This is a genomic window from Spirillospora sp. NPDC048819 (assembly GCF_040650055.1).
Lineage (GTDB): Bacteria > Actinomycetota > Actinomycetes > Streptosporangiales > Streptosporangiaceae > Spirillospora.
Window position 1 is genome coordinate 1 of record NZ_JBEZGN010000007.1, and the last position, 57671, is coordinate 57671.

Below are 57671 nucleotides of genomic sequence, written 5' to 3' on the forward strand. Positions count from 1 at the left end.
CCGCCCGCCGCCAAACCTCCTGGGCCCAAGCCCGCGAACTGGCCGCCATCGCCGAACTCACCCAACGCCGCACCACCCAGGCCACCACCCAGGCCACCACCGAAGCCGACACCGAAGCCGACGGCGACCCCGGCTACCGCACCCTGACCGCGCACGAAGCGGTCACCGAAGAAGTCGCCGCCGCGCTGACCGTCACCGGCAACACCGCCGCGACCCTGATCCACCTCGCCGAACAACTCACCGGCCCCCTCGCCCACACCGGCGCGGCACTGGAAACCGGCCGGATCGACCTGCCCAAAGCCCGCGTCATCTGCGACACCACCCAATCCCTCCCCGAACACCTCACCCAACGGGTCGAGGCGCTGGCGCTGCACAAGGCGCCCACCCAAACCACCGGGCAACTACGCCGCCGCATCAAACGGATCACCCAAAGGCTGGCCCCCGAAGCAATGCAGGAACGCAAACGCGAAGCCCTGCGGCAACGGCGCCTGGAACTGTGGGACACCGCCGCCGGAACCACCGACCTCGCGCTGTGCGACCTGGCCCCTGAACACGCCCACGGCATCTTCAACAAAATCACCGCCGCCGCGCACGGCCTGCGAACAGACGGCGACACCCGGCCCCTCCACCTCATCCGCGCCGACCTGGCCGTCCACCTCCTCAACGGCACCCCCCTCCCCGCCGCCACCCACGCCCTCCGCACCCAAACCACCCAACCCGACACCAGCACCCCAGCACACAACAACACGGCCCACGACAGCACCGCCGACGCCAGCACCGCCGACGCCAGCACCGCCAACGCCAGCACGGCAAGCGGGCCGGTGGACGGGGACGAGGTCGTGCACCGGCCGGTCGCGGTACTCGACCAGCGGGCCACCCACCCGCGCGGCCGCGCGTCCGCCACCGGACCTCCCGCCGCCGCCGGCAACCCGCTCGACCAGGCCGCAGACCGCACAGCGGGTGGGGGACACAACGCGACTCAAGACGGCAGCGCCACCAGGACAACCGGAAACAACACAGCAGCCAGGCACCACACATCGAACGGGCGGCAAACGTCGAACGGGCACCACACCTCAGACGAGGCACCCCCCGCCCGCACCCCCAACGGAGTCACGCACCGGCCGGTCGCGGTACTCGATCAGCAGGCAGCCGACCCGCGCGGCCGCGCGTCCGCCACCGGACCCCCGGCCGCCGCCGGTAACCCGCTCGACCAGACGACAGACGGCGCGGCGGGCGGGCCGGTGGACGGCGACGGAGTTGCGCACCGGCCGGTCGCGGTACTCGACCAACGGGCTACCGACCCGCGCGGCCGCGCGTCCGCCACCGGACCCCCGGCCGCCGCCGGCAACCCGCTCGACCAGACGACAGACCGCACGGCGGGCGGGCCGGTGGACGGCGACGGAGTTGCGCACCGGCCGGTCGCAGTGCTCGACCAGCGGGCCACCCGTCCGCGCGGCCGCGCGTCGGCAACGGAGCGCCCGGCCGCCGTCCGCAACCCGCTCGGCCAGGCTCCAAGCCGCACGGCGGGTGGCGGACACAAGGCGACCGAGGACGGCAGCGCCGGGACGACCAGAAACGACACAGCAGCCGGGCACAGCAGGTCGGACGATGCCCTCGCCGCCTCATCCACGCCGCTGACCGGAACCGCCGACGACGACGCGCCCGGCGCGGACACGGCGGACACGGCGGACACGGTCATCGCGGGACTGGCGGCCATGGTCAACCGGCGCCTCACCCACCTGCGCGACCGCACCCCCGCCGCCGCACTGCCCGCCGCGACCAACCAGGCGATCCAGCAGATCACCGACCGGCTCGCCCCGCAACGCGACGCGACCTGCCAAGCAGACGCCGCACGACACGGTCGGCCCGGCTACCGGCCACCCGCCACCCTGCGGCAAGAGATCGAAGAACGCCACACCACCTGCGTCTTCCCCACCTGCAACCAGCCCTCACACCGCTGCGACCTCGATCACACAGTGCCCTGGCGGCCCGGAATCACCTGCCGCTGCAACCTGGCGCCGCTCTGCCGAAGACATCACCGCCTCAAACAAACCCCGGGCTGGAAACTCCACCACATCTGGCCCGGCCTCCTGATATGGACCACCCCAGCCGGCGCCTGGTACATCATCCGCCCCGACCGCCAGTAGAGGGTTCTCCCGCTGTGCTCACCGGCGCCGGACGTGTCTCGCGAGGTGGGCATCTCGCCCTCGTTCCCGACTGGCTGATCACGCCGGGCCGTTACGGGGCGGTGCGCCGCGCGTACACCTCGATCTCGATCTTCATGCGGAGATCGGCGAGTCCGCACGTCAGCATCGTGGCGGCAGGCCGTACTTCACCGAAGGCGCCGCGCAACACCGGCCAGCAGGGCTCGAAGTCCGCGCGGTCGGGCAGCAGGTACCGCACCCGTACGACGTCGGCGAAAGTGCAGTTCGCCTCGGCCAACGCGGCCTCGATGTTACGCAGGCACTGTGCGGCCTGCTCCACCACGTCGTCGGAGATCGTCATGGTGGCGTAGTCGAACCCGGTCGTCCCGGACACATGCACCCAGTCGCCGTCGACCACGGCGCGGGCGTAGCCGATCTGCTCCTCAAACGTCGAGCCGCTGAGGATCGCACGTCGCTCTGTCATGCACAGAACACTAAGCAGTTCGTTCCAGGTTCCGATCTTCGCGAATGCCGGCGTCTCGTGTGAAGTGGGTCACTGCACTGCGTCGTGCACACAGGACTTGCGGCGGGCTTGGTGCGTTTCCGGTGGTGACCTGGGCGTTTGCAGGTCGGCTGGACGAAACCCCACCTCCGCGACCCCCAGGCCGCCGACCGCCCTTGCCCGGCACCTCGTCAACGACCTCCGCCAGCCCTGGGAGAGACCGGCCAACCTGGCAGATTCACCCCCGCCCGCGTCCGCAGAGGGTTTCAGACCACCACATGAGGCACTCCAGCCAGCCCGTGCACAAAAGCCTTCCGGCCTTGGTCGGGGACGACACTCGAATCACGCAATCGCCCTGCCCAGCGCCACGACGTCGGCCGCATCCTGGCCACCAGCAATGCGTCTGCTTGAGCAGCCGGAACGTGTGCTCAAGATCGAATCGGCGCAGGGAGGCTTGCCAGAGCCCGTCAACGTCGGCATCGGTGGCGTCGGTGCTGGAGCACCAGAGTCAGACGGGCTTGGGGGCGGCGCCGGACGGCAGGTGGTCGACCTGCGGGCGGACCACGGTTCCCTCCATGATGGGCAAGGCGTCGCCGAAGTCTTCCCACGCGGCCCGGCGGGCTGGCCGGAGGTGCAGCCGGTCCCACGCTTGAGCGTGTGCGGGGCCGTACCGGGTGGTGACGGTCTCGGCCTGCGGGGGACCCCAGTTGCCGGGTCACCGAAAACGAACTGCCTGCTGCGCTTGGGCGGACGTCCGCCGTAGGGGTTGTGGACGCACAGCAGGTTGGAGCGGTGCACCACGCGGGTCAGACCGCATCCTGCGCGGGACCTTAACCGGCAGGCGACCAGGAGGAAGGTCGTACGGGGAAGCGTCGCAGCCAGCGTCCACCATGATCGGGATGTCGGGGCCGTTGGACTGGTGCTGCCCGGCGGCTAGCTAGCGGCCGCTCGACCTCCCGTGTAGCTGGGCGGCTGTCAGCGTGGCGACGTCGGCTCCGGGCTCCAGGCGAACGGCGTCCAGCAGTGCCGTCCACGAGGTGAGGCCGGTCTCCAGCGCGGCCACGAGTACGGTCAGCCCGGGATCAGCAGATGGTTGGTCTCCCGCGCCCATAGGTATGGCAGAACGACCGGTCCGGGCAGGTCGCGGAGTCCGGTCACCAGCCACGATGTCGGGGGCCAGCACGATCCGCCCGTCGGCGGCCCGCGTCAACGGCAGAGCGGCCAGCGCGAATCGCAGCCGCGCTCCCGTCCACCCGCCCATGGTCAAGGCCGTCGTACAAGGCTCCGTGGCCGAGGCGATGGTCGGGCACCAGTGCCAGATCCACCAGCGTCTCACTGACCCGTCGGTGCACAACACCGCCTCGGCTGGCTCGAACAGCTCATCGGTTCGCGCCGTCGGACACCGGTGGAACTCCCCGCGGAACCCCGACACCGTGGTCGGCGCAGCATGATCTGCGCCAAGATTGTTGGCACCGCTTGGCCAGCCGTCCCACGTGGCCGAGTGGGCATCGCGGTCACACCTTAACGTCGCAGCTCATCTACCAAGGCCCAGCAGCAACAAATCACTTTGAGCACATCGGTCACCGTAAGCAGTATTGGCCCGTGACCAGCAACGAGGGCGACGCAGACGCGGTTCAGGTCCCGTCAGGCCCCACGGGAACCTTCGTCCGGTTCAGCTCGTGCCGGCGTCCCTACGGTGACGACGTGCTGATATTCACGGTCGAGGCCGAAGGGCCGGGCCTATCGGCAGCCATCGGTGTCACGACCGTTGCCGGTGACGGATTGGTTGAGTTCCTACAGTCGCTGGACGACGACTTCCGAGGCTGGCCGGGCAAACGAACCTGGACCTCGCTCGCCAACGAGCTCGAACTATCCGCCACTCACCAAGGCCAGTCCGTCGACCTTCAATGGACCCTGCGGTTCCCCCAGGAACCTGGGACAGGCGTCCGATGCTGGATTGCGACCCTCACCTCTCTCTTCAGCCTGGAGAAGACCTGAAGGCCATGACCGCCGACATCCAGCACTTCATCAGCTCCGGTATGCGGTAGAGCGCCATTAATGCCCGCTAAACGACACGAACGCGCATCGGGCCTGGGGTTATGGAGATTTCGCTGGCGGGCGGCGTGTGCCAGGGGTCTGCGCCCCCTCGGTGCGGTGGTAGCGATGTGGTGCCTGCAGGGTTCGGTTGATCGCTATCTCAGGAGTCGAGCACAGCGGCGATGGCTTCGATTTCCACGAGTTGATCGGCATAGCCCAGCACTGTGACGCCCATCAATGTGCTGGGAACGTCGTGATCACCGAAGGCGGCTCGGACTACCTCCCAGGCGGTCCCCAGGTCCTGCTGCCTGCTGGACGCGACGAGAACCCTGGTGCTGATGACGTCATGCAAGGACGCGCCGGAGTCCGTCAGGGCGGTCTGCATGTTTTCGACGGCCTTCGCCGCCTGGCCTGCGTAGTCTCCGACCGCCGCCGTGGATCCATCCTTGTTCAGCGGGCAGGCCCCGGCAAGGAAGATCAGGCGAGATCCGGCGGGTGCCGTGGCCGCGTAGGCGTACTCGGCGACGTCAGACAGGGAGGACGAGCGGATCAATGTGACGGCACGGCCCATGGTCGTTTCCCTTCGATTCAGGCAAGAATATGGCCACCATGTCAAAGGATCCTTCGTTGCGCCTCAGGTTATCTGGCCGGGGAGCCTTGTCGCTGAGCTTGTTGTTTAGCCAGTTCGGCGGGGTTTGGCGCCCTTCTTGTGGTGGGTGGGCGAGCGTTTGCCGGGGGTCAGCGTGGTCGGTTCAGTCGGTTTCTCCTAGGGGCGGCGCAGGTTGACGGTCAGGGGCCGGGCGAGTCGGAGTCGGCGTCCGTTGGTGTTCCTCGACGTCGACGGGCCGCTTCTTCCCTTCGGGGATGACCCGCGGCGCGAACCGGGATACACCGCTCCAGACTCCCGTTTGGCGCGACTCAACCCCCAGATGGGGCTTCGGTTGGCGGCGCTGCCATGCACACTGGTCTGGGCCACCACCTGGGAAGACGAGGCGAACACCGAGATAGCCTCCCGGATCGGGCTGCCGACGCTACCGGTCGTGAAGTGGCCGGAGCCGTCCGACGCGCACGACCGCGAGGACCAGTGGTTCGGGCTCTGCTGGAAGACCCGGACCCTGGTGGAATGGGCCGACGGACGTCCGTTCGCCTGGGTCGACGACGAGATCAGCGACGCTGATCGGGACTGGGTGTCCGCGCACCATCGCGGCCGAGCCCTCCTTCACCATGTCCAGTCGTTCCGGGGGCTCACCAGCGAGGATTTCGCAGTCCTCGGCCAATGGCTACGAGTGGCGTGAACCATTGATGATCCACAGGATTTGACAATCAGGGGCTGGGTGGGGCTCCGGTCTTTTCGTAGAGGTGGCAGGCGGTTTGTGTGCCGTCGGTCAGCTTTTGCAGGACGGGGGTTTTCGTGTGGCAGATGTCCATGACTCGTGCGCAGCGGTTGCGGAATGAGCAGCCCGGCTCGCCGCGTTCGATCGTCGTGTTCCCGTGGCGGTTGGGTTCGTAGTTCGTCCGGCGTGAGCGGCGCTGCTCGCGGCCGTCGGGGTGGGTGGACGGGCTGGCCGCCAGCAGGGCGCGGGTGTACGGGTGCTTCGGCGAGTCGAAGAGGGCGTGCACGGAGGCGAGTTCCACGAGCCGGCCGGCGTGCATGACGGCGATGCGCTGGGAGAGGTGGCGGACGATGCGGAGGTCGTGGGCGATGAACAGGTAGCTCATCCCCGTCGATTCCTGGAGGTCGGCGAGGAGGTTGATGATCTGGCTCTGGGTCGACACGTCGAGGGCGCTCACGGCCTCGTCGCAGATGACCAGGCGTGGATCGAGGGCGAGGGCGCGGGCGATGGACACTCGCTGGCGCTGGCCTCCCGACAGTTCGGCGGGGTAGCGGCTCAAGTGGGCTCGGGACAGGCCGACCCGCTCGAACGCCTGGGCTGCGGCGGCGGTGCGTTCCGTGCGGTCGCCCAGGCCGTGGCGGCGCAGCGGGACCGTCACCGCCTGGGAGACGGCCTGGCGGGGGTTGAGTGAGGACATCGGGTCCTGGAACACCGCCTGGACGGCGCGCCGGTAAGTCAGCGGGGTCCGGCGGCCGAGCGCGGTCACGTCGAGCCCGTCGAAACGGATCGTGCCGCCCGTGACGTCGACAAGGCGCAGGAGGGCCCGCCCGACCGTGCTCTTGCCCGATCCGGATTCGCCGACAAGGCCGAGTGTTTCGCCGGGGCGCAGGTCGAAGCTCACCGCGTCGACGGCCTTCACCAGGTGGCGGCGCAACTGCATCGCCCGGCCCGACTCGTAGCCCACCGTCAGGTCGTGGACGCTGAGGAGGTGCTCTTCAGTGCCTTTCACCGATCATCACCTCCAGGGTGAGGTCTTTCGCGCGCAGGCAGCGCACGTCGCCGGTCATCGGGACGGGCTGCTCCACGCATGTGTCGCGGGCGAACGCGCAGCGGTTCGCGAAATGGCAGCCGGGCGGCCACTCGCCCGCGAGCGGGACGCCGCCGGGGATCGTCGCCAGGCGGTGCATCTCGGCCTCGGCGGAGGGGTCCGAGGCCAGGAGGGCGGCGGTGTAGGGGTGGCGCGGTCCGTCGAACAGCTCCCGCACGCCGCCCACTTCCACGATCTGGCCCGCGTACATGACGGCGGCCCTGTCGCAGCTCTCGGCCACGACACCGAGATCGTGGGTGATCATGAGGATGGCCATGTCGAGTTCGTCCCGCAGGCCGAGCAGGAGGTCGAGGACCTGGCCCTGGGTCGTCACATCGAGGGCCGAGGTGGCCTCGTCGGCTATGAGGAGGCGGGGTTTCGCTGCGAGAGCCATGGCTATCGCCACTCGCTGGGCCATTCCGCCGGAGAACTGGTGCGGGTAGTCGTCCAGGCGGCGTTTCGGGTTCTCGACGCCGACGCGGTCCAGCAGTTCGGCGGCCCTTTCCCGGGCGGCCGACCGCGACATGCCGAAGTGCACGCGCAGCGGCTCGCAGAGCTGCCGGCCGATGGTGTGGACGGGCGACAGGGCGGTCATCGGGTCCTGGAAGACGACCGAGATGCCGCACCCGCGGACCTTGCGCAGTTCCCGTTCGGGAAGCCCGGCGATGTCGCGGCCGTCGAGCAGGACCGAACCGGACGCGAGCCTTGTGGCGGGCGGGAGGAGGTTGAGCACCGCACGCGCGAGCATGGACTTCCCCGAACCGGACTCGCCGACCAGGCCGACCACTTCGGCACGGCGGATCGAGAGCCAGACGTCCTGGACCAGGGGGACGGGGTCGCCCGCGGTGTCCAGTTCGACGGTCACGCCCTGGACGTCCAGGACGGTGCCGGTTTCGGCCGGTGCCTTCACCGTGACGTCCTTGGCCACGGGCGGGCGCCGGTGGGTCCGGCGGCGGGTGGCGGGCCTGCGGCGGCCACCGGCCAGGACGTCGTTGACGCCGTCGCTGAGGACGTTGAACGCGAGCACGGTCACGATGATCGCCAGTCCCGGCGGGAAGGCCAGGAAGGGCTGCCGGCCCTGCTCGTCCGCGGCGACGCTGAGCATCCCGCCCCAGCTCGGGACGCCCGTCTCCAGTCCGAGGCCGAGGAAGCTCAGCGCCGACTCCACCACGGCCGCCGCGCCCATGAACATGGCGGCCTGCACGATCAGCGGTCCGGCGAGGTTCGGCAGCACCTGCCGGAACATGATCTCCGGGGTGCCGAGGCCCGCCACGCGGGCGGCGTCGAGGTACACCTTCTCGCGTTCGGCGAGCGCCACGGCGCGCGTCGTCCGGGCGAAGGTCATGCAGAACATCAGCCCGATCGCCAGCATGAGCGTGCCGAGGCCGCGGCCGAGGATCGCGATGACGGCGAAGCCGAGGAGGATGCCCGGCAGCGCTTCGGAGACGTCGATCGCCCGGGAACCGAGCCGGTCCCACCAGCCGCCGAAGTAGCCGAGCGCCAGTCCCAGCGGCACGCCGATCGCCATCGCGATCCCGACCGAGCCGAACGCCACCAGCAGCGAGACCCTGGCGCCGTACAGCAGCCGGCTGAGGGTGTCGCGGCCGAGTTCGTCGGTGCCGAGCAGGTGGTCCGCCGACGGGCCGAGGAGAAGCTCGGCGTAGTTCTGCTCCAGCGGGTCGTACGGGGCGACGAGCGGTGCGGCGGCCGCCAGCGCGGTCAGCACGAGGAGAAACGCAGCGGTTCCCACGATCACGGGACGGCGCGCGATGCGCCGCAGCATCCCGGCGGACGACGGAGTGGACGCGATCTCGGTCCCCGTCTTCAGGGGTTTGCTCATTGCGGACGCACCTTTGGATCGAGGAGGCCGTAGCCCACGTCGATGAGCAGGTTCAACGTGATGACGATGCAGGCGATCAGCAGGACACCGCCCTGGATGACGGGGAAGTCCTTGCCGACCACGCTCGTCAGCAGGAGGCCGCCGACTCCGGGGAACGCGAACACCGTCTCCACGACGAAGCTGCTGCCGAGCAGGATGCGGAAGCTGAACCCGGCCGTCGCCAGCACCGGGACCATCGTGTTCTTGAGCGCGTAGCGCAGGACGATCCGCCTGCGCGGCACCCCCGCGGCGGTCAGGGTGTCGATGTAGGGGGAGGCGAGCGCCTGGACCATCGCGGTGCGCGTCTGGCGGGCGATCATCGCGGCGGTGCCGATGCCGAGCGCGAGCGAGGGCAGGATCAGCCCCCGCAGCCATGCCGACGGGTCCTCGGTGACGGGCGTGTAGGCGACCACGGGCACCCACCCCAGCTCGATGGCGAACAGGAGCGAGAGGACGAGTCCGAACCAGAACTCAGGGATGGCCAGCCCCACGGACGTCGCCGCCCCGACGATCCGGTCCGGCAGACCGGACCGCACGCCGGCGAGCACACCGAGGCCGATCCCGATGACCAGCGAGACGACCATTCCGCCGAAGGTCAGCGACAGGGTGGCGGGCATCCGCTCCATGAGCAGGTCCGTGACCGGCAGCGACAGCGCGTAGGAGATGCCGAGGTCGCCGCCGAGGAGGTTCCAGAACCAGTCGCCGAGCCGTTCGAGGGCCGGCCGGTCGAGACCGAGCTGCGCCTCGACCTCCTTGATCCGCTCCGGTGTCGCGCTGGCGCCGAGGATGGCCGCCGCCGGGCTGCCGGGGACTAGGTAGGTGAGCGAGAAGACCAGCAGCGACACGGCCGCCAGCTGCGGCACGGCGAGGACGAGGCGGTACGCGATGAGCTTCCTCATCGGCGGTCCCGCCCCGCCGCCCGTCGCGTGATCATCGCTCGACGCGTGATCACCACCGGCTACTCACCCTTCGGCCGGAGGTTCTTGTAGTCGACCATGTGCGCCTCCCAGGGCTGCGAGGGTGCCGTGACCCCGTCCACGCGCTTGGACTGCCAGGCGATCAGCTCGTCACCGGCGACGTGGCCGCAGGTCAGCGCCTCGTCGGAGATGATGCGCGTGACCTGCCCCCACAGCTCGGCCGCCTTGGGGGAGGTGCCCGCCTTGATCGCGACGTCGGCGGCGCGCTTGAGCTCCTCGCTCTCGGCGCCCGACGGGTTGCCCGGTGCGTCGGCGGCGAACCACGCCTTGTACCAGTCGTAGGCGGTGAGCTCGTCGTTGCTGCCGAGCCCGAGCGCGTACTTGCCGCTGTTCCACGTCGAGAAGAACTGCGGAGGCGGCGCGACCTGCACCTTGACCTCCATGCCGATCTCGGCGAGCTGCGCCGCGTACACCTGGTTCTGCTTCTCGGTGAACGGAGCGGCGAGCACCGTCGCCTTCACGGGCGGACTGCCCGCCTGCTCGTACAGCTGCCGGGCGCGGGCGAGGTCGTGCTTGTAACCCGGAATCGCCGGGTTGTAGCCGCTCTCTCCTTCGGAGAAGTGCTGCGTCCTGGGCTTGAAGTCGGGCTCGACCTTGGCGAGCGCCTGGGTGTCCAGGGCGTAGCACGCGGCGCGGCGCACGTTGACGTCCTCGAAGACGCCGCCGGGGCCGCGGTCGAAGAACATCGGGTTGTTGCGGATCGCGGGGTAGCTGAGCGTCTTGACGCCCGGGGTGCCCTTGAGGCGGGACTGCTGCGCCACCTCGGTGTCGGTGATGTCGATCTCTCCGCGGGCGAGCGCCCCGGAGGCCGCGGTGTCGTCCGGGATCGCGTAGAGCTCGATCGTCTTGAACCCGACGCTCTGCGAGCCGCCCCAGTACTTCGGGTAGAACTTGAAGGCCATCCGCGTCCCCTTGGACGAGGACTTCGGGTCGTACGCCCACGGGCCCGTGCCGACGGGGTGCTGGGCGACGGTGCCGGCGGCGATCGCCTTCGGGCTCGCCATCGGGGTGGCCCGGGTCGACAGCGTCGTGAGCAGCGACGGGGTCGGCTCGGAGAGGTTCAGCCGGACCGTGTGGTCGTCGACGACGTCGATCGACTTGATGACCTTCAGCGGTCCGGCGAACGGCCCCTTGCTCTTCTGGACGGTCTCCAGGTTGACCTTGACGGCCTCCGCGTTGAACGGGGTGCCGTCGTGGAAGAAGACGTCCTTGCGGAGTTCGAGCGTCAGTGCCTTGCCGGTCTGCTCCCACTTCGTGGCGAGCACCGGTGTGACCTTGCCCTGCGCGTCCAGCGCGACGAGGTTCTCGTACGGCACGCGCATGTATCCGGCTTCCATTTCGGCGCCGGGCGCCCAGCTGTCGGGGAAGCCGCCCCAGTTCACCGACAGCGCGTCCGACGCCGCGCCGCTCCCCGAACCGCCCCCGGAGCCGCCCGAACACCCCGCCAGGACCAGAGTGGCGGCGGCGAGGGCGGCGATTATCGGTTTCTTCGTTGTTCTGGTCTTTCCTGCTTGCGTCTTCATCGCGGTGGGATGCCTCCTCGGCCGGGGCACTCAGGGGGTGGGCGATCGGATCGGTGAACCTCTCCGATGAGCGGGGCTTCATGCTCCAACCCGGGAACGCCGCTATCCAGTCGAGGACTCGCAAGTTTAGGATGCGTGCTCCGTACGCGTGAGCACGGAAAACACGGATCTGTACGGAAAATAAGGGGGGACGGCTACACCGGGTAGCCGTCCCTGTTGAACGTGGCGTTGTTTCGCGGGTGTCGCGGGTCGCGGGGTCGCGGGGTCGCGGGGAGATCAGAGTACGGTGCCGAACGATACGGAGCGTTCGACCAGGCGCGGGCGGACCGTCCCCAGGATGTGCTCGGCGAAGTGCTCCGACCTGGTGTGCGCCTTGAAGGCGGCCTCGTCGGCGTACTGCTCGTAGAGGATGAACGCGGCCTCCTCGCCGGCGTCCGCGTGGACGATGTAGGCGAGGTTGCCCGGCTCCCGCAGCGTGTGCTCACGCATTTTCAGCAGCGCCTCGCCGATGAGGTCGGCGTCTTGGGGTTCGCCCCGGTAGTGGGCGACGACGGCATAAGGCATGAGCCGATCTCACCACGGAGGGGCACGTCGGCAGGGTGCGGAGCGTGCAAGCAATGCATGCGTCGATCTCACCACGGAGGGGCACGTCGGCAGGGTGCGGAGCGTGCAAGCAATGCATGCGTCGATCTCACCACGGAGGGGCGCGTCGGCAGGGTGCGGAGCGTGCAAGCAATGCATGCCGCAGAGCACGTGGTCGGTTCCTGCCCCGCTTCTTATCGTTGTCCATCAATGCGTGGTCTCCCGTTGAAATCCCTACCGGTCTTTAGGAGCAGTGCGATGTCCGTTCAGCCGATGGAGACTCTGTCGGGAGGCCGCTGGGTCGGCGCCGAGACGTGGGTGGACGTGTTCGACCCCACCGACGTCCGCGCGCCCGTCATGAGGGTCCCCGCCCTGACGGCCGAGGCCGTCCGGGGCGTGTACGACGCGGCGGAGACGGGTTTCGGCGTCTGGCGCCGGACCTCGCCGTTCGACCGCGCCCGCGTGCTGACCGACGCGGCCGTCCTGCTGCGGGAGCGGGCCGCGGAGATCGCCGCCGCGGTCGTCACCGAGAACGGCAAGACGCTCGCCGAGGCCGGCGGCGAGGTCCAGAAGGCCGCCGACTTCCTTGAGTACTACGCGTCCAGCGCTCGGAACGGGTACGGGGAACTGTTGCACGACGCCCGCCCCCAGACCCGCGCCGGGTACCAGCGGGAGCCGGTCGGGATCGTCCTCGCGATCACGCCGTGGAACGATCCGCTGCTGACCCCGGCCCGCAAGCTCGCGCCCGCCCTCGCGGCCGGCAACGCGGCGGTGCTGAAGCCGGCGACGGAGACTCCGGGATCGGCGTTGCACTTCGCGCGGGCGCTGCACGACGCGGGCCTCCCCGCCGGGGTGCTGAACGTCGTCACCGGGCGGACGTCGGAGATCTCCGACGTGCTGCTGGACGACCCGCGGATCGCCGCGGTCACCTTCACCGGCGGCAACGAGGTCGGTGAGCGGCTGCGGGTGCGGTTCGCGGCCCGCAGCGTCCGGTTCCAGGCGGAGATGGGCGGCAAGAACGCCTCGGTCGTCCTCGCGGACGCCGATCTGGAGGCCGCGGCCGCCGCCGTCGTCGCCGCCTCGTTCGGGCAGGCCGGGCAGCGCTGCACCGCCACCAGCCGCGTGCTGGTCGAGCGGGCCGTGTACGACCGGTTCACCGAGATCCTGCGGGTGCGGGTCGCCGGGCTGCGGCTCGGCCCCGGCAAGGACCCCGGGACGGTGGTCGGCCCGCTCGTCAGCTCGTCCCACCGCGACGGCGTGCTCGACGACATCGCCCGTGCCGTCAAGCAGGGCGCCCGCGTCGAGGCCGGCGGGGACGCCCCGGACTCCGGCGATCTCGCCCACGGCTGCTACGTCACCCCGACGGTCCTCGCCGACGTCACGCCGGAGATGGACGTCTGGCGGCAGGAGGTGTTCGGCCCGGTGCTCGCGCTGCGGCCCGTCGGCGGCCTGGACGAGGCGATCGCGGCGGTCAACGACTCCGACTTCGGGCTCGCCGCGGCGGTGTTCACCCGGAATTTGAACGCCGCCTACCGGTTCATCGACGAGGTCGACTGCGGCCAGATCGCGGTCAACACCACGACCTCCGGCTGGGACGTCCACCAGCCCTTCGGCGGATTCCGCGACTCCGGTTCGCCGTTCAAGGAGCAGGGGGCGGAGGCGCTGCGCTTCCACACCCGCGTCAAGACGTACGCGATCGACTTCGGGGTATGAATGCCCGGGCCCTTCGCGGCGCATTCCGCGGGGCATTCCACAGGGCAGGACGAATGAACGGAAACGTGTATGGCTGACGAGGTCACCGGCATTGTCGGGGCGGGCATCATCGGGCTCGCGATCGGCCGGGAGATCACCCGGCGGCGTCCGGGGACACGGGTCGTCGTGCTGGAGAAGGAAGACCGCGTCGCCGTTCACCAGACGGGGCACAATTCCGGCGTCGTCCACGCGGGCATTTACTACAAGCCCGGCAGCCTCAAGGCGGAACTGTGCACGCGCGGCAAGTCCATGCTGCGCGAATACTGCGCCGAACGGGAGATCCCCTACGACGAGTGCGGCAAGCTCGTCGTCGCCGTCGACGAGGAGGACGTGGCCCGGCTGGACGACCTGGAGGCCCGCGCCGACGTGAACGCCGTCCCCGGCATGCGGCGCCTGGACGCGGCCGGAATCCGCGAGATCGAGCCGTACGCCGCGGGCCTGGCGGCGCTGCACTCCCCGCACACCGCCATCACCGACTACACGCGGATCGCCCGGTCGTTCGCCGACGACATCATCGGCGCGGGCGGCGAGGTCCGGTTCTCCTTCCCCGTCACCGGCATCGAGACCACCGGCGGCGGGCTGGAGGTCGCCTCCGGCGACGAGACCGTGCGGGTCGACGACCTGATCATCTGCGCGGGGATCCACACCGACGTCGTTTCCGGCCTCGCGGGCGACGACCCCGGGCCGCGGATCATCCCGTTTCGGGGCGAGTACATGACCATCGTCCCGGCGAAGGCGCACATGGTCCGCGGCCTGATCTACCCGGTCCCCGACCCGCGCTACCCGTTCCTCGGCGTGCACTTCACCCGGCGCGTGTCCGGCGGCGTCGAGGTCGGCCCGAACGCCGTCCTCGCCCTCGCCCGCGAGGGGTACCGCCGCTCGGACGTGTCGCTGCGGGATCTGCGCGGCATCGCCGGCTGGCGCGGCTCGTGGCGCATGGCGCGGCGGCATTGGCGCACCGGCGTCCGGGAGATGCACGGGTCCCTGTCGAAGCGCGCGTACATGAAGGCGGCACGGCGGTACGTGCCGGACATCGCCGCCGGGGACGTCGTCCGGGCCGGGGCCGGGGTGCGCGCCCAGGCCCTCGACCGCGACGGCGCCCTGGTGGACGACTTCCGCGTCCACCGGCTCGGCCGGGTCACCGCCGTCCGCAACGCGCCCTCACCCGCCGCGACGTCGTCCATGGCCATAGCCGAGTACATCCTCGACGTCATCGAAGGAAAGAAAACAGTCTGACGACCGCCGCGATTCATGCAACAAGCGATTGCGCGGCACGGACTCCCCAGAACCGGACCACCGCTTTACCGTAAGAACTGCATTTCAATCATATGCACTAATGGGAAAATGCCCCAATGGAAACGGAGCATGCCATGTTCGTCGTCGATTCACAGGTCCACATCTGGAAGGAAGAGACGCCCGACCGGCCGTGGGTTCCCGGAGCCCGCGAGCGGATCCGGCTGAACGGCCACCGTGAGGACCCCTTCAGCTACGAGGAGTGCCTCGCCCTCATGGACGAGGCCGGCGTCAACCGCGCGCTCATCCTGCCCCCGTCCTGGGAGGGCAACCGGATCGACTACTCCCTGGAGGCCTGCGAGGCCCACCCCGAGCGCTTCGGGATCATGGCCCGCATCCCGCAGGACGACCCGGTCGAGGGCACGGCGATGCTGAAGGACTTCGCCCAGAACCCCTACATCAGGGGCACCCGCCTCACCTTCCACCGCCCCCAGGACCGCAACTGGATGATCGACGGCACCAACGACTGGTACTGGCCGGTGGCCGAGGAACTGGGCATCCCCACCATGGTGCACGCGCCGATCTGGAAGGCCGAGCTCGGCGCCATCGCCGCGAAGCACCCCGGCCTGAAGATCATCATCGACCACATGGGCATCATGGCCCGCTGCGTGGACGACGCGATCGGCTACTGGGTCCAGGAGACCGCGGACCTGCACGAGCACCCCAACATCTACGTCAAGGTGTCCGCGCTGCCCGGCTACTCGACCCAGCCGTTCCCGAACCTCAACATCGAGAAGTACGTGCGGGAGATGGTCGACAAGATGGGCTCCCGGCGCTGCTTCTGGGGCACCGACATCACCCGCCTCCTCGGCCACGGCCTCACCTACACCGACACGATCGAGCAGTTCACCAAGCACTTCGACTTCACCGCCGAGGAGCTTGAGTGGATCATGGGCCGGGGCATCTGCGAGGTCCTCGACTGGCCGATCGAGAGCTGACCGCGTCCATGGCGAACACCCACAATGCGAACGCAGCCGATGGCGGAGGCGCGGTCGATGGCGGCGACGCCGTCGTCAGCGCGTTCAACGCGATCGGATCCGACTACATCTTCTCCTCGCCGGGCTCGGAGTGGGCCCCGGTCTGGGAGTCGCTGGCCCGGCGCCATCGTGACGGCCTGCCCTGCCCGAAGTACCTCGACCTGACGCACGAGACGGTCGCGGTCGGCATGGCCACCGGCTACGGCCTGGTGACCCGCCGTCCCCAGGGCGTCCTTCTGCACGCCGGCCCCGGCCTGCTGCAGGGTTCGATGGCCGTCCACGGTGCCCTGCTGGCGGGGGTGCCGATGGTCGTCGCGTCGTCGGAGTCCAGTACCTACGGCGACGGGGACGGGCCCGATCCGGGCGGCCAGTGGTACCGCAACCTGTCGGTCGTGGGCGGCCCGCACCAGATGGCGCGGCCGTGGGTGAAATGGGCCAATCAGGCCGGTGACGTGTCGGTGCTGCGCGGCATGATGACGCGCGCCGCCGAACTCGCCGTCCGGGCTCCGGCGGGGCCGGTCTACCTCAACGTCCCCCTGGAAGTCCTGCTGGACCCGTGGGACGAGCGCGAGCTGAAGCCCGTCGCTCCCAGGGGGACGACGGTCAGCGCCCCCGAGGACATCGAGGCCGTCCTCGGGCTGCTGGCCGACGCGGAGAACCCGGTGATCGTCACCGAGACCGCGGGCCGCGAGGCCGGGGGGATGGCGGCGCTCACCGACTTCGCCGAGACGCTGCAGATCCCCGTGATCGAGCCCGGCGGTTCGACCGTGTGCACCAACTTCCCCCGGACGCACCTCCTGCACGCGGGCGGCGACATCGAGCCCTACATGGACACCGCGGACCTGATCGTGCTGGTGAACTGCCGGGCCCCGTTCTACCCGCCGAGCAGGCGCCCGGCCAGGGCGAAGGTCGTCGTGATCGATGACGTGCCGCAACGTCCGCACATGGCCTACCAGGTCCACCACGCCGACCTTCACCTCGAAGGGGGCGTCGCCGCGACGCTCCGCGAACTGGCCCGGCGGGCCCGCGACGAGGGCGTCGCCGGCGACGACCGGGTCGAGCCGCGGCGCGAAGCACGGCGGGCGCGGCACGCGTCCGACGCGGCGGCGCTGGAGGACGCCGAGACCCGCGCGGCCGAGGGCGACGGAATCGACCCGATCCGCGTCGCCGTCGCGCTCCGCGAACTGCTCGCCGCCGACGACCCCATCGTCGTGGACGAGACCATCACCCACAGCCGGTTCGTCAAGCGTCACCTGCTGCGCAGCACCCCGGACTCCTACTTCTACGTGCAGGGCGGCCTTGGCCAGGGGATCGCCGTCGCGATGGGGGTCAAGCTCGCCGCACCGGACCGGCCGGTCGTGTTCACCGTGGGCGACGGGTCGTTCATGTACAACCCGATCGTCCAGTCGCTCGACGCCTCCAAGGCGTACGGGATCCCCCTGCTGATCGTCATCTTCAACAACCGCAAGTACCTGTCGATGAAGATGAACCACCTCCGGTTCTACCCGGAGGGCGCGGCGGTGGAGACCGGCGAGTTCCTCGGCGTGGACCTGGCCGGGCAGCCCGAGCTCGCGCGGTTCGCCGAGCCGTTCGGCATGCACGCCGAGACCGTCGAGCACGCAGGGGAGCTCGTACCCGCGCTGGACCGGGCGATGAAGTCCGTCCGCGGCGGGACGACCGCCATCGTCAACATCTCCGTTTCCCGCTGACCGCAACGTCTCCGGCTGACCCAGAAATCGGAGCATCACCCATGCCACCAGCACCGAAAGTCGTGGTACCCGCCAAGGAACTGTCGGGGTTCGTCACGGACCTGTTCGTCCGGGCGGGCGTCCGGCCCGAGCACGCCGCCACGCTCACCGAGGTCCTGATCTGGGCGAGCCTGCGGGGCGTCGATTCCCACGGTGCCTCGCGGGTGCCCCGCTACCTGGAGATGTTCGAGTCCGGGGTCGCGAACGCCGCCCCCGACATCCGGGTCGTGTCCGAGGCCGCCGCGGTGGCCGTCGTGGACGCCGACCGCGCACCCGGACCCGTCGCGCTGACCGTCGCCGCCGACGAAGCGGTGCGCCGGGCCCGCGCCAACGGAATCGGCGCCGCGGGCGTGCGCGGCACCGTCCACACCGGCGCGATCGGCTACTACACGTCCCGGATCGCCGAGTCGGGCCTCGCCGGCATCGGGTTCGTGGCCGGGATGCCGAACATGAGCTACACCGGGGTCAAGGGCGCCGCCGTGGCGACCAGCCCGCTGTCGGTCGCGGTGCCCGCCGAGGGACACGCCCCCGCGCTGCTCGACATGGCGACCGCCCAGATCGCCCTCGGCAAGATCGCCCAGTACCGCAACGCGGGCAGGACGCTCCCCGAAGGCGCGGCGGCCACCGCCGACGGCGTTCCCACCACCGACCCGAACGTCGCCAAGATTCCGCTGCCGCTCGGCGGCACCAAGGGCGCGGGCATGTCCCTGATGTTCGAGCTGATCACCAGCGTCCTGCTCGGCGCACCGATCCTGTCGTCGTTCCACGGCGACGACCCGGCGGGCCGCAAGCACCGGCAGAACGCCCTGCTCATCGCCCTCGACCCGGCCGCGTTCGGCGGTGACGGCTTCGCGGCGGCTGCCGGGACGACGCTGGAGACCCTCAAGGGCCTGACCCGCGCGGACGAGGACACCGAAATCGTGTACCCGGGCGAGCGCAGCGCGGCCACCGCGGAGACCCGCACCACCAAGGGCGTCCCGATAGCAGCGAAGGTCTGGAACGAACTGCGGACGGCCGCGGACAAGCTAGGGGCAACACCTCCCCACCCCGCCAACTAACACGGCCCGTCGCCTAACACGGCCGACATCCGAGAGAGGTCTCATTGGCAGAACGTCCAGTACAGCCGGAACATTCGGCACGGTTGGAACGTCCGGGGCGTTCGGGGCGCAGGAATCCGCGGACCAGGAACGCGCGGGTGCGCAGCGTCGAGCGTGTCACTCCGCACATGATCCGGCTCGTGGTCGGCGGGCCGGGCCTGGGGGACTTCAGCGCGGACCAGTACACCGACCACTACATCAAGCTGCTGTTCCCGGTCGCGGGTGTCGCCTACCCGGAGCCGTTCGACCTTCAGCAGATCCGGGAGCAACTGCCGCGTGACAAGTGGCCGAGCATGCGGACTTACACCGTGCGCCGCTGGGACGCCGGCAACCGTGAACTGACCATCGACGTCGTGCACCACGGCGATGAAGGCCTCGCAGGCCCGTGGGCGGCGCAGGTGCAGCCGGGCGACGACGTCCACTTCACCGGGCCCGGCGGCGGGTACGCCCCCGATCCGGATGCGGACTGGCACCTGCTGGCCGGCGACGAGAGCGCGCTCCCCGCCATCGCCGCCTTCCTGGAGAGGCTGCCGGCCGGAGCGCCGGCCCACGTCTTCATCGAGGTCAGCGGCCCCGGGGAGGAGCAGATGCTGGAGACGTCCGGCGACGCGTCCGTCACCTGGCTGCACCGGGACGGCTCCCCGCCCGGAGACGCTCTCGTGCGCGCGGTCACCGGCCTTGAGTTCCCGTCCGGTACCCCGCAGGCGTTCGTGCACGGCGAGGCCGGCTCCGTGAAGGAACTCAGGCGGTTCCTCCTTCGCGAACGCGGCGTCCCCCGCGACCGCGTGTCCATCTCCGGCTACTGGAGGCTCGGCCAGGACGAGGACGGCTGGCAGGCCGGCAAGCGGGAGTGGAATCGCCAGGTCGAGGAGGAGCAGGACGGCGGGTGAACGCCACGCGCCCGGCACGGGCTTTCGCGCCCCGGCGCGTACCTTCCCGTGCTGGGACGTGCCTTCCCCGTGCTGGTGAATAAGGTGCGGGGATGACCGTTCATCCGAGGCCGTCGTCTCGGGCGCGTGAGCTCGTCCGGGGCGCTTACGACGTGCACATACATGTGGCGCCTGACGTGATGGAACGCCGCATCGACGACCTCGCGCTCGCGCCGAGGTTCGCGGAGGTGGGCCTGGCCGGATTCGTGCTGAAGTCGCACTATTTCCCCACCGCAGAGCGCGCCGCCCTGGTGCGCGCCGCGGTTCCCGGCTTCGGCGCGGTCGGTGCGATCACTCTGAACGGCTCGGTCGGCGGGATGAATCCCGTTGCGGTGGAACTCGCCGGGCGCTCCGGGGCGCAGTTCGCCTGGCTGCCGACCGTCGACAGCGCCAACCAGCGCGAATGCACGGCGAGCGACCCCGAGGGCGCGCGTCCGCCGATGTGGGCGCGGCTCCAGGAGGAGTTGCGTGCCGAGGGCATGGCGGCCGACCCCGTGGACGTCGTCGACGCGGACGGACGGGTCACCGGCGCCACCCGCCAGGTCCTCCAGGTGATCGCCAAGCACGACATGACGCTGGCGACCGGCCACCTCGGCACGGCGGAGATCGCCGTCGTCGTGGACCGGCCGTCGCGGCGGGTGTGCGCCGCATCGTCGTGACGCACCCCGAGTTCACGTCCCAGCGGGTCGGGGTGGAGCGGCAGCGGGAACTCGCGGCGAAGGGCGCCCTGATGGAACGCTGCTTCACGACGCCGTACACCGGGAAGGTCTCCTGGGACGTCTGGGTGGACAACATCCGGGCGGTGGGGCCCGAGCACTCCGTCCTGTCCAGCGACCTTGGGCAGCCGTTCAACCCGCCCGTCGAGGACGGCCTGGCGCTGATGGCCGACCGCCTGCTGGCCGAGGGCTTCACCGAGGACGACGTCCGCCTGATGGCGGTCCGGAACAGCCGCTGGCTGACCGGCGCCGGCGACCGGGCCTAGGCCGTGTTTAGAAAGGTGTCGGCGAGCCTGGGCCGGGGTTGTCAAGGCCGCCTCGGTGGTGGGTGAGTGCGGGCGGGCCCTGCCGTGAAGGCGGCTGCCATTGGACTTCGATTGCGTGTTCGAATGATGTGACTTAATGTATCCGTCTTGATGCAGTCTGCAGCCGGTCGTGAGGAGGCCACCCTCCCCGTCTCTGCCGTCAGCGAGGCTGTCTCGGTGCTGTCCGGCGGCGCGCCTCCGGCTGGAGGGCCTATTCGGGGCGGCGTGGAATGTGAAGCGGGCGTTGCGGCACGATGCCCGGTCCCGCGCACTGGCCTACCGGGCCGGGCACCGGCGCCGCCGCACCCCGGCCGAGGCCAAGGTGTGGCGGGTGCGGCTGGGGTTGTCTCGGGACGCGTTGGAGCGTGCGGGGTATCGGCATCTGGACGCTTCGGGGCATCTGAGGCATCACCTGTCCAAGGCCGTGGCCATGCACCTGGCCGACGAGGTGTGGAACGGCCTGGAACGGCACCTGTTCGCCGACGGGTCGGGGCGCCGCCAGGGTGTGCCCAAAGTGGGTTCGTGGTGGGAGTTCACCCGGATTCCGGGACGTGCCCGTTCCCACACCAAGTCCCGTAAGTGGGAGACGTTCCGGTTGCACGGCACCCTGGCCGGTCACCTTGCCGCCCACCGTGCGCCCGGACTGCCCGAAGGCACCACACCGCAGGAGGCGGCGGCGTTGCCGCCGGGGACCGGCGTGCTGGCCCAGCCCCGCACGATGCGTGTGCCGTCGGCGCCCCGGGGCCGGGGGAACAAGGGGGTGTGGTGGGAGCATGACGGGCCGCTGACGCTGGTGTACGCGGGTGGCCCGGATGGGCGCCGGGGTGATCTGGTGGTGCCGGTGCGGCTGCCGCAGGGCGCGGGCCAGTGGCCGCACCTTGTGCACACCCTGAACGATCCGGAGGCGTTCCACAAGGTCGATCTGGTGCGCCGCCAGGATCCGGCCGAGCCGGGCGGGTGGGAGTACGAGGCGCACTTGATGGTGCTGGCGCGCGCCTATGTTCCTGCGTCGACGGCGGCGCGGCGGTCCCAGGCCCCCAAGGGGCGCCGGGGCGGGGTGGACGGCAACGTCTCCAACCTCGCCGTGGTCTCTGCCCCCGCCGAGCCCGCCCCCGCCGGAGCGGCTGCCGCCACGGCGTCGCCGCACACGGCGGTGACCTCTTCGGGGGTGGTTTCGTCGAAGGTCGCGATGCCGCCCGACGAGCGGGACCGGATCGCCCGGCGGGAGCGTAAACGGCGGTGTCGGCAGCGGGCGCTGGAACGCTCGCGCCGCGCGTCCAACACCGCCCAGTACAAGCTGAGCAAGCGCCAGCGTAAACGCCAACGCCGCCGTGAGGCGGCCGGGCTTCCGTCCCGGCAGGTGCCGGTGCCCGGCGGGCCGCGCCTGGCCCGCGCCGACGGCAGACCCCGCCGCTCCTACCGCCGCGACACCCTCTCGGGCACCTACCGGCGGCTGCGCGCCCGGGACGCGGCCGCCGCGCAGCGCACCACCCAATCCCGCAAGACCCGCGCCCGGGACGCGGCCGCCGCGCAGCGCACCACCCAATCCCGCAAGACCCGCGCCCGGCAGACCGCCGGGCAGATCGTCGCCGTGCACGGCCCCCATCTGGTGATCGAGGACTGCGACATCCGCGGCTGGTTCCGGCTGTGGGGACGGGCCTGTGCCCGCTTCACCCCCGGCATGCTCATCACCGCCCTGGACGGTGAATGCGCCAAGGCAGGCGGACGGCTGCTGCGGGCCTCAACCCGCACCACCGCCCTGTCCCAGCACTGCCCCTGCGGACGCCGCGTCCCCAAACCCCTGAGCGTCCGCACCCACCACTGCCGCATCGCCGACGGCGGCTGCGGCCTCACCGGAGACCGCGACCTCATCGCCGCCGCCCTGGCCGCCTTCGTCCACCTAAACGATCCCGATGACCCGTCCACCGCACGGGTGGACCATGAAACCTCCCGCCGCGTCCTGTGCACGGGCGGGCCAGGGCTACCTGGAGCCCTGACCGAGTCAACCGCACCCATCCCCACACCCAGCGCCCGAGCCGGCGTCGGGTCGGGGACCGCGGCAGCCACCCCCACCAAACCCCGCCGCCGCAAACCACGGCGACACAACCGGCGGGTGGCCTCTGCTCGGCGAACCCGGACCAGTACGGCGCCAACCCCGGATGAACCACCCCAAACCGCCACACCGGCGGGCGAGGCAATGGTCACACCGGACAGACACCGACCACGAACCCGGCTGTTCAACAAACCCCCACCACGGGACTTGTTAAACAGGCCTTAGACGAGGACGCCCGGGTTGAGGATGCCGGCCGGGTCCAGTGCGGATTTCGCGGCGGTCAGCGCGGCGGCGAACGGGTCGGGGCGCTGGCGGTCGTACCAGGGACGGTGGTCGCGGCCGACCGCGTGATGGTGGGTGATCGTGCCGCCGTTCGCCGCGATCGCCTCGGACACCGCGGCCTTGATCTCGTCCCACTGGGCGACGGTGGAGCCCCAGCGGCCGGGCGCGTAGACGCCGAAGTACGGCGCGGGCCCGTCCGGGTAGACGTGGGTGAACCGGCAGGTCACCACGCCGCCGCCCGCGATCTCGTGGACGGCCCGCCGCGCCGCCTCGGTGACCGCGCCGTGCAGTTCCCCGAACCGGTCCCAGGTGCACGCCGTCTCGAACGTCTCGACGATCAGGGAGTGCCGGGCCAGCGCGTCCCGCTGATACGGCATCCGCAGGAACGACGACCGCCAGGTGTCACCGGCGCTCTCTCCTCTGGGCTCGTCGGGCGCCTCGCCGCCGTGGTCGCGGCACAGTTGCAGCGCCCGGTCCAAGGACGCCTGCACCGGATGGTCGGCGGACTCGAACGCGACCAGCAGTACGCCGCCGTCCACGGCGACACCCGTGTTGACCAGCGCTTCGGCGGCGTCGAGCAGCCGGCAGTTCGCCGGGTACAGCCCGCTCTGCGCGATCGCCCGGGTGGCCGCGACCGCCGCGGTGTAGTCGGCGAAGCGCACCGACGCCTTGGCCCGCCAGCGCGGACGCTTCTGCACCCGCATCCACGCCTCGGTGATGATCCCCAGGGCGCCTTCGCTGCCGAGGAACAGCCGGTCGGGGGACGGCCCGGCGCCGGAGCCCGGCAGCCGCCGTGACTCACCGACCCCGCTGGGGGTGACGACGCGCATCGACTCGACCATGTCGTCGATGTGCGTGTACAGGGTCGCGTAGTGGCCGCCCGCGCGGGTGGCCAGCCAGCCGCCCAGTGTGGAGAACTCGAACGACTGGGGGAAGTGCCGCAGCGTCAGCCCGTGCGGCCGGAGCTGCTCTTCCAGGTGGGGGCCGAACACGCCGGCCTGGACGCGGGCGGCGCGGCTCACCGGGTCGATCTCCAGGACGCGGTCCAGCCGCTCAAGATCGACGGTGACGACCGGGCGGTCGTCGAACCGCGGCTCGACGCCGCCGACCACCGAGCTGCCGCCGCCGTAGGGGATGACGGCGATGCCGTCGCGGCCGCACCAGTCGAGCAGGTCGATCAGGTCGCGTTCGTCGCGGGGGCGGGCGACGAGGTCCGGGACGTGCCGCAGATCCCCGTGCAGGTTGCGCACGACATCCCGGAACGCCTTGCCGTGCGCGTGGGCGGCGCGGTCGGCCGGATCGGCGGAGCACAGCCCGGCGAGGGCGTCCGGGGCGCCGACCCGTGGGGCGGGCAGGCCGAGCGCCTCGATGCCCGGCGGCTCATGGCCGGTCAGGTCATCGGACGTCAGCGCGCGGACCCGGGAGAGCAGGGCGTCCAGTTCCTTGCCCTGAACCGCGTCCTCGACGTTGCCCCATCCCCACCACGACCGCGTCATGACCGCTCCCTCCGGATCGAGCCCACCGTATCCGCGGTGGGCGCGGGTGCCCGGGCCGGGACGTCAGTTCGCGGCGGGGAAGGGACCGGCGCGGCCGAGCAGTGCCTGCACCGGGTTGTCGAGGCGTCCGGAGAGCCACGCCGCCGTCTCGGTGACCGTGCTCATCTCGACGCCGGTGGCGACGCCCGTGCGGTCCAGCGCGTACACCAGGTCCTCCGTCGCGATGTTGCCGGTGGCGGCGGGCGCGAAGGGGCAGCCGCCGAATCCGCCGGTGCTGGCGTCCAGCGCGCTCACGCCGTGGTCGAGCGCGGTGAGGGCGTTGGCGTACCCGGTGTTGCGGGTGTTGTGGAAGTGGCAGCGCAGCGGGACGTCCGGCGCGATCTGCGCGGCGCCCGTCAGCAGCGTGCGCACCTGCGCGGGGACGCCGACGCCGATCGTGTCGGCGATGGCGATCTCGTCGGGCTCGCTTTCGGCGACCCGCCGGACGAGGTCGAGGACCTTGTCGGCCGGCACCTCGCCCTCGAACGGGCAGCCGAACGCGGCGGCGATGGTGACCGTGCGGTAGACCCCGGCGGCGCGGGCCCGCTCGGCGATGCGGGCCCAGTTGCCGACGCCCTCCTCGACGGAGCAGCCCTGGTTGCGGCGGCTGAACTCGTCGGTGGACACCACGACGACGTTGACCTCGTCGACCCCGGCCGCGAGCGCCCGGTCGAGCCCGCGCGGGTTGAGGACGAGCCCGGCGTAGCTGACCCCGTCGACACGGGGGAGCCGCTCCATCACCGCCTCGGCGTCCGCCATCTGCGGGACCCGCTTGGGGTTGACGAAGCTGACGGCCTCGATCCGGCGCAGCCCGGCGGCGACGCTGCGCTCGATGAGCCGGACCTTGTCGGCGGCCGGGAGGATCGCGGCCTCGTTCTGCAGCCCGTCCCGGGGCCCGACCTCGATCAGTTCGACATCCGCCATGAGGCTCCCTTGTATGCAATGAGTGGCCGATATGGAGAATTTACCCAGGTCATGGCTTGTGTCAAGCGGATACATTGCTTATGTTGCATGCAATCGATCCCCGAGGAGGTTCGGATGGTCCGAGCCGTGGACCGGGTCCACACACGGCTGCGCGCCGACATCCTGGACGGCGTCCACCCGCCCGGCGCGCGCCTCGGCGAAGCCGAGCTGGCCGACGCCACCGGCTCCAGCCGGACACCGGTCCGGGAGGCGCTGCGCAAGCTGGAGGCCGAGGGGCTCGTCGAGATCCTGCCGCACCGCGGCGCACGGGTCCCGGACTGGACACCGGACGACCTCGAGGAGATCTACGACCTGCGGATGCTGCTGGAGGGCGCCGCCGCCCGGCGGGCCGCCACCCGGATCGAACCCGGGGACGCCGACCGGATGGCCGAGCTGTGCGACCTCATCGAGCGGGCCGCCGAGCCGGGCGCCGGGCAGGACCTCGACCGGGTCGCCGAGCTGAACGCCGAGTTCCACGGCATCGTCCGCGCCGCCGCGGCCAGCGGCCGGCTGGTGTCCATGCTCGGCGCCGTCACGCAGCTTCCGCTGGTGATGCGCACCTTCCACCGCTACTCGCCGGACGACCTCATCCGCAGCTTCGCGCACCACCGCGAACTCGTCGCCGCCCTCCGCGCGGGCGACGGCACCTGGGCCGAGTCGGTGACGCGCGCCCATGTGCTCGCCGCCAAGGCGGTGCTGCTCCGCGGCACCGGAGCCTGACCCCGGCCCCGGAACCGAACTGGCCCCGGAACCGAACCGAGCTCCCCGAGCCCGACCGAACCAACGCGAGCCGACCGAGGGCACGCGAGCCCGACCGAACACATGAAAGAGGACCCGCCAGATGTCCATCGAAAACGGCGCCGCACCGGACGCCCGAGGCCCGCTCTCCGACCTGCGCGTCGTGGAGATGGGCCAGCTGCTCGCCGGCCCGTTCTGCGGGCAGCTCCTCGGCGACTTCGGCGCCGAGGTGATCAAGCTGGAGTCGCCGGGCGCGGGTGACCCGATGCGCCAGTGGGGACGGGAGAAGCCGCACGGCAAGTCCCTGTGGTGGCCGGTGGTCGCGCGCAACAAGAAGTCGGTGACCTGCAACCTGCGCACGCCCGAGGGCCAGGACCTCGCACGGCGGATCATCGCTCAGGCCGACATCGTCGTGGAGAACTTCCGTCCCGGGACGCTGGAGCGCTGGGGCCTGGACTTCGACCGGCTCCGGGAGACCAACCCGGGCCTCGTGCTCGTGCGCGTGTCGGGTTTCGGGCAGAGCGGCCCGTACGCCCCGCGCGCCGGATACGGGTCCATCGGCGAGGCGATGGGCGGCATCAGGTACGTGACCGGCGATCCGGACAAGGCCCCGTCCCGCGCCGGGATCTCGCTCGGCGACTCGCTCGCCGCGGTGTTCGCCACGATCGGCACCCTCGTCGCGGTGCACCACCGCACCCGCACCGGACGGGGCCAGATCGTCGACTCGGCCATCTACGAGGCGGTGCTGGCGATGATGGAGTCGCTGCTGCCCGAGTGGGCCGTCGCCGGCTACCAGCGCGAACGCACCGGGTCGGTGCTGCCGAACGTGTCGCCCAGCAACGTCTATCCGACCGCGTCCGGCGAGATGATCCTGATCGCCGCCAACCAGGACACCGTCTTCACACGGCTCGCCAAGACGATGGGCCGCCCGGAGCTGAGCGACGACCCGCGCTACGCCGGGCACGCCGCCCGCGGGCAGAACATGGCCGAACTGGACGAGCTGATCTCCGCCTGGTCGGCGGGCATCGAGACCGGCGAGCTCCTGGAGACCCTCCACGCGAGCGGCGTCCCCGCGGGCCGTATCTACACCGCCAGGGACATGTTCGAGGACCCGCACTTCGCCGCCCGCGACGCGATCGTGCGGCTGGCGCACCCCGACTTCGGCGAACTGCCGATGCACAACGCGTTCCCCAAGCTCAGCGAGTCCCCCGGGTCGGTTCGGCACCCCGGCCCGGGGCTCGGGGAGCACAACCAGGAGGTGTACGGCGGCCTCCTGGACCTTCACAAGGACGAGATCGCAGCGCTGTCAGAGCGCGGGATCGTCTGACCCACGGCACCGGGAGGCCACTATGGGATATCGCCTAGGCGTTGATGTAGGAGGCACGTTCACCGACGTGCTGCTAGTGGACGAGGAGACCGGCGTCAGCCACCGGGCGAAGACGGCGTCCACGCCGGCTGACCAGTCGCAGGGCGTCCTCAACGGCATTCAGAAGGTGTGCCAGGACGCCGGGATCGACCTGACCGAGGTCGCGCACGTCCTGCACGGCACGACGGTCGCGACCAACGCGATCCTGCAGGGCAAGGGGGCGCGGGTCGGGCTGGTGACGACCCAGGGGTTCCGCCAGGTCCTGCAGATCGCCAGGTCGTACGTGCCGGGCGGCCTGGCCGGCTGGATCATCTGGCCGAAACCGGAGCCGCTGGCCAGGCTGGAGCACACGGTGGAGATCCCCGGCCGGCTCTCCGCCGACGGCGCCGTGATCACCCCGCTGGACGAGGAACGCGCCCGCGCCGAGCTGCGCAGGCTGGCCGGGGCGGGGATCGAGGCGCTGACCATCGCCCTGATCAACTCGTACGCGAGCGACGTGCACGAGCGGCGGGTGGCGGAGCTGGCGGCGGAGGAGCTGCCGGGCGTCCCGGTGTCGCTGTCCAGCCACGTCCTGCCGGAGATGCGCGAGTACGAGCGCACCGTCACGACCGTGGCCAACAGCTACGTCCAGCCCGAGGTGTCCCGCTACGTCAGCAACCTGGACCGTTCCCTGACGGGCAGCGGGATCACCGCGCCGCTGTCGGTGCTGCGCAGCGACGGCGGGCTCACCAAGGCCGCCAAGGCCGCGGAGGACCCGGTGGCGCTGCTGCTGTCCGGTCCCGCCGGCGGCGTGACGGGGGCCGTCTGGTTCGCCGAGCAGGCAGGCCACCGCGACTTCCTCACCTTCGACATGGGCGGGACGTCCACCGACGTGGCGCTGGTGCTCGGCGGGCGGCCGCGGATCGGCCGGGAGACCAGCGTCGGCGACCTGACCGTCCGCGCCACCAGCGTCGACGTCCGCTCGGTCGGCGCCGGCGGCGGCTCCATCGCGCACGTCCCCGAGCTGACCAAGGCGCTGCGCGTCGGCCCCCAGTCGGCGGGCGCCGACCCGGGCCCGGCCGCGTACGGGGCGGGCGGCACCGAACCCACCGTCACCGACGCCAACGTCGTCCTCGGCCACCTGCCGCAGGACCTCGCGGGCGGGGAGATCTCGCTGGACGTCGAGGCCGCCCGCAAGGCCGTCCGCGGCGTCGCCGACGCGATGGGGCTGCCCAGCGTGGAGGCCGCGGCGGCGGGCATCGTCGACATCGTCAACGAGAACATGCTCGGCGCGCTCCGCCTGATCAGCGTCCAGCAGGGCTTCGACCCGCGCGACTTCGCGCTCGTGTCGTTCGGCGGCGCCGGACCCCTGCACGCCAACGCGCTCGGCCGGCTGACCGGCTCCTGGCCGGTGATCGTCCCGCCGTCGCCGGGCGTGCTGTGCGCCTACGGGGACGCGACGACCTGCGCCCGCGACGAGGCCGCCCGCACGATGGTGCGCCGGTTCTCCACCCTCGACGACGCCGAGCTGCGCACCGCGCTCCTCGAACTGGCCGACTCCGCCGCCGCGCGGCTGGAGGCGGAGGGCGTCCCGCGCGACAGCCAGACCGAGAGCTACCAGATCGACCTGCGCTACCACGGGCAGGGCTTCGAGATCCCCGTCGAGCTGGACCGCGACGTCGTCGACGGCGACCTGCTGACGGAGCTGGGCGCCGCGTTCGACGCCGAGCACAAGCGGCTGTTCTCCTTCCTGCTCGGCAACGAGCGCGAAGTGATCAACCTGCGGGTCACCGTGAGCGGCCCGCGCCCGGAGGTCGCCTGGCGGACCCTTCCGGAGGGGACCGGTGACCCGTCCGGGGCGCTGGTCCGCGAAACCGAGGTGTGGATGGACGGCGCGACCACGTCCGCCCGCGTCTTCGACCGTTCCAAGCTGCTCGCCGGGAACGTCGTGCCCGGCCCGGCCGTGGTGGTCGAGATGGACTCCACCACCCTCGTGCTGCCCGGGCACGCCGCGACCGTGCACCCCAGCGGCAGCCTCCTGATCCGTCCGCTGAACGAGGAGGGCTGATGGCCGAGATCATCCAGACCAACACCGAGCCGGTCGGCCGCGTCGACGTCGACCCGGTCACCGTGGACATCATCGAGAACGCGCTCCGCAACGCGCGCTACGAGATGGACGAGGTGCTCTTCCGCACCGCGCTGTCCCCGGGCATCCGCGAGCAGCACGACGAGTTCCCGCTGATCGCGAACCCGGACGGCAAGATGGTCGTCGGCCAGTTCGGCCTGTCGGTCCCCGACTTCCTGGAGAACTTCGACGGGACGATCGGCGAGGGCGACATCCTGATGACGTCCGACCCGTACGCGTGCGGCGCGGCGATCAGCCACGCCAACGACTGGCTGCTGGTGGTGCCCATCTTCCACGGGGGCCGGCTGGTGGGCTGGTCGTCGATGTTCGGGCACATGTCGGACGTGGGCGGCAAGACGCCCAGCTCGATGCCCGCCGACGCCCGCACCATCTACGAGGAGGGCGTGATCGTCCCGCCCTTCAAGCTGTACGAGGGCGGCGTGCTCAACGAGGCGGCGCTGAACATCATCCTCAACCAGGTGCGCATGCCCGACTGGAACCGGGCGGACCTGAACGGGCTGACCGCCGCCTGCACCACGGCCGCCCGCAGGGTGACCGAACTGTGCGACAGGTTCGGCGTCGAGACGTACCTGTCGACGCTGGACGCCCTGCTGGAGCGCAACTACCAGGCCATGAAGGTGCTGCTGGCGACGCTGTTCGAGGACGGCCAGACGCTGGAGTTCGCCGACTACATCTGCGACGACGGCTGCGGCTACGGTCCCTACGAGCTGAAGATCTCGCTGACCCGGACCGGCGAGAAGATCCATCTGGACTTCTCGCACGCCGCCCCGCAGGCGGTGGGGCCGATCAACTACTTCATCAACGAGAACCTCGTCCGGATGTTCTTCGGGATCTACGTGATCACGGTCGCCGACCCGCAGATCCTGTGGAACGACGGCTTCTACCCGCTGATCGACGTGACGATCCCCGAGGACTCGTTCTGGAAGCCCCGCCATCCCGCCGCGCTGAACGCCCGCAACCACGGCATCGGCCGGGTGTTCGACCTGTTCGGCGGGCTGCTCGGGCAGACCAACCCGGAGATCCTCAACGCCGCCGGATTCTCGTCGTCGCCGCACTTCATGTACTCCGGGCACTACACGTCCGGCCCGCGTGAGGGCGAGTGGTTCCAGCTGTACTCGATCGGTTTCGGCGGGGTGCCGGGACGCCCGGTCGGGGACGGCCCCGACGGGCACTCGCTGTGGCCGTCGTTCGTCAACATCCCCTGCGAGTACCTGGAGTCGTACTACCCGCTGCGGATCGAGCGGTGGGAGACGATCGCCGACTCCGGCGGCGCCGGGCTGCACCGCGGCGGCAACGGCGTCGACGTCGCCTACTGCTTCGAGGAGCCGGGCACGATCGCGATCCACGACGACCGCTGGCTCACCTACCCGTGGGGCGTCAACGGCGGGCGCCCGGGGGAGCGGGGCCGCAAGTGGATCGACCGGGCCGACGGCACCCGGGAGGTGCTGCCCAGCAAGATCCATGACGTTCCGGTCGGGCCCGGCGACGTCCTGCACTTCGTCACCTGGGGCGGCGGCGGATGGGGCGACCCCCTGGCCCGTCCCGCCGACGGCGTCGCGCTGGAGGTGCGGCGCGGCCTGGTGACCGCCGCCGGCGCCCGCGACTACGGCGTCGTCTGCAGCGACGAGGGCGTCCTCGACGAGGAGGCCACCGAACGCCTGCGGGCGGAGATGACCGCCGGGCGGACGGAGATCCCCGTGTTCGACATGGGCCCGCCGCTGGAGGAGATCCTCGCCCGCTGCGAGGAGGAGACCGGCCTGCCGGCGCCCACCCCACCGGTCGACGTCCGTTCCGCCGCCGCCCTGCGGGGACGCCGATGAGCGGCGGCGCGAAGGACGGCGCGGAGAAGGACCTTGCCGAGGACTACCGCGGCTCCGGCTTCGGCGCGAGCCTCGGCTGCGGCGACTCGCCCGCGCTGCTGGTCGTCGACCTCGCCCGCGCCTACCTGGTGGACGGCTCGCCGGTGCGCGCCCCGGTCGAGGACGCGGTGGCGGCGTCCATCACGCTGATCGGGGCGGCGCGGGCGGCGGGGCTGCCGGTGCTGTTCACCCGGGTGAGCTACGGGCCCGGGACCGCCGACGGCGGGCTGTTCCGCCGCAAGGTCCCCGCGCTGCGCGTCTTCGAAGAAGGCAGTCCCCTCGGCGACTTCGCCGAGGGGGCCGCCCCCGCGCCGGGCGAGACGGTCGTCACCAAGCAGTACGCGAGCTCGTTCCACGGCACGTCGCTCGCGGCCACGCTGACCGCGTCCGGCATCGACACCCTGCTGATCTGCGGCCTGACCACCAGCGGGTGCATCCGGGCCACCGCCACCGACGCCCTCCAGCACGGGTTCCGGCCCCTGGTGGTGGACGAGGCGTGCGGGGACCGCGACCGCCGCCTGCACGAGGCCAACCTGCTCGACCTGGAGGCCAAGTACGCCGACGTCCTGTCCCTCGACCAGGCCCTGGCCACGATCAAGGAGGTGAGGGGCAAGGCGGTGAGGGGTCACTGATCCGACGGTTGCCGAACGTCGCCTCCACGATCGCGCCCGGAGCGGGCCCACCGGTCAGTTCCTCGACGATCCTGCCCTTGTCGAACACGAGGACGCGGTCGCAGAGCACGGACAGCTCCTGCGGATCGGTGGAGGCGACCAGCACCGCGCACCCGTCGGCGGCGGCCTGATGGATCGCCGTCACGATGTCGTGGCGGGCGCCGACGTCCACGGCGTGGGTCGGCTCGTGCACCAGCAGCAGCCTCGGCCGCCCGGCCAGCCACTTGCCGAGCTGCACCTTCTGCTGGTTGCCGCCGCTCAGCGTCCCCACCGGGACGTCGGCGCGCCGCGGCCGGATGCCGAGGCGGTCGATCACCGCCTGTGCCTCCCGGCGCTGCCAGGCATGGCCGGTCCACCATGCCCGGCGGCCGCCGACCCTCGGCAGCGTGAGGTTCTCCAGGACCGACAGCTCCAGCGCCAGGCCCTCCTGCTCCCGGCGTTCGGGGACGAGGGCCACGCCCGCGCCGAGGAGGCGCCGGCACTGGTCGCGGCCCCGGCCCAGCTCGAACCGGCGTTCCCCGACCCACAGCTCGCCGCGCGCCGAGGTCCGCGCACCGGCGAGCAGGTAGGGCACCTCCTCGAACCCGGACCCGATCACGCCCGTGACGCCGACGACCTCGCCCCCGGCGATGGTGAGGTCCAGCTCGCCGAGCGTCCCGCCGCCCACGACGCGGGCCCGGGCGGCGGCGGACACCCGCGCGGCGCCCTGCTTGCGCGGCAGCGGTTCCAGTGCGTAGCCGAGCATGTGGTGCGTCAGGCTCTCCTCGCTGAGCGCGGAGGCGTCCAGCCCCGACTCCACGACCTCGCCGTCGCGCAGGACGGTGACCCGGTCGGCGTGATCGAGGACCTCCTCAAGCCGGTGGTTGACGATCAGGGCGGATGTGCCGAGCTTGAGGACCGTCCCCACCAGCTCGTAGAAGTGGGCGAGGGCGTCACGGGTGAGCGCCCGGGTGGACTCGTCGAAGACGATGAGCCCGCCGCCGTCCGGGAGGTCCTGCATGGCGCGGGCGATGGCGACGGTCGCCCGGTCCTGCTCGCTCAGCGCACCGGCCCTGGCGTTAGGGTCCACGTGGCAGCCGAGCCGGTCGAGGGCCTCGCGGACCCCGGCGCGCTCCTGCCCCCACCGGATGCGGCGCGACCACGGCGCGGTGACGAACCGGCCCAGGCGCATGTTCTCGACCACGGAGTACTCGTCGACGAGCCCGAGGCTCTGGTGCACGACCGACACGCCCAGCCGCCGCGCCTCCAGCGGCCGCACCGGAAGCGGCAGCGCCCGGCCGTCGATCGTCGCGTCTCCGCCGGGGTCGGGCGCGTAGTAGCCGGTCAGCACCTTCACCAACGTCGACTTGCCCGATCCGTTCTGCCCGACGAGCCCGTGCAGCTCGCCGGGCCGGACGTCCAGCGAGACGCCGCGCAGCGCCCGGGTGGATCCGAACGTCTTGGAGACGCCCCGCACCCGCAGGCGCGGGACCTCGCCTTCGGAGCCGGGAGCGCTCACCGCACGTCCCACAGCTTCTTGAATTCCTCCTCGTAGGACGGGGTACCGAACCACGCGCCGGAGGCCTGGGCCTCGGCGGTGAGCTCGATGCCGCCGATGTTCTCCGACGTGATCAGGCGCACCGGCGTCACGTACTCCTCCGGCTCCATGCCGAGCATCATCCGCATTGCGAGGTCCAGCGACGCCCAGCCCTGGTAGGGGAAGTGCTGTGCCAGGCCCGCCTTGACCGGCCCGCCGTTCTTGAGGATCTCCAGGCCGGCGGTCGTCACGCCCGAGACCGCGACCTTGATGTCGGTCCGGTTCGCCTGCCGCACCGCCTCCAGCGTCGGCTGCAGGATGTCCTCGAATTCGACCTGCAGGTACTTGGCGTCGGGGTTCTTCAGCAATGCCGCGCTCGTGGTCGGGGCGATCCGCTGGAAGTTGGCCGCCGACACCTTGTTGATCGAGACCTCGCAGTCCCCGCACTCGTTCTTGTAGGTGGGCATCGCGTACTTCTCGACGTAGGCGACCGTCGAGGGCGAGTCCTGCAGCATCGAGACGACCACGTTCGCCGAGCCGCCGGAGTCGTCGATCGCCCACCTGGCGAGCACCTGCTGCATCTGGATCGCGCCGGGCAGATACGCGACCTCCTCGGTGTCCTTCGTGCCGTCCGGCCGGATCTGGTCCATGACCACGACGGGGATCTTCTCCCCGACCGCCTTGTCGAAGGAGTTCTGCGCCATCCCGTACGGGATGGAGTCGGCAATGATCGCGCCGGCCTGCGCGCCGGCCGCCCGGTCCACGCAACCCGAGATCTGCGACGGGTTCGCGCCGCCGTCGCAGACCTGCACCTTCATCCCGACGAGCTCGGCGGCCCTGGTCATGTTCCGGGCGGTGACGGCGAACGCCGGCACCTGCTGGTTGAGCGGGATGTAGTGGATCGTCCTGCCCTTGAGCTTCGCCGGGTCGAGCGGCTCGCTCGGCACCGTGTACCGCTCGGTGGGCTGCATCGCCTTCTTGACCTCGGCGGACTTGGCGACGCCCCCCGAACCGTCCGCACCACCGGAGTCATCGCCCGAACCGACGCCGCACGCCGCCGCCCCGCCCGCAAGTACAAGGGCGGCCAGGACGGTGGTGAACCGCCGGAGGGACCGGGTCTGCATAACCTGCATCCGCGCTCTTCCTTTCTTGCAAATGCGAATCAGTGACGACGCGCGAGCATCGTCGCGAGCGAGACCGCGACCACCAGGACGCCGCCGTAGAACACGTCGGAGACCCACCCCGGGACGCCCAGCAACTGGAGGCCGATGATTCCGGTGGCGAGGAAATAGATCCCGATGAACGTGCCCGCGGGGTTGAAGCGTCCCGGCTGGACGACCGCGGTCCCGAGGAATGTCGCGGCGAACGTCGGGAGCAGGTACGTGGCCGAGACGGTGGGGTTGAAGCCGCCCAGCCCGGCGACGGCGATCACGCCGCCGAGCCCGCAGAACAGGCCGGACATGACGAACGAGCCGAAGCGGATGCGGTTGACGCGGATGCCCGCCAGCCGCGCGACCTCGCGGTTGGCGCCGACGAACCGCATGTGCCGGCCGAGCGGCGTCCAGCCGAGGACGTAGGCGAACACGGCGACGAGGGCCGCGCCGTAGTAGAAGGAGACCGGGAGCCCGAACACCTTGGTCAGCGAGATCTTCGCGAACTCACCGCTGAGCCCGCTGACCTGGTTCATGCCGGACATCCAGAGCGCGAGCCCGCCGAGGAGCGTCCCCATGCCGAGGGTCACGACGATCGTGTTGACGCCCACGTAGACGACGAGCGTCCCGTTGATCACGCCGACCAGCACGCCGGCCGCGATCGCGGCCAGGCAGGCCGCCCACACGTTCCACCCGTGCAGGACAGTGAGGACAGGGACGACGGTCGCGGAGAGCCCCAGCAGGGACGCGACCGAAAGGTCCACGAACTCGCCGACGATGATCGTGCAGAGCAGGGCCATCGTGAGGAAGACCAGCGGCTGCTGCGACCCGAAGATCGTCTGGAACGTGGGGGCGGTGAGGAACAGGTCCGGCTTGAGCGCGCCGTACACGACGCACAGGGCGAGCCACACGCCGACGACCGCGAGCCGCGGGGGAAGGCCGCGCAGAAACGCCCCGGCCGGGTTCCCGGGTTCTGCGGTGACCGTCGGACGGGTCCGGGATTCTTTCCGAGTGTCAGCCATCAGATGGGCTGGACCATCTCTTCGAGCACGTGCTGGGTCTCAGCGGTGTTGTCGTAGCCCTCCATGGCGGCGGGGTCCATCTCCCACCTGGCGATGTTGACGCAGGTCTCCACGATGAGCTTGCAGCGGTCGTAGCGGCGGCCGGTGTACTCCGTGAACGCCGCCTCGTGGTCGTCGTGCTTGCCCAGGGCGTCCGCGAGCACGATGCCGTCCTCGATCGCCTGCGCCGCGCCCTGACCGAGGTGCGGGGTCACGGCGTGGACGGCGTCACCGATCAGCACGATCCGTCCCCGGTGCCACGGCGCCGGCGCGATCAGCCACTCCTCCGGACGGAACACGAGGCCGGCCGGGTCGTCGATGTGGTGGTCGCGGACCTCGGCGGTCATCCCGCCGAACGGGGCGAGCATCTCCCGCAGCACCGCGGGCATGTCGGCCTGCTCCAGCCACCGACCCTCTGCCCACGTCGTGTTGTAGAAGAAGTAGGCCAGATCGGGGCCGATCGGCACGAAGCCCGCCATGCCCTCGGGGCCCTTCTGCAGGATGATGCGGTCGATCTCCGGCAGCCGGGGGATGTTGACGCGGAAGGCCGACTGGCCAAGATAGACCGGCTTCATCTCGCCCAGGACGTAGGGGCGGACCTTGGAATAGACGCCGTCGGCGCCGACGACGAAGTCCACCGTGTTGCGGGTGCCGTCGATGTAGACCACCTCGACGCCGCCGGGACCGTCGCTCAGTTCGGTGAACGTCTTGCCGTACTCGATGGTGGCGCCGACTTCGAGGGCCTTGCCCGTCAGGATCTTGTGCAGCTGCGGACGCGTGACGCCGTTCATGGGCGGCAGGTCGGAACCGGGGACCCTGGTGCCCGGCATGTCGCAGATGAAGCCGCCGTCCACGTCGAGCATCCGGCCCCAGGCGGGGGCCGCGAAACCGACGTCCAGGCACGGTTGCGCGCAGCCGATCGCGTCCAGCGCACGCAGCGCGTTCATCGGCTGGATGATGCCCACGCCGAAGACCGACGAATGGAGGTCTTCCTGGATCTCCACGACGTTGACGTCGTATCCGACGTTCCGGAGTGCGATGGCGGTGGACAGTCCACCGATCCCGCCGCCGACGATGAGAACGCTGCCTCGGCTCACTGAAAACCACCCACGTGTTCGCCTGCTCGACCAGGTGCGGAAGCGCACGAGGTCCGATGTGACGTGAAGGTAAGCGAGGGTGCCGTGACGTGTGAAGACGGTCACAACGCATCATTAACTTGCATTTGCGTACTGGTGCGGATTACGCGCCTTTGTTACGTGGCGGCGGCGAAAGCCCAGGTTATCGGGGTTCTCGCCATGATCCGGGCGTTCCGGACCGGTGATGTTTGGTCGTGCGGCTGCGGGAAGATCCCCGAGGGCATGCCCGCTGCACTCGATGTCGCTAGGAACGGTGGATGTCCGCACCCCGTGCCGTCCGGTGGATCATTCCGGTCGCGCTCGTCCTGGTCTGGCTGGCCATCGGCGGCGCACTCGGCCCGTACGCGGGCAAGCTGAGCGAGGTCGCCACCAACGAGCAGTCGTCGTTCCTGCCCAGCAGCGCCGAATCGACCCGGGTGCTCCAGGGGCAGGCGGCGTTCCAGCAGAGCAGCACGATTCCCGCGATCGTCGTGTGGGAGGCTCGCGACGGCAGCGTCTCGCCTGACCAGCGTGCGGGGGCCGGCCGCGCACTCGCCTCGCTCCAGGACGTCCCGTACGTCACCGGGACCCCGTCCCCGGTCGTTCCGTCGCGGGACGGGGCGGCGATGAGCGGCGTCGTGCAGGTCCGCTCCGACGTCGGTGAGCAGGCCCCGGACGTCGTGGACCGCATCCGTGGAGCAGCGGAGCGAGTCCCCGGGACCGGCGTCCACGTGGGCGGTCCCGTCGCTATCCAGGCGGACTTCTCCGAATCCTTCGCCGGCATCGACACCATGCTCCTGCTCGTCGCCGTCAGCGTGGTGCTGCTGATCCTGCTGCTCGTCTACCGCAGCGTGCTCCTCCCCCTGGTGATCATCATGGGCGCGGTGTTCGCGCTCGGGCTGGCCAGCGCGATCGCCTACCTCCTGGCCGACCAGGACATCGTGACGGTGAGCGGCCAGGTGCAGGGCATCCTGTTCATCCTGGTCATCGGTGCCAGCACCGACTACGGCCTCCTGCTGTCGGCCCGGTTCCGGGAGGAACTCGCCGGCGAGACCGACCCGCTGCCCGCCGTGCTGACCGCGTGGCGGCGGTCGGCCGGCGCCATCGTCGCCAGCGGCTCCACCGTGGTGTTCGGCCTGCTCGCCCTGCTGCTCAGCGAGCTGTCCAGCAACCGGGCCCTGGGGCCCGTCGGTGCGATCGGCATCGGCTGCGCTCTGCTGAGCGCGCTCACCTTCCTGCCCGCGGTCCTGGTCCTCCTCGGACGCGCGGCGTACTGGCCCACACGGCCGCACCCCGACCGTCCCGGCTCGGCCCGGCACGGTGTCTGGGAGCGCGTCGCGGGCCTGCTGGACCGCCACCCGCGCCGCATCTGGGCGAGCTGCCTGATCCTGCTGATCGCCGGCGCCGCGTTCATGCCCCAGCTGCGCACGGGCGGCGTGCCGCTGAGTGAGACGTTCGTCGGCGAGGCGCAATCGGTCCAGGCGCAGAACGCCATCGACGAGCATTTCCCGGGCGGGGCCGGCAACCCGGCCATCGTGCTGACCGACGCGTCCGAGCTGCGGCCGGTGATCTCCGCGGCGCAGAACACCGAGGGAGTCTCCGGCGTCCGCCCGCGCACCGCGGAGGGTGGGCGACCCCAGGTCGTGGACGGCCGTGCCCTGGTGGAGGTCACGTTGAGCGCCGGCGCCGACAGCGACGCGGCCCGGCAGACCGTCGAGCGGCTGCGCGGCGAACTGCACGGCATCGCCGGCGCGGGCGCGCTCGTCGGCGGCTACACCGCCCAGCAGATCGACGTCCAGGACGCGGCGGACCGCGACCGCACCGTCATCATCCCCGTCGTCCTCGCGATCATCCTGGTGATCCTGACCGCCCTGCTCCGCTCGCTGCTGATGCCGGTGCTCCTGGTCGCCACCGTCGTGCTCAGCTACCTGGCGACCCTCGGCGTCGCCGCGCTCGTCTTCCAGTACGTCTTCGGCTTCAGCGCCACGGACCCCTCGGTGGTGCTGTACGCGTTCGTGTTTCTGGTCGCGCTCGGCGTCGACTACAACATCTTCCTGATGACCCGTGCGCGCGAGGAGTCGCTGCGGCACGGCGTGCGCAGCGGCGTCCTGCGGGGCCTCACCGTGACCGGCGGCGTCATCACCTCGGCCGGCGTGGTCCTCGCGGCCACCTTCGCCGCCCTCGTCGTCCTCCCGCTCTCGTTCCTCCTCCAGATCGCCTTCATCGTGGCGTTCGGGGTCCTGCTGGACACCCTTCTCGTGCGGTCGCTCCTGGTGCCCGCCCTCGTCCGCGACGCGGGCCCGATCGTGTGGTGGCCCAGCGTCCTGTACCGGCGCGGACGCGAGGCGAAGCAGGTCCGCGAATTCGAGGGGCGCGTTCGCGTCGGCCGATGAGGGATTCCCAGGCCAGGCGGGGCGGCGTGCGACGATGGGCGCGTGGCCAGGTCGTCCAGCGGAGAGTCGGTCCTCACCCGCGTGGTGCGGATCCTGGACGCGTTCGGCCCCGAGTCCCGGGTGCTGACGGTGGGGGAGATCGGCCGCAGGGCGATGCTGCCGCCGGCGACGGCCGCGCGGCTGGTGACCGAGATGGTCGGGCACGGCCTGCTGGCCCGTGACGGACCGCGCGGGATACGCATCGGCACCCGCATGTGGGAACTGGCCGAGCGCGCCTCCCCGATGCAGAGCCTGCGCGAGGCGGCCATGCAGTACATGGGCGACCTGCAGTCGGTGGTCGGCCATTCCGTCCAGCTCGGGGTCCTCGACGGCGACGAGGTGCTGTTCGTCGAGCGGCTCACCGCGCCCGACGCGGTCGTCAACTTCACGCGGGTCGGCGGGCGCCTTCCGCTGAACGCCTCGTCGTCCGGCCTGGTCCTGCTGACGCATGCGCCCGCCGCGTTCCGGGAGCGGATCGTCCGGGGGCCGCTGCGGACCTACACGCCGCGCACCATCGGCGACGAGCGGACGCTGCGCACCGAGCTGGCGGAGGTGCGGCGCCGCGGGTTCGCCTTCTGCCCCGGGCACATCCACCCCGACGCGACGGGGATCGCCGTCCCGGTGCGGCAGGACGGGCAGGTCGTCGCCGCGCTGGGGCTCGTCGTGCCCAACGACGGTGCCGCGTGGGCGCTGGCGCGGCCGCTGCAGCTCACCGGCCTGGCCCTCAGCCGCGCGCTGTGACCGGCGCCACGATAAGTCGCTCATTCAATGAGAAAGCGCTCGTCGGCTGAACGGCGTCCGGCCGATCCTCGGACTCACCCACGAGTTCGAGGAGTACGGCGATGGACCAGGCCGCGGCGGTGCGACTGCGCGTGACGGACAAGACGCCGGTGGCCGACGGCGTCGTGACGCTGACGCTGGCGCGCCCCGACGGCCGCCGGCTGCCCGACTGGACGCCCGGCTCGCACGTCGACCTGGTGCTGCCCGGCGGACTGACCCGCCAGTACTCGCTGTGCGGCGACCGCTGGGACGCCCGGTCCTACCGGGTCGGCGTCCTGCGGGAACGCGACGGCCGGGGCGGGTCCGCGTTCGTCCACGACGAGTTGCGCGAGGGCGACGCGGTCGGCATCGGCGGGCCGCGCAACAACTTCCGGCTGGCGCCGGCCGAGCGCTACCTGTTCATCGCCGGCGGCATCGGGATCACCCCGCTGCTGCCGATGATCGTCCAGGCGGAGCTGCTGGGAATCGAATGGCGGCTGCTGTACGGCGGCCGCACCCGCTCCTCGATGGCGTTCCTGGACGAACTCCGGCCGTACGGCGGCAAGGTCGCCGTCATGCCGGAGGACGAGCACGGCCTGCTGGACCTGGACGCCTGGCTCCCGGACCCCTCGGCCGGCACCAAGGTGTACTGCTGCGGGCCCGGCGGGCTGCTCGACGCGGTGGAACGGCGCTGCGCCGCCTGGCCGGCCGGGCACCTGCGCACCGAACGCTTCGTCGCCGCCGCGCGGGCCCTCGGCACCGCCGACGGCGCCTTCGAGGTGGAGCTGCGCCGCTCGGGCCGGACGCTGTCCGTCGACCGGAACCAGTCGCTGCTGCAGGCCCTCGGCGACGCCGGGGTGCCCGTGCTGTCGTCCTGCCGCCAAGGGCTGTGCGGCACCTGCGAGACGACCGTCCTCGGCGGCGTCCCCGATCACCGTGACTCCCTGCTGGACGACGCCGAACGCGCGGCCGGGGACTGCATGTTCGTGTGCGTGTCCCGCGCCGCGGGCGAACGCCTCGTCCTGGACCTGTGACCGTTGTGGAGGAACCTGCGATGACCACCCTGCCGTCCGCCGTGCCGTCCGCCCCGGTGTCCCTCGACGTCGACCCGTTCGCCGCCGACGTCCTCCGGGACCCCCTGCCCATGCAGGCCGAACTCCGCGAGGCCGGGCCCGTCGTGCACCTGGGCCGCCACGACGTGTACGCGCTGGCCCGCTACGAGCACGTCCACGCCGCGCTGACCGACTGGCAGTCGTTCCAGTCCGGCGCCGGGGTGGGGCTGGCCAACTTCCGCTACGAGAAGCCGTGGCGCCCGCCGAGCCTGCTGCTGGAGGCCGACCCTCCCCTGCACGACGCGCCGCGCGCCGTCCTGTCCAAGGTTCTCGGCCCCCGGGCCCTGCGGCGCCTGCGGGACGCCTGGTTCGCCGACGCCGGGGAACTCGTCGACCAGGTGGTGGCGGAGCCGTCGTTCGACGCCGTGACCGCGCTGGCCCAGGCGTTCCCGCTGCGCGTCTTCCCGGACGCGGTCGGGCTCCGGCAAGAAGGACGGGAGAACCTCCTGCCCTACGGCGACCACGCCTTCAACGCCTTCGGCCCGCACAACGAACTGGTCACCAAGGGCGCACCGCGCGTCCCGGAGCTCGCGGGATGGGGCGGCGCCCAATGCGTCCGCGAGCGCCTGTCCGAGGACGGCTTCGGGGCCCAGATCTGGGCGGCGGCCGACAGGGGCGACATCACCCACGACCAGGCGCCCCTCATCGTCCGCTCCCTGCTGACCGCCGGAGTCGACACCACCGTCCACGCCCTGGGCGCCGTCCTGTACGCCTTCGCCACCAACCCGGGCCAGTGGGAACGGCTCCGCGCCGAACCGGGTCTGGCGCGCGTCGCCTTCGACGAGGCCGTCCGCTGGGAATCGCCGGTGCAGACCTTCTTCCGCACCGCCGACGGAGACATCGACATGGACGGGACCACGATCCCCGACGGCAAGAAGATCCTCATGTTCCTCGGCGCGGCCAACCGCGACCCCCGCCGCTGGACGGACCCCGACGCCTTCGACCTGACCCGCGACCCGTCCGCCCACGTCGGCTTCGGCATGGGCCTCCACCAGTGCGTGGGCCAGCACGTCGCACGCCTGGAAGCGGAAGCCGTCCTCACCGCCCTGGCGGCCAGGGTCGAACACATCGAACTCGCCGGACAGCCCGAACGCCACCTCAACAACACCCTGCGCGCCTGGGCGTCCATGCCCGTGCACGTCCGCCGGGCGTGACGGTCACCGGCGGGCGGAGGTGAACGCCTTCTCCGCGCTGTCGATCTCGGCGAGCTGCTTGAGTATCTCGCCGGGGGACGACTCGCCGACGACCTTCTGCAGCAGCGGCGTGTGATCCAGGACGAGATCACGCACCGTCTGCAGCGGCCGGGGCGCGTGGTGGAACAGCTTGCCGAGGAAGTACGCCTGCTGAGACTGGCGGGCGGTGTGCGGCCTGCGCGGCTCCTCGTACGCCCGCAGCGCCTCCCGCACCGCGTCGTGGTCGGAAAGGTCCAGGCCGGCGAGCCGCCGTCCCAGGAAGTAGCCGTCCTCGGTGGCCATCCCCGCCCCGTACGCCGCGTACGGGGACGTGGAATGGGCGGCGTCCCCGACCAGGGTGACGCGTCCCTTGGACCACTGCTTGAGCGGCTTGCGGTCGCGCAGCACCCAGCGCTGCACGTTGCCGGGGTCCGTCGCCGCGATGAGCTGCGGCAGCGGCGCGGCGAACCCCCGGGCCAAACCGGTCGCGGCGGCATGCAGATCACCGGTGAACTCGGTGCGCCCGTCGTGCGCGGTGAGCACCCACCATTGGAACCCGTCACGGCCCTGGTTCCGGATCGACGTCCAGCTGCCCTGGACGGTGCGGTCGTGGGAGATGATGCACAGTCCCTGCTCGGCGTCCACGTCGTCGAAGGTGAACCCGCCGAAGATGTGCAGGTTGTGCTCACGCTTCGGGGCGTCGCCCCACAGCGTCCGGCGCACCATGGAGTCGATGCCGTCGGCGCCGACGAGCACGTCCGCCTCCTGGACCTCGCCGTCGGCCAGGTGGAGCCGCACCCCGGACTCGTCCTGCTCGAACCGCTCCAGGTTCCGGTTGACTTGCAGAACCCCTTCGGGAAGGGCCGCCAGCAGCCGCTCGTACAACGCCGGACGCAGCAGCCCGATGAACCCGCCGCCGTAGTCGCGGACGACGTCCTCGGGCAGGTTGACCGCCACCCGCCTGCGCCCGTCGACCCGGCGGAACTCCGAGTGGCAGGGCGCGCCCAGGTCGTCGACGTCCACGCCCAGCAGCCCGAGCGCCTTGATGGGCGGCGGCCACAGGTTGAGGATGTTGCCGGCCGGACGTGCCTCCGGGTAGCGCTCGAACAGGGCGACATCGTGACCGGCCTGGTGCACCGAGAGCGCGGTGGCCATGCCCGCGGGGCCGGCGCCGATGACGACGACGCGTCCGCGCCTGCCGGAGACGGCGTTCATGGGGCTCTCCTCGCTGAAACCGTAGTGTGCACTAACGTTAGACGGGATGATGAGGCTCGGATCACACCGATGTCAAGAGGCGGAGAGGTAAACGTCCAGGTCAGAGGGTGCAGCACAATGGCACCCATGAGCTCCCGCGAATCCCCGCCCCCCGGCCTGTCGATCAGGCCGCCGCGGCAGCGGCGCAGCCGGGAGGCCTGGTCCCGCGTGCTCGACGCGGGTGTCGCGATCATCGAGGAGTCCGGCTACGAGGCGTTCACCATCGCCGCCGTCTGCGAACGCGCCCGCGTCGCGCCACGCGCCATCTACGCCCGCGCCGACACCAAGGACGCCCTCTTCCTGGCCGTCTACGAGCACGGGATCGCCCGCGTGCGAGCCGACCACGCCGTCTTCGCCGACGAGGACCGCTGGTCGCACCTGCCCGCGGCCCGCCTGGTGCGCGAGGCGGTCGGCGAAATGGCGGCGATCTTCATCCGCCACACGCGGTTCCTCGGCGCCGTCGTCCTGATCTCCGGCGTCCACCCCGAGGTGCAGCGGCGCGGCGAGGACTACGTCCGGATGCTCGGCGACCAGTTCACGTCCCTCCTGCTGAGCCGCGCGGACGACATCACCCACCCCGACCCCGCGAACGCCGCCCGCACCTGCTTCAACACCACCTTCGCGGCACTGGTGATCCGCGTCGCCTACGGCCCCGGCTTCGCCGCCCCCGCCACCGGCGACGCCGCCTTCACCGCCGAACTCGCAGACGTGGCGGCGCGCTACCTGCTCGGCGGCCCGCCCTGATCGGCAAGGACGGGCCATCGGATGCCCAGATCTGCTACAAGTGTCGTTTAAAGCCCGTCATCCGATGGGACATCGCCACCACCGGGCGGATGATTCGGGGGAGTCCGTGAGCGCCGAAGGAAGTACGAAGGCCGTCGTCACCGCGCTCGTCGCGAACCTGGGGATCGCCGCCACCAAGTTCGTGGCGTTCGCACTGACCGGTTCGTCGTCGATGCTGGCCGAGGCGATCCACTCGGTCGCCGACTCCAGCAACCAGGCGCTGCTGCTGATCGGCGGGAAACGCGCCGCGCGCCACGCCACCGAGGAGCATCCCTTCGGGTACGGGCGCGAACGCTACATCTATGCGTTCATCGTGGCGATCGTGCTGTTCAGCCTGGGCGGGCTGTTCGCGCTCTACGAGGCCTGGCACAAGATCCGCGACCCGCACGCGATCACCGAATGGCAGTGGGTGCCGATCGTCGTGCTGCTCGTGGCGATCGCCCTGGAGAGCGCGGCGCTGCGCACCGCCGTCAAGGAGTCCAACCGGAGCCGGGGCAGGGCCGGCTGGGTGCAGTTCATCCGGCGCTCCAAGTCGCCGGAACTGCCCGTGATCCTGCTGGAGGACACCGGTGCGCTCGTCGGCCTCCTGTTCGCGCTCGGCGGCGTCGGCCTGACCCTGATCACCGGCGACGGCGTCTGGGACGGGATCGGCACGGCCGCGATCGGCGTGCTCCTCACCGCCATCGCGATCGTGCTGGCGACCGAGGTCAAGAGCCTGCTGATCGGCGAGTCCGCCACGGCCGACCACGTCCGGCTGATCCGGGAGGCGATCCTGGCCAGCCGGGACGTCCCCTCGGTGATCCACATGCGGACCATGCACCTCGGGCCGGACGAACTGCTCGTCGCCGCGAAGGTCGCCGTCGACCTTCAGGACGACGCCCGCGAGGTCGCCGAGGCCATCAACGACGCCGAGGCCCGCATCCGCGAGGCCGTCCCCATCGCGCGGCTCATCTACCTCGAACCCGACGTCCTCCGCAAACAGGGGTGAGGCCAATGTCGCGCAGCTCATCCACCTGGACCCCGACGTCATCGCAACCGCGGTGAGGCCAATGGCACGCAGCCCATTCACCTGGAACCCGACGTCTTCGCAATCGGGGTGAAGCCAATGACGCGCAGGCCGCTGGGGCAACTGGAGGCCGAGGTGCTCGCGGCACTGGCCGGGCTCGGCGGCACGGCCAGGACGGCGGAGCTGGTGGAGCGGCTCGCCGGGAAACCCGCGTACACCACGGTCAACACCGTCCTGCACCGGCTCCACGAGAAGAAGCTCGTCACGCGGACCCGGACCGGCCGGAACTACCTGTACCGGCTCGCCGTCGACGAGTCCGAGTTCGTGGCGGGCCGCATGCACGACCACCTGCGCCACGCGAGCGACCCCGGCGATGTGCTGAGCCGGTTCGTCCAGACCCTGTCCACCGACGAGGCCCACCGCCTGCGCGAAATCCTGAACGGCCCCGGCGACGACGACTGAACTGACGCACCCGCCCTCCCCACGACCCTCCCGCCCCCGCAATGACGGAGATCAGAGTTCAAGCACTGCTGCACGTTTGTGTAGTCTACTGTGCAATAGTGCAGTAGGGAGTGTTCGTGAAGATCACAGACGTTCGGACGGTGCTGCTGACCACGCCCTACGGGATCGAGGGCTCGCACACGCGCCGGCGCAGCGCGGCGTTCGTCGAGGTGGAGACGGACGAGGGCATCGTCGGCGTCGGCGAGACGTACGCCGGGGTGTACGTTCCCGACCTGGTGCCGGGGATCGTCGAGCTGTACAAGCAGGTCCTCGTCGGCCGAGCGGCCACGGACCCGGCCCGCCTGTTCCGCGACTGCCGTTGGCTGACGGGCTACTGCGGGCGGACGGGCCTGACGGTCATGGTGCTGGCGGGCATCGAATGCGCGCTGTGGGACGCGCTCGGCAAGTACCGGGGCGCACCGCTGCACGAACTGCTGGGCGGCGCGGTGCACGACCGGCTCCCGCTCTACGCGTCCGGCGGAGTTCCGACGCTGACCCGCGACCAACTGGCCGCACAGGCCGTGCAGGTGCGGGCGGACGGCTACCGGGGATTCAAGATGCGCGCCAACCCCGTCGCGTACCAGCCCGGCAACGAGGCCGAACGAGTCGCTCTGGTGCGCGAGGCACTGGGCCCTGACCTGCTCCTCGCGGTGGACGCCGTGCAGAGCCTCAACACCAGGCCTTGGTCGGTCAAGCAGGTCCTGCGCTTGCTGGACGCGCTTGCCCCCTACGACCTGGCCTGGGCGGAGGAGTTCCTGCCTCCCGTCGACCCGCTGCCCTACGCCGAACTGCGTGGACGGACGTCCACCCCGATATCGGGCGGCGAGGGGATCACCACCGCGGCCGTGTTCGAGCAGTGGCTGCGGGCGGGCGCGTTCGACATCGCTCAGCCCGACCCGACGGTCATCGGCGGCATCGGCGAGGCCAGGCGGGCGTGCGAGGCCGCCGCCGCCCACCACGTGCAGGTCGCCATGCACGTTTGGGGGGCGGCGCCCACCATCACCGCGAACTACCACCTGGGTTTCACCCAGGCCAACTGCGTCATGCTGGAACGTCCGGTCATGGGCAATCCGCTGGAGACCGACATGCTCGTGGAACCCCTGGACGTCCGCGACGGGTATGTGCTCCCGCCACGCGCGCCCGGACTCGGTGTGGAGCTGACCGGCGAGACCAGGGCCAGGTACCCCTACGAGCCCGGCAGCGGGAGCATGTTCGGCTGAGGTCAGCGGGTGGTGGAGAACAGGCCGTGCAGCAGGAGCCGCTGGTTGGCCGCGCTGCGCCGGTCCAGAGTCGGCGGATCGAACGCGTCGGCGTCCAGCCCCGGCTGGATCACCGGCTCCAGCAGGAGCGGCCCGAGGATCAGGAAGAGCACCTGGTAGGGTGCCCAGTCCGCGTCGGCGTCGGCGCGCAGGGCGCCCGTCGACCGGAGCCGCTCGAGCTCCTGGCGCGTGCCCCGCAGCAGGCGGGCGAACACCGCAGACCCGGCCTGACCCCCGTCGGACAGCACGCGGCGCAGGTAGCCGCGCATGTCCGGGTCCGTGCCGAACAGTTGCGCCGACACCGCACCGAGCGCGGCGACCAGATCGTCCAGCGGACGGTCGCGGTCCAGCTCGTCCATGGCCTCGCCGAGACTGCGCAGGACGTGCTCCTCGACCGCCTCCCGCAGGCCCTCCTTGGAGCGGAAGTGATGCCGCACCAAGGCGTAGGACACTCCCGCCTCGGCTGCGACCGCCCGGATCGACACCGCGTCGAACCCGTCCCGTGCGAACAGGTGCAGCGCTGCGCGTCGCAACCGCGCCTTGCCGGTCAGATCCCCGGCCGGAACCACGCCCATGAACAGCAAAGCTACACACCGAGCGAACCCGGGCGCGGTCCCGGGGACGTCACGTGCCCATAGCTCATACGTGGGCTAGGAGGATTGATGGGTTCTCCACGCAGTCGGCCACGTAGCGGAGGAAGCCGCCGGCGGTGCCGCCGTCGCAGACCCGGTGGTCGAAGGTGAGGGAGAGCTGGGTGATCTTTCGGGGGGTGACCGTGCCGTCGACGACCCAGGGGCGGTCGATGATCCGGCCGACCCCGAGGAGCGCGGCCTCGGGGTGGTTGATGATGGGGGTGGATCCGTCCACGCCGAAGACGCCGTAGTTGTTGAGCGTGAACGTGCCTCCGGTCAGGGACTCGGGTGGCAGCGCGCCCGAGCGCGCGAGTCCGGTGAGCCGGGTCAGTTCGGCGGCGAGCTGCGCGGTCGTCTTCTGGTGCGCGTCCCGGACGACCGGTACGACGAGGCCGCGGTCGGTCTGCGCGGCGAAACCCAGGTTGATGTGGCCGTACCGGACGATCTCGGCGCGGCCGGTGTCGACCGAGGAGTTCAGCTCGGGGAACTGGCGCAGCCCGGACACGCAGATGCGGGCCAGGAGGGCGAGGAGGCCGACGCCGAGGTCCGGGCGGGCCCGCCGCAGGTCGTCCTTCATCGCGAGCAGGCCGGTGGCGTCGACGTCCACCCAGGTCGTCGCGTCGGGGATCTCGCTGCGGCTGCGGGTCAGCTTGTCGGCCACCGCCCGGCGCAGGCCGCGCAGCGGGATTCGCTCGGTCGTCTCGGACGGCTGACGCTGATCGGCCGGCGCGGGCTTCTCGGGCGCCTTGCCGGTGACGGCCTGTTCGACGTCGCGGCGGAGGATCACCCCGTGCGGTCCGGTGGGGCTGATGGCGGTGAGATCGAGGTCGTTCTCGCGGGCGAGCCTGCGGACGAGCGGGGAGATCACGCGGGGGGCCTGCGGCTTCCGGTTCTGCTGTCGTCTCCGCTTGGTGGGCGTGTGGCCGGTGCCGTAGCCGATCAGGACGTTGCCGGAGCCCGCGCGTTCCTCCTCGCGGTAGCGGGCTGCGGCCGGCTCCTCCGCAGGGGGTTCCTCTGCGGGGGGTTCGTCCGCGGGGCCGACGTCGATGAGTGGTTCGCCGACCGCGAGGACCGTGCCGGGTTCCGCGTGGAGGGTCAGCACCGTCCCGGCGTAGGGGACGGGTACCTCCACGGCCGCTTTGGCGGTCTCGACCTCGACCACGATCTGGTCGATCTCGACCGTGTCGCCGGCGGCGACCTTCCATTCGACGATCTCGGCCTCGGTCAGGCCCTCGCCGAGGTCGGGCAGCCGGAACACCTGCCGCGAGAGGGCGGTCGTCATGATCGCTCCCGTGCCAGGTGGAGGACGTCGGGCTCGTCGTCGAACTGGAGCCGGTCGACCGCGTCGAGGATCCGGTCGGCGTCCGGGAGGTGCGAGTGCTCCAGTTTCGGCGGCGGGTAGGGGATGTCGAAGCCGGTGACGCGCAGCACCGGGGCGGCCAGCGAGTGGAAGCAGCGTTCCTGCACGCGCGCCGCGATCTCCGCGCCCACCCCGGCGAACCCCTGCGCCTCCTGGACGACCACGCAGCGGCCCGTCTTGCGCACCGAGGCCACGACGGTCTCGTCGTCGAAGGGGACGACCGTGCGCAGATCGACGACCTCCAGGGCGATGCCGTCCTGGGCGGCGGCCTCGGCCGCCTGGAGGGCCACCGGGACGGACGGTCCGTAGGCGACCAGCGTCGCGTCGTGTCCCTCCCGCCGTATCGCGGTCCGCCCGAACCCCGCGGGCCGCCGGCCGGCGGGCGTGACCTCGTCCTTGGACCAGTACAGCCGCTTGGGCTCCATGAAGATCACCGGGTCGGGGTCGGTGACGGCGTCGCGGAGCAGCCAGTACGCGTCGTCCGGGGTCGCGGGCGTGACGACCTTCAGTCCCGGAGTGTGCGCGTAGTAGGCCTCGCTGGAGTCGCAGTGGTGCTCGACGCCTCCGATGCCGCCCGCGTAGGGGATGCGGATCACCATCGGCAGCGACACCCGGCCGCGGGTGCGGTTGCGGAACTTGGCGACGTGCGAAGCGATCTGCTCGAAGGCCGGGTAGGCGAACGCGTCGAACTGCATCTCGACCACGGGGCGGAAGCCGCCCATGGCCATGCCGACGGCGAGGCCCACGATGCCGGCCTCGGCCAGCGGGGTGTCGAAGCACCGGTCCTCGCCGAACTCGGCGGTCAGCCCGTCGGTGATGCGGAAGACGCCGCCGAGCGGGCCGACGTCCTCACCGAAGACGAGCACGCGCTCGTCGTCGCGCAGCGCGTCCCGCAGCGCGGTGTTCAGCGCCTGCGCCATGGTCAGCGCGGTCATGTCAGTCCTCCGAGGCGGGCGGTATTGCCTGCGCCATGGTCAGCGCGGTCAGCGCGGTCATGTCAGTCCTCCGGGGCGGTGAGCTCGGACGCCAGCAGCGCCCGCTGCTCGCGCAGCTGGGGCGTGGGTTCGGCGAAGACGTGGTCGAACAGCTCGAACGGGTCCGTCTCGGGGTCGGTGTTCATCTCGTCGCGGACGCGCGCGGCGAACTCCTCGGCCGCCTTGTGCGCCGAGTCGACGTCCTCCGCGCTGAGCAGGCCCCGGTCGCGCAGATGGGTCTCCAGGCGGGCGAGGGGATCGGCCGCCTCCCACTGCTCGACCTCGCCCGCCTCCCGGTACCGGGTGGCGTCGTCGGCGTTGGTGTGGGCGTCCATCCGGTAGGTGTGCGCCTCCACCAGGAACGGGCCGAGTCCGCTCCGCGCGTGTTCCACGGCCGCCGTCAGGACGGACAGCACCGCGACGAGGTCGTTGCCGTCCACCTGCTCGGACCGCATGCCGTAGCCGATCCCCTTGTAGGCGAGGGCGGGAGCGGCGGTCTGCTTGGCCAGCGGCACCGAGATCGCGTACTTGTTGTTCTGCACGAAGAACACGACGGGGGCGTGGAGGACGGCCGCGTAGTTGAGCGCCTCGTGGAAGTCGCCCTCGCTGGTGCCGCCGTCGCCGACGAAGGCCATCACGACGCCGTCCTCGCCCTTGCGGCGCAGCGCGTCGGCCATGCCCACGGCGTGGACGGTCTGGGTGGCGAGCGGTGTGCACTGGGGCGCGACGTGCGTCGCCGCGGGGTCGTATCCGCAGTGCCATCCGCCCCGCAGCAGGGTGAGCGCCTCGACGGGGTCGATGCCGCGGGAGATCAGGGCGACCGTGTCCCGGTAGGTCGGGAACAGCCAGTCGTCGTCCCGCAGCGCGAGGACGCCCGCGATCTGGCAGGCCTCCTGCCCGCGGCTGGACGGGTACACGGCGAGCCGGCCCTGCCTGGTCAGCGCGGTCGCCTGGCCGTCGAAGCGGCGCCCGAGGACCATCCGGCGGTACGCCTCCACCAGGTCCCCGTCCGCCGGCATCGGGTATCCGGCGGGCGGTTCGACGGCCGTGCCGTCCTCGGCGACGAAGCGCACCGGGACGGGCGAGGGAAGCAGATCGTCGGCCGTCGGCCGAGGTGCAGCCACGGACATGGCGCCGCTCGCTTTCTCTGGACGCTTGATAGGGAGAGCGTCCGCCGCGACGACCATGTGTTCAAGACTTCGGGCACAATATGCGACAAGTAGTCACTGATGGGGTCTAAGGAGGGCCGAATGTCCGCCGACGACGGTGGTCCGCGCGGTGCGGCCGGACGAATTGCCGGCCCGCTGGACGCGGTGGACCGCGCGATCATCGCCGAGCTGCTGCGCGACGGCCGCGTGTCGGTGCGGGCCCTCGCCGAGCGGGTCCACATCTCCCGCGCCAGCGCCTACGCCCGGCTCACCCGCCTGACCGACGACGGGATCATCACCGGGTTCACCGTCGAGCTCGCGCCGCACAGGGCGGGGCTCGGGACCAGCGCGTACGTCTCGGTCACCATCGAGCAGAACTCCTGGCGCGAGCTGTCGGCCCGGCTGCGGGAGGTCCCCTACGTCGAGCACTTCGCGATGGTCGGCGGCGACTACGACGTCCTGGTCCTGGTCCGCGCGCCGGACAACACGGCGCTGCGGCACGTGGTGATGGAGTGCATTCAGGACATTCCCGGCGTCCGCGCGACCCGCACCTGGCTGGTCTTCGACGAGGCCCGCGGCCCCGGCGCGGGCTGGGGTGCGGCGAGCGAGGCCTGAGCCGCGCGCTCGCTCTTGCGCCGGGCGGCGGTCTCGTGTAACGCTATTACTGAACGAATGGTAAGTAAATGCGCCGACGTGCGGGGAGGGACCCATGACGACGGCTCCGGTCGAGCCCGGACTGGAGGAGCGGCTCCAGGCGGCGTTCGACGCGACGATCGCGCGCCACGACCGCATCGAGCCCCGCGACTGGATGCCGGACGCCTACCGCAGGACGCTCGTGCGGCAGATCGCCCAGCACGCCCACTCGGAGATCATCGGCATGCAGCCGGAGGGCAACTGGATCGGCCGCGCCCCGTCCCTGCGCCGCAAGGCGATCCTGCTGGCCAAGGTGCAGGACGAGGCCGGCCACGGCCTGTACCTGTACTCGGCGTGCGAGACCCTCGGCGTTTCCCGCGCCGAGCTGACCGAGCTGCTGCTGTCCGGCGGGCAGAAGTACTCGTCGATCTTCAACTACCCGACGCTGTCCTACGCCGACGTCGGCACCATCGGCTGGCTCGTCGACGGCGCCGCCATCGTCAACCAGGTGCCGCTCTGCCGCACCTCCTACGGCCCGTACGGGCGCGCCATGATCCGCATCTGCAAGGAGGAGTCCTTCCATCAGCGGCAGGGCTACGAGCTGCTGATGACGATGATGCGCGGCACCGACGCCCAGCGCGAGATGGTCCAGGAGTCGGTCGACCGGTTCTGGTGGCCGTCCCTCATGATGTTCGGGCCGCCGGACGCCGAGTCGCCCAACAGCGCGCGGTCGATGGCGTGGGGCGTCAAGCGCAACTCCAACGACGAGCTGCGCCAGAAGTTCGTCGACATGACCGTCCCGCAGGCCGAGGCGCTCGGGGTGACGCTGCCCGATCCCGGCCTCCGCTGGAACGAGGAGCGCGGCCACCACGACTTCGGCGAACCCGACTGGGAGGAGTTCGCCGCGGTCGTCCGCGGGAACGGGCCGTGCAACGCCCAGCGCCTGGCGCACCGCCGCGCCGCCCACGACGACGGCGCCTGGGTGCGCGAGGCGGCGTCGGCGTTCGCGAGCCGCTCCGCAGAAGGGGGCGCCGCATGAGCCAGGACAGGCGCGAGTGGCTGTTTATCCGGGTCTTCGTCTCGGCGGAAGGGGGTGCCGCATGAGCCAGGACAGGCGGGAATGGCCGCTTTATGAGGTGTTCGTTCGCGGAAAGCGCGGCCTCAACCACGTCCACGTCGGGTCGCTGCACGCCCCGGACGACACGATGGCCCTGAGCCACGCCCGCGACGTCTACACGCGGCGCAACGAGGGCGTGAGCATCTGGGTCGTGCGGGCCGACACCATCACGGCGTCCAGCCCGGACGAGAAGGACCCCCTGTTCGCACCGAGCGGCGACAAGGTCTACCGGCACCCGACGTTCTACGACATCCCCGGGAACGTCCCGCACATGTGACCGGAGGACACACCACCATGAGCGACGACGACGAGAGCATCTTCGAGGGCCTGATCGAGGGCGGAGACACCTCGCAGTGGGCGTTCGGCACCGACTTCGAGGATCCCCTGTCCGGCGTCGACACGACCGTGCCGGACGGCGTCGACCACACCGAACTCGCCCGGTACTGCCTCATGCTCGGCGACGATGCCCTGATCATGTCGCAGCGCCTGTCGGAGTGGTGCAGCCGCGCCCCGGACCTCGAAGAGGACATCGCGCTGGCCAACATCGCCCTCGACCTCCTCGGGCAGGCGCGTCTGCTCCTCGCGCGGGCGGCCGCCGCCGACCCGGGCGTCGTGCCCGCCCTCCCCGAGGGCTCGCCGGTTCCCGCAGAGGACGCGCTCGCGTTCTTCCGCGACGCCGGGCAGTTCCGCAACGTGCGCCTCACCGAAGTGGCGAACGGCGACTTCGCGCACGTCGTCGTCCGGCTGCTCCTGTTCTCGGTGGCCCGGCTCGCCCTGCTGGAGCGGCTCCGGGCGAGCGCCGACTCGGTGCTGGCGGCCGTGGCGTCCAAGGGCGTCAAGGAGGTCACCTACCACCGGGACTGGGCGGGCCGCTGGTTCCTCACCCTCGCGCAGGGCACCGAAGAGTCGCACAGCAGGCTCGTCAAGGCCCTCGACGACCTGTGGCCGCTCCAGCCCGAGCTGGTCTCCGCGCACCCCCTCGAACTCTCCCTCGCGCAGGCGGGCGTCGGCGTCGACCCGGCGTCCACCCGCGACGAGGTGGACGCCGTCCTCGACCAGGTGCTCGCGGTGAGCGGCGTCGGCCGCCCGGACCGTCCCGCCCTTGCCGCCGTCGGCGGGCGGACGGGCCGGCACGGCATGCACACCGAGGCACTCAGCCTGCTTCTCGCCGAGATGCAGGTCGTCGCCCGCGCACACCCGGGAGGCCGCTGGTGAACGTCAGGGAACGCGCCGCCGAGGTCGCCGCGCAGGTCCGCGACCCGGAGATGCCGATGCTCACCCTCGCCGACCTCGGCGTCCTGCGCTCCGTCGAAGTGGTACGGCCGGGGGACGGCGGAGTGGAACGCGAGGCGGACGGCGACGAGGTCGTCATCGCCTCGATCACCCCGACCTACACCGGCTGCCCGGCCATGGCGACCATGCGGGACGACCTCGTCCACCGGCTGAACGGCGCGGGCTTCCCCCGGGTCGAGGTGCGCGTCGTCCTCGACCCGCCCTGGTCGAGCGACTGGATCTCCGAACGCGGCCGCGCCGCCTTGCGGGACGCCGGCCTGTCGGCGCCCGGTGCCGCCCGCCGCTCGTCCGGGCCGGTGGGGCTGAACCTCGGGCCGACGCGGCACGCCCCCGCCTGCCCGCGCTGCGGCTCGACGGCCACCCGCCTGACCTCGGAGTTCAGCGGCACCGCGTGCAAGGCCCTCTACCGCTGCGCCGACTGCCTCGAACCGTTCGAGCACGTCAAGGAGATCTGAGATGACCACTCCGGCTCCCGCGCGGACCCGGCCGGCCGCCGCCTTCCACACGCTGACCGTGGCGGCGGTCGACCACCTGTGCGAGGACGCCGCGGCGATCACGTTCGACGTCCCCGGCGAACTGCGCGAGGCGTACGCGTTCAAGGCCGGTCAGTCGCTCACCCTGCGCCGATTCGTGGAGGGGCGCGAGGAGCGCCGGTCGTACTCGATCTGCGCCCCGGCCGGCGCCGCGCCGCGCATCGGCGTCCGCGAGATCCCCGACGGGCTCTTCTCCTCCTGGCTCGTCCACGAGGTGGTGCCGGGAACGCGGATCGAGGTGCAGACGCCGACCGGTTCCTGGCAGGCCGACCCGGGGCCGGGCGAGCGGCACCTGTGCATCGCCGCCGGATCGGGCATCACGCCGATGTTGTCCGTCGCGTCCACGGTCCTGTCCCATCCCGGGGCGCAGGTGTCGCTCCTGTACGGCAACCGGACGAGCGGCACCGTCATGTTCACCGAGGAACTCGGCGACCTGAAGAACCGGTACGGCGCCCGCTTTCAGATGGTCCACGTGCTCTCCCGCGAGCCGCGCGACGTCGAACTGTTCTCCGGCCGCCTCGACCACGACCGGCTGCGCCGCCTGCTCACCGACCTGATCCCCGCCGAGGCGTTCGACCACGTCTGGCTCTGCGGGCCGCTGCGGATGCTCGAAGACGCGCGGGCGGTGCTCGCCGACCTCGCCGTCCCCGCGACCGTCCACGTCGAGCTGTTCTACGTCGATGAGCCCCCGCCGCAGCCGCGGCGCACCGTCGCCGGCCCCGGGCCCGGCCCGACGACCGAGCTGACGATGGTGCTCGACGGCCTCCGGACGACCTCTACCGTCTCCCGGGACACGACGCTCCTCGAAGGCGCCCAGGCCACGCGCGCCGACCTGCCGTTCGCCTGCAAGGGCGGCGTCTGCGGGACGTGCCGCGCCGTCGTCCGCGAAGGCGAGGTCGACATGCGCCGCAACTACGCCCTCGAACCGTCCGAGGTGGACGCCGGGTTCGTCCTCACGTGCCAGACTTTCCCGGTCGGCGAGAACGTCTCCATCGACTACGACGCTTAGGCTTCGTGCCGGGCCAGGCCGTCGAAGGCCATGGTGGTGATCGTGTCGGCGACCGTCGCCGGGTCGTACACGCCGTCCGCCCGGTACCACTCGATCAGCGAGTTCACCATGCCGAACAGCAGCTTGCTCACCAGCGCCGGCGGCACGTCGTCGCGCAGGGCGCCCTCCTTGACGGCGTCCGCGACGAGCGCGGCGAGCCGGTCGTCGAGCCACCGGCGCCGTTCCAGCGCGGCCAGCTCGACGTCGCTGTTCCCCCGCACCCGCAGGAGCAGCGTGACGGACGGCTGGTGCGCGACGAGAACCTCGACGCTGCGCCGCACCACCCCGCGCAGCCGCTCGTAGGCGGTCGCCCCGGCCCGCTCATGGGACGCCTCGGCCACGACGGCGGTGAGTTCGTCGAGGGCGTCGTCCAAAGCGCGGCTGAGCAGCTGTTCCTTGCTCGTGACGTGGTGGTAGATGGCCGCTTTCGTCAGCCCCAGCTCCTTGGCCAGGTCACCCATGCTCGTGGCGTCGTACCCCTTGCGGTTGAACAGCTCCACCGCGGTGCGCAGGATCGCCTCCTGGTCGTAGCCGGGACGGCCGCGCCGACGTCGCTGGGGCGGTTCGCCAGACCCGGTCGTCGTCACACCCGCAGGATCTCACGGTCACCCCAGCGCGACGGGCAGGCCGTCGATGGAGCAGGCTGCCGCACGCCCTGACGCGAGCGGTCGTCCGCGATCCACCGATGAGTTTCGGGTGCTCATGCGGTCTGTACGTGCGAGATGGAAGACGTCTTGGAACATCGGAAGAGGAACACACACTCATGGTCATCGTCGCTGGACACATCACGGTCGATCCTGGTCAGCGCGAGTCCTACCTCGCGGGCTGCACGAGCGTCGTCGAACAGGCGCGCCGGGCGGCCGGCTGCCTCGACTTCGCCATCACGGCCGACCTGCTCGATCCCGCCCGCATCAACATCTTCGAACGCTGGGAGTCGCAAGCGGCCGTGGAAACCTTCCGCAGCAGCGGCCCCAGCGACGACCAGAGCGCCGCGATGGTCTCGGCCTCGGTAGCCGAATACGACATCGCCGACGTGCGCTCCTTGACCGCGCCCGACCCGGCATAAGGCGGACCGCGACGGAACGACGCGGGAACCGGTGCGCCGGACGGAGACCACAGCGGCGGGAGCCGGCTCCGTTCGCCGCGCCGCGGCCAGCGCAAACGTGACCGACAACGGCCATGTACCGGTGTGACCATGTGACCACTGATCACAGAGTTCAACGGTGATGATGGGCACGCGACGAGCATCTGATGTTGATGCGAGCGCATCAGAACCGTTGGGACACACCGCTATGCATGGTTATCCCTTGGACTGGACCCTGGTCGACGTAGAGACCT

The 57671-nt window shown here is 71.1% G+C and carries 52 protein-coding genes (1 of these 52 running past the window's edge); 33 read left to right on the top strand and 19 right to left on the bottom strand.

From position 1 onward, the window contains the following. Positions 1-2147, top strand: a 2147-nt coding sequence (locus AB0C35_RS12225) for a DUF222 domain-containing protein (protein WP_358453727.1), incomplete at its 5' end; no start/stop codon positions are given. 91 nt (positions 2148-2238) lie between these two features. Here the strand turns inward: AB0C35_RS12225 and AB0C35_RS12230 are convergent. After that, complete coding sequence (locus AB0C35_RS12230) at positions 2239-2628, bottom strand: RidA family protein (RefSeq protein ID WP_358453730.1); 390 nt, start codon at positions 2626-2628, stop codon at positions 2239-2241. A 1620-nt stretch (positions 2629-4248) separates the two neighbouring features. Between AB0C35_RS12230 and AB0C35_RS12235 the strand changes: the two genes are divergently transcribed. Then, positions 4249-4644, top strand: a complete 396-nt coding sequence (locus tag AB0C35_RS12235; RefSeq protein WP_358453733.1) for a DUF6228 family protein — start codon at positions 4249-4251, stop codon at positions 4642-4644. A gap of 199 nt (positions 4645-4843) precedes the next feature. Here AB0C35_RS12235 and AB0C35_RS12240 read toward each other — a convergent pair whose 3' ends face one another. After that, complete coding sequence (locus tag AB0C35_RS12240) at positions 4844-5254, bottom strand: Rid family hydrolase (RefSeq protein WP_358453736.1); 411 nt, start codon at positions 5252-5254, stop codon at positions 4844-4846. A 253-nt stretch (positions 5255-5507) separates the two neighbouring features. Here AB0C35_RS12240 and AB0C35_RS12245 point away from each other — a divergent pair, with 253 nt between their 5' ends. Further along, positions 5508-5978, top strand: a complete 471-nt coding sequence (locus tag AB0C35_RS12245) for an HAD domain-containing protein (protein ID WP_358454447.1) — start codon at positions 5508-5510, stop codon at positions 5976-5978. A gap of 28 nt (positions 5979-6006) precedes the next feature. Here the strand turns inward: AB0C35_RS12245 and AB0C35_RS12250 are convergent, their stop codons facing one another. From AB0C35_RS12250 to AB0C35_RS12270, 5 genes are all read right to left on the bottom strand, one after another. After that, positions 6007-7026: an oligopeptide/dipeptide ABC transporter ATP-binding protein gene (locus AB0C35_RS12250; RefSeq protein ID WP_358453739.1), complete on the bottom strand. Its 1020-nt coding sequence runs from the start codon at positions 7024-7026 to the stop codon at positions 6007-6009. Continuing rightward, the gene (locus tag AB0C35_RS12255; protein WP_358453742.1) at positions 7013-8944 is read right to left on the bottom strand and encodes a dipeptide/oligopeptide/nickel ABC transporter permease/ATP-binding protein; all 1932 of its coding nucleotides are present in this window, start codon (positions 8942-8944) and stop codon (positions 7013-7015) included. The genes AB0C35_RS12250 and AB0C35_RS12255 overlap by 14 nt, the downstream gene beginning before the upstream one ends. Beyond that, a complete protein-coding gene (locus AB0C35_RS12260) occupies positions 8941-9882 on the bottom strand; it encodes an ABC transporter permease (RefSeq protein WP_358453744.1) in 942 nt (313 codons plus the stop codon). Before AB0C35_RS12260 ends, AB0C35_RS12255 begins: the two co-directional genes overlap by 4 nt. Positions 9883-9941: 59 nt before the next feature. Beyond that, positions 9942-11483 carry an ABC transporter substrate-binding protein gene (locus AB0C35_RS12265; protein ID WP_358453747.1) on the bottom strand — a complete coding sequence of 514 codons (1542 nt, stop codon included), beginning with the start codon at positions 11481-11483 and terminating at the stop codon, positions 9942-9944. Positions 11484-11759: 276 nt separating this feature from the next. After that, complete coding sequence (locus tag AB0C35_RS12270; RefSeq protein WP_358453749.1) at positions 11760-12047, bottom strand: putative quinol monooxygenase; 288 nt, start codon at positions 12045-12047, stop codon at positions 11760-11762. A 276-nt stretch (positions 12048-12323) separates the two neighbouring features. Between AB0C35_RS12270 and AB0C35_RS12275 the strand changes: the two genes are divergently transcribed. The 9 genes from AB0C35_RS12275 (at position 12324) to AB0C35_RS12315 (ending at position 23160) form a co-directional block, all read left to right on the top strand. Further along, entirely contained in the window at positions 12324-13778 is a 1455-nt protein-coding gene (locus AB0C35_RS12275; RefSeq protein ID WP_358453752.1) for an aldehyde dehydrogenase family protein, read from the top strand. Positions 13779-13847: 69 nt separating this feature from the next. Then, positions 13848-15053, top strand: coding sequence for an L-2-hydroxyglutarate oxidase (lhgO, locus tag AB0C35_RS12280; protein ID WP_358453755.1), 1206 nt, complete (start codon positions 13848-13850; stop codon positions 15051-15053). A 116-nt stretch (positions 15054-15169) separates the two neighbouring features. Beyond that, entirely contained in the window at positions 15170-16048 is an 879-nt protein-coding gene (locus AB0C35_RS12285) for an amidohydrolase family protein (protein WP_358453757.1), read from the top strand. After that, complete coding sequence (locus AB0C35_RS12290) at positions 15994-17796, top strand: thiamine pyrophosphate-dependent enzyme (protein WP_358453760.1); 1803 nt, start codon at positions 15994-15996, stop codon at positions 17794-17796. The genes AB0C35_RS12285 and AB0C35_RS12290 overlap by 55 nt, the downstream gene beginning before the upstream one ends. A 41-nt stretch (positions 17797-17837) precedes the next feature. Continuing rightward, a complete protein-coding gene (locus AB0C35_RS12295) occupies positions 17838-18893 on the top strand; it encodes an Ldh family oxidoreductase (RefSeq protein WP_358453762.1) in 1056 nt (351 codons plus the stop codon). A 137-nt stretch (positions 18894-19030) separates the two neighbouring features. Then, on the top strand, positions 19031-19822 hold the full coding sequence (locus AB0C35_RS12300; protein ID WP_358453765.1) for a siderophore-interacting protein: 792 nt from the start codon (positions 19031-19033) through the stop codon (positions 19820-19822). Positions 19823-19914: 92 nt separating this feature from the next. Next, positions 19915-20520, top strand: a complete 606-nt coding sequence (locus AB0C35_RS12305) for a DUF6282 family protein (RefSeq protein WP_358453768.1) — start codon at positions 19915-19917, stop codon at positions 20518-20520. Then, on the top strand, positions 20517-20843 hold the full coding sequence (locus AB0C35_RS12310) for a hypothetical protein (RefSeq protein WP_358453770.1): 327 nt from the start codon (positions 20517-20519) through the stop codon (positions 20841-20843). Before AB0C35_RS12305 ends, AB0C35_RS12310 begins: the two co-directional genes overlap by 4 nt. 283 nt (positions 20844-21126) lie before the next feature. Next, complete coding sequence (locus tag AB0C35_RS12315) at positions 21127-23160, top strand: hypothetical protein (protein WP_358453773.1); 2034 nt, start codon at positions 21127-21129, stop codon at positions 23158-23160. Here AB0C35_RS12315 and AB0C35_RS12320 read toward each other — a convergent pair. Both AB0C35_RS12320 and AB0C35_RS12325 read right to left on the bottom strand, forming a co-directional pair. Beyond that, the gene (locus AB0C35_RS12320) at positions 23157-24713 is read right to left on the bottom strand and encodes an FAD-binding oxidoreductase (RefSeq protein WP_358453774.1); all 1557 of its coding nucleotides are present in this window, start codon (positions 24711-24713) and stop codon (positions 23157-23159) included. The genes AB0C35_RS12315 and AB0C35_RS12320 overlap by 4 nt on opposite strands. A 63-nt stretch (positions 24714-24776) precedes the next feature. Next, on the bottom strand, positions 24777-25676 hold the full coding sequence (locus AB0C35_RS12325) for a hydroxymethylglutaryl-CoA lyase (RefSeq protein ID WP_358453777.1): 900 nt from the start codon (positions 25674-25676) through the stop codon (positions 24777-24779). A 114-nt stretch (positions 25677-25790) separates the two neighbouring features. On the opposite strand from AB0C35_RS12325, the gene AB0C35_RS12330 reads away from it, so the two are divergent. From AB0C35_RS12330 to AB0C35_RS12350, 5 genes are all read left to right on the top strand, one after another. Beyond that, positions 25791-26435 (top strand): GntR family transcriptional regulator, encoded by a 645-nt coding sequence (locus AB0C35_RS12330; RefSeq protein WP_358453780.1) that lies wholly within the window; start codon positions 25791-25793, stop codon positions 26433-26435. Positions 26436-26556: 121 nt separating this feature from the next. Beyond that, positions 26557-27780: a CoA transferase gene (locus AB0C35_RS12335; RefSeq protein WP_358453783.1), complete on the top strand. Its 1224-nt coding sequence runs from the start codon at positions 26557-26559 to the stop codon at positions 27778-27780. Positions 27781-27802: 22 nt separating this feature from the next. Then, positions 27803-29866: a hydantoinase/oxoprolinase family protein gene (locus AB0C35_RS12340; protein WP_358453786.1), complete on the top strand. Its 2064-nt coding sequence runs from the start codon at positions 27803-27805 to the stop codon at positions 29864-29866. Further along, positions 29866-31764 carry a hydantoinase B/oxoprolinase family protein gene (locus AB0C35_RS12345; RefSeq protein WP_358453789.1) on the top strand — a complete coding sequence of 633 codons (1899 nt, stop codon included), beginning with the start codon at positions 29866-29868 and terminating at the stop codon, positions 31762-31764. Before AB0C35_RS12340 ends, AB0C35_RS12345 begins: the two co-directional genes overlap by 1 nt. After that, complete coding sequence (locus AB0C35_RS12350) at positions 31761-32435, top strand: isochorismatase family protein (protein WP_358453792.1); 675 nt, start codon at positions 31761-31763, stop codon at positions 32433-32435. The genes AB0C35_RS12345 and AB0C35_RS12350 overlap by 4 nt, the downstream gene beginning before the upstream one ends. Here AB0C35_RS12350 and AB0C35_RS12355 read toward each other — a convergent pair. The 4 genes from AB0C35_RS12355 to AB0C35_RS12370 are packed head-to-tail and all read right to left on the bottom strand — an operon-like array spanning position 32398 to position 37299. Continuing rightward, the gene (locus tag AB0C35_RS12355) at positions 32398-33972 is read right to left on the bottom strand and encodes a sugar ABC transporter ATP-binding protein (protein WP_358453795.1); all 1575 of its coding nucleotides are present in this window, start codon (positions 33970-33972) and stop codon (positions 32398-32400) included. The genes AB0C35_RS12350 and AB0C35_RS12355 overlap by 38 nt on opposite strands. Further along, a complete protein-coding gene (locus AB0C35_RS12360; RefSeq protein ID WP_358453798.1) occupies positions 33969-35123 on the bottom strand; it encodes a substrate-binding domain-containing protein in 1155 nt (384 codons plus the stop codon). Before AB0C35_RS12360 ends, AB0C35_RS12355 begins: the two co-directional genes overlap by 4 nt. A gap of 29 nt (positions 35124-35152) precedes the next feature. Continuing rightward, entirely contained in the window at positions 35153-36163 is a 1011-nt protein-coding gene (locus AB0C35_RS12365) for an ABC transporter permease (RefSeq protein ID WP_358453801.1), read from the bottom strand. Then, positions 36163-37299, bottom strand: coding sequence for an FAD-dependent monooxygenase (locus AB0C35_RS12370; RefSeq protein ID WP_358453804.1), 1137 nt, complete (start codon positions 37297-37299; stop codon positions 36163-36165). Before AB0C35_RS12370 ends, AB0C35_RS12365 begins: the two co-directional genes overlap by 1 nt. Before the next feature lie 296 nt (positions 37300-37595). Between AB0C35_RS12370 and AB0C35_RS12375 the strand changes: the two genes are divergently transcribed. The 4 genes from AB0C35_RS12375 (at position 37596) to AB0C35_RS12390 (ending at position 42774) form a co-directional block, all read left to right on the top strand. Further along, a complete protein-coding gene (locus AB0C35_RS12375; protein WP_358453807.1) occupies positions 37596-39710 on the top strand; it encodes an MMPL family transporter in 2115 nt (704 codons plus the stop codon). Between the two features lie 42 nt (positions 39711-39752). After that, complete coding sequence (locus AB0C35_RS12380) at positions 39753-40490, top strand: IclR family transcriptional regulator (RefSeq protein ID WP_358453810.1); 738 nt, start codon at positions 39753-39755, stop codon at positions 40488-40490. 101 nt (positions 40491-40591) lie between these two features. After that, positions 40592-41542, top strand: coding sequence for a PDR/VanB family oxidoreductase (locus AB0C35_RS12385; protein ID WP_358453813.1), 951 nt, complete (start codon positions 40592-40594; stop codon positions 41540-41542). Between the two features lie 20 nt (positions 41543-41562). After that, positions 41563-42774, top strand: a complete 1212-nt coding sequence (locus AB0C35_RS12390; RefSeq protein WP_358453816.1) for a cytochrome P450 — start codon at positions 41563-41565, stop codon at positions 42772-42774. A 3-nt stretch (positions 42775-42777) separates the two neighbouring features. Here AB0C35_RS12390 and AB0C35_RS12395 read toward each other — a convergent pair whose 3' ends face one another. Continuing rightward, positions 42778-44007: an NAD(P)/FAD-dependent oxidoreductase gene (locus tag AB0C35_RS12395; RefSeq protein WP_358453818.1), complete on the bottom strand. Its 1230-nt coding sequence runs from the start codon at positions 44005-44007 to the stop codon at positions 42778-42780. Positions 44008-44133: 126 nt separating this feature from the next. Here AB0C35_RS12395 and AB0C35_RS12400 point away from each other — a divergent pair, with 126 nt between their 5' ends. The 4 genes from AB0C35_RS12400 to AB0C35_RS12415 all read left to right on the top strand — a co-directional run bounded on the left by AB0C35_RS12400 (position 44134) and on the right by AB0C35_RS12415 (position 47556). Then, on the top strand, positions 44134-44790 hold the full coding sequence (locus AB0C35_RS12400; protein WP_358453820.1) for a TetR/AcrR family transcriptional regulator: 657 nt from the start codon (positions 44134-44136) through the stop codon (positions 44788-44790). Positions 44791-44896: 106 nt separating this feature from the next. Further along, positions 44897-45817 carry a cation diffusion facilitator family transporter gene (locus AB0C35_RS12405; protein ID WP_358453822.1) on the top strand — a complete coding sequence of 307 codons (921 nt, stop codon included), beginning with the start codon at positions 44897-44899 and terminating at the stop codon, positions 45815-45817. A 117-nt stretch (positions 45818-45934) separates the two neighbouring features. Continuing rightward, positions 45935-46297 (top strand): BlaI/MecI/CopY family transcriptional regulator, encoded by a 363-nt coding sequence (locus tag AB0C35_RS12410; protein ID WP_358453825.1) that lies wholly within the window; start codon positions 45935-45937, stop codon positions 46295-46297. A 116-nt stretch (positions 46298-46413) separates the two neighbouring features. After that, on the top strand, positions 46414-47556 hold the full coding sequence (locus AB0C35_RS12415; RefSeq protein ID WP_358453827.1) for a mandelate racemase/muconate lactonizing enzyme family protein: 1143 nt from the start codon (positions 46414-46416) through the stop codon (positions 47554-47556). 2 nt (positions 47557-47558) lie between these two features. Here AB0C35_RS12415 and AB0C35_RS12420 read toward each other — a convergent pair whose 3' ends face one another. From AB0C35_RS12420 to pdhA, 4 genes are all read right to left on the bottom strand, one after another. Continuing rightward, entirely contained in the window at positions 47559-48170 is a 612-nt protein-coding gene (locus AB0C35_RS12420; RefSeq protein ID WP_358453829.1) for a helix-turn-helix domain-containing protein, read from the bottom strand. Positions 48171-48234: 64 nt separating this feature from the next. Continuing rightward, entirely contained in the window at positions 48235-49509 is a 1275-nt protein-coding gene (locus AB0C35_RS12425; protein ID WP_358453832.1) for a dihydrolipoamide acetyltransferase family protein, read from the bottom strand. Further along, entirely contained in the window at positions 49506-50522 is a 1017-nt protein-coding gene (locus AB0C35_RS12430; protein ID WP_358453835.1) for an alpha-ketoacid dehydrogenase subunit beta, read from the bottom strand. Before AB0C35_RS12430 ends, AB0C35_RS12425 begins: the two co-directional genes overlap by 4 nt. A 62-nt stretch (positions 50523-50584) precedes the next feature. Then, the gene (pdhA, locus tag AB0C35_RS12435; protein WP_358453838.1) at positions 50585-51685 is read right to left on the bottom strand and encodes a pyruvate dehydrogenase (acetyl-transferring) E1 component subunit alpha; all 1101 of its coding nucleotides are present in this window, start codon (positions 51683-51685) and stop codon (positions 50585-50587) included. Between the two features lie 168 nt (positions 51686-51853). Here pdhA and AB0C35_RS12440 point away from each other — a divergent pair, with 168 nt between their 5' ends. The 6 genes from AB0C35_RS12440 (at position 51854) to paaE (ending at position 56294) form a co-directional block, all read left to right on the top strand. Continuing rightward, entirely contained in the window at positions 51854-52324 is a 471-nt protein-coding gene (locus AB0C35_RS12440) for an Lrp/AsnC family transcriptional regulator (RefSeq protein ID WP_358454450.1), read from the top strand. A 94-nt stretch (positions 52325-52418) separates the two neighbouring features. Next, positions 52419-53381, top strand: a complete 963-nt coding sequence (paaA, locus tag AB0C35_RS12445) for a 1,2-phenylacetyl-CoA epoxidase subunit PaaA (RefSeq protein ID WP_358453841.1) — start codon at positions 52419-52421, stop codon at positions 53379-53381. A 61-nt stretch (positions 53382-53442) separates the two neighbouring features. Then, complete coding sequence (gene paaB, locus AB0C35_RS12450; RefSeq protein ID WP_358453844.1) at positions 53443-53736, top strand: 1,2-phenylacetyl-CoA epoxidase subunit PaaB; 294 nt, start codon at positions 53443-53445, stop codon at positions 53734-53736. A 17-nt stretch (positions 53737-53753) separates the two neighbouring features. Then, positions 53754-54674 (top strand): 1,2-phenylacetyl-CoA epoxidase subunit PaaC, encoded by a 921-nt coding sequence (gene paaC / locus AB0C35_RS12455; RefSeq protein WP_358453847.1) that lies wholly within the window; start codon positions 53754-53756, stop codon positions 54672-54674. Beyond that, the gene (gene paaD, locus AB0C35_RS12460; RefSeq protein WP_358453850.1) at positions 54671-55207 is read left to right on the top strand and encodes a 1,2-phenylacetyl-CoA epoxidase subunit PaaD; all 537 of its coding nucleotides are present in this window, start codon (positions 54671-54673) and stop codon (positions 55205-55207) included. The genes paaC and paaD overlap by 4 nt, the downstream gene beginning before the upstream one ends. 1 nt (position 55208) lies before the next feature. Then, positions 55209-56294 (top strand): 1,2-phenylacetyl-CoA epoxidase subunit PaaE, encoded by a 1086-nt coding sequence (paaE, locus tag AB0C35_RS12465; protein WP_358453853.1) that lies wholly within the window; start codon positions 55209-55211, stop codon positions 56292-56294. Here the strand turns inward: paaE and AB0C35_RS12470 are convergent. Continuing rightward, on the bottom strand, positions 56291-56920 hold the full coding sequence (locus tag AB0C35_RS12470) for a TetR/AcrR family transcriptional regulator (RefSeq protein WP_358453856.1): 630 nt from the start codon (positions 56918-56920) through the stop codon (positions 56291-56293). The two genes, paaE and AB0C35_RS12470, sit on opposite strands and share 4 nt — an antisense overlap. 176 nt (positions 56921-57096) lie before the next feature. Here AB0C35_RS12470 and AB0C35_RS12475 point away from each other — a divergent pair, with 176 nt between their 5' ends. After that, positions 57097-57399 carry an antibiotic biosynthesis monooxygenase family protein gene (locus tag AB0C35_RS12475; RefSeq protein WP_358453859.1) on the top strand — a complete coding sequence of 101 codons (303 nt, stop codon included), beginning with the start codon at positions 57097-57099 and terminating at the stop codon, positions 57397-57399. A gap of 241 nt (positions 57400-57640) precedes the next feature. Continuing rightward, a protein-coding gene (locus AB0C35_RS12480; RefSeq protein ID WP_358453861.1) for a DEDDh family exonuclease crosses the window boundary here: on the top strand, positions 57641-57671 show its 5' portion. The gene runs 1745 nt beyond the window's last position; only the first 31 of its 1776 coding nucleotides appear in the window; it begins with the start codon at positions 57641-57643; its stop codon lies beyond the right edge, outside the window.

Excerpts from the sequence above, each read along its gene's own strand:
- AB0C35_RS12230 (WP_358453730.1), bottom strand. The coding sequence starts at position 2,628 with ATGACAGAGCGACGTGCGATCCTCAGCGGCTCGACGTTTGAGGAGCAG.
- AB0C35_RS12240 (WP_358453736.1), bottom strand. The coding sequence starts at position 5,254 with ATGGGCCGTGCCGTCACATTGATCCGCTCGTCCTCCCTGTCTGACGTC.
- AB0C35_RS12255 (WP_358453742.1), bottom strand. The coding sequence starts at position 8,944 with ATGAGCAAACCCCTGAAGACGGGGACCGAGATCGCGTCCACTCCGTCG.
- AB0C35_RS12260 (WP_358453744.1), bottom strand. The coding sequence starts at position 9,882 with ATGAGGAAGCTCATCGCGTACCGCCTCGTCCTCGCCGTGCCGCAGCTG.
- AB0C35_RS12265 (WP_358453747.1), bottom strand. The coding sequence starts at position 11,483 with ATGAAGACGCAAGCAGGAAAGACCAGAACAACGAAGAAACCGATAATC.
- AB0C35_RS12270 (WP_358453749.1), bottom strand. The coding sequence starts at position 12,047 with ATGCCTTATGCCGTCGTCGCCCACTACCGGGGCGAACCCCAAGACGCC.
- AB0C35_RS12275 (WP_358453752.1), top strand. The coding sequence starts at position 12,324 with ATGTCCGTTCAGCCGATGGAGACTCTGTCGGGAGGCCGCTGGGTCGGC.
- lhgO (WP_358453755.1), top strand. The coding sequence starts at position 13,848 with ATGGCTGACGAGGTCACCGGCATTGTCGGGGCGGGCATCATCGGGCTC.
- AB0C35_RS12285 (WP_358453757.1), top strand. The coding sequence starts at position 15,170 with ATGGAAACGGAGCATGCCATGTTCGTCGTCGATTCACAGGTCCACATC.
- AB0C35_RS12295 (WP_358453762.1), top strand. The coding sequence starts at position 17,838 with ATGCCACCAGCACCGAAAGTCGTGGTACCCGCCAAGGAACTGTCGGGG.
- AB0C35_RS12305 (WP_358453768.1), top strand. The coding sequence starts at position 19,915 with ATGACCGTTCATCCGAGGCCGTCGTCTCGGGCGCGTGAGCTCGTCCGG.
- AB0C35_RS12320 (WP_358453774.1), bottom strand. The coding sequence starts at position 24,713 with ATGACGCGGTCGTGGTGGGGATGGGGCAACGTCGAGGACGCGGTTCAG.
- AB0C35_RS12325 (WP_358453777.1), bottom strand. The coding sequence starts at position 25,676 with ATGGCGGATGTCGAACTGATCGAGGTCGGGCCCCGGGACGGGCTGCAG.
- AB0C35_RS12330 (WP_358453780.1), top strand. The coding sequence starts at position 25,791 with ATGGTCCGAGCCGTGGACCGGGTCCACACACGGCTGCGCGCCGACATC.
- AB0C35_RS12335 (WP_358453783.1), top strand. The coding sequence starts at position 26,557 with ATGTCCATCGAAAACGGCGCCGCACCGGACGCCCGAGGCCCGCTCTCC.
- AB0C35_RS12340 (WP_358453786.1), top strand. The coding sequence starts at position 27,803 with ATGGGATATCGCCTAGGCGTTGATGTAGGAGGCACGTTCACCGACGTG.
- AB0C35_RS12345 (WP_358453789.1), top strand. The coding sequence starts at position 29,866 with ATGGCCGAGATCATCCAGACCAACACCGAGCCGGTCGGCCGCGTCGAC.
- AB0C35_RS12350 (WP_358453792.1), top strand. The coding sequence starts at position 31,761 with ATGAGCGGCGGCGCGAAGGACGGCGCGGAGAAGGACCTTGCCGAGGAC.
- AB0C35_RS12360 (WP_358453798.1), bottom strand. The coding sequence starts at position 35,123 with ATGCAGGTTATGCAGACCCGGTCCCTCCGGCGGTTCACCACCGTCCTG.
- AB0C35_RS12365 (WP_358453801.1), bottom strand. The coding sequence starts at position 36,163 with ATGGCTGACACTCGGAAAGAATCCCGGACCCGTCCGACGGTCACCGCA.
- AB0C35_RS12375 (WP_358453807.1), top strand. The coding sequence starts at position 37,596 with ATGTCCGCACCCCGTGCCGTCCGGTGGATCATTCCGGTCGCGCTCGTC.
- AB0C35_RS12385 (WP_358453813.1), top strand. The coding sequence starts at position 40,592 with ATGGACCAGGCCGCGGCGGTGCGACTGCGCGTGACGGACAAGACGCCG.
- AB0C35_RS12390 (WP_358453816.1), top strand. The coding sequence starts at position 41,563 with ATGACCACCCTGCCGTCCGCCGTGCCGTCCGCCCCGGTGTCCCTCGAC.
- AB0C35_RS12395 (WP_358453818.1), bottom strand. The coding sequence starts at position 44,007 with ATGAACGCCGTCTCCGGCAGGCGCGGACGCGTCGTCGTCATCGGCGCC.
- AB0C35_RS12400 (WP_358453820.1), top strand. The coding sequence starts at position 44,134 with ATGAGCTCCCGCGAATCCCCGCCCCCCGGCCTGTCGATCAGGCCGCCG.
- AB0C35_RS12410 (WP_358453825.1), top strand. The coding sequence starts at position 45,935 with ATGACGCGCAGGCCGCTGGGGCAACTGGAGGCCGAGGTGCTCGCGGCA.
- AB0C35_RS12420 (WP_358453829.1), bottom strand. The coding sequence starts at position 48,170 with ATGGGCGTGGTTCCGGCCGGGGATCTGACCGGCAAGGCGCGGTTGCGA.
- AB0C35_RS12425 (WP_358453832.1), bottom strand. The coding sequence starts at position 49,509 with ATGACGACCGCCCTCTCGCGGCAGGTGTTCCGGCTGCCCGACCTCGGC.
- AB0C35_RS12430 (WP_358453835.1), bottom strand. The coding sequence starts at position 50,522 with ATGACCGCGCTGACCATGGCGCAGGCGCTGAACACCGCGCTGCGGGAC.
- paaA (WP_358453841.1), top strand. The coding sequence starts at position 52,419 with ATGACGACGGCTCCGGTCGAGCCCGGACTGGAGGAGCGGCTCCAGGCG.
- paaB (WP_358453844.1), top strand. The coding sequence starts at position 53,443 with ATGAGCCAGGACAGGCGGGAATGGCCGCTTTATGAGGTGTTCGTTCGC.
- paaC (WP_358453847.1), top strand. The coding sequence starts at position 53,754 with ATGAGCGACGACGACGAGAGCATCTTCGAGGGCCTGATCGAGGGCGGA.
- paaE (WP_358453853.1), top strand. The coding sequence starts at position 55,209 with ATGACCACTCCGGCTCCCGCGCGGACCCGGCCGGCCGCCGCCTTCCAC.
- AB0C35_RS12475 (WP_358453859.1), top strand. The coding sequence starts at position 57,097 with ATGGTCATCGTCGCTGGACACATCACGGTCGATCCTGGTCAGCGCGAG.